This window comes from Virgibacillus sp. W0430 (assembly GCF_051846935.1).
Lineage (GTDB): Bacteria > Bacillota > Bacilli > Bacillales > Amphibacillaceae > JBPYCR01.
This window is the reverse complement of record NZ_JBPYCS010000001.1, coordinates 173,014-230,684: the sequence shown is the minus strand read 5'-3', so window position 1 is coordinate 230,684 and position 57,671 is coordinate 173,014. Positions and strand designations below refer to the sequence as shown.

General features: G+C 38.2%; 57 protein-coding genes, 1 tRNA gene, 1 riboswitch and 2 other annotated features (1 of these 61 running past the window's edge). Of the genes, 26 read left to right on the top strand and 32 right to left on the bottom strand.

Annotation, left to right across the window (positions count from 1 at the left end; translation table 11 throughout):
• Window positions 1-382: 382 nt before the first annotated feature.
• The gene (locus tag ACLIBH_RS01110) at window positions 383-961 is read right to left on the bottom strand and encodes a DNA-3-methyladenine glycosylase I (RefSeq protein WP_439314825.1); all 579 of its coding nucleotides are present in this window, start codon (window positions 959-961) and stop codon (window positions 383-385) included.
• A gap of 3 nt (window positions 962-964) precedes the next feature.
• Window positions 965-1,807 (bottom strand): sulfurtransferase, encoded by an 843-nt coding sequence (locus ACLIBH_RS01105; RefSeq protein WP_439314824.1) that lies wholly within the window; start codon window positions 1,805-1,807, stop codon window positions 965-967.
• Between the two features lie 397 nt (window positions 1,808-2,204).
• Here ACLIBH_RS01105 and ACLIBH_RS01100 point away from each other — a divergent pair, with 397 nt between their 5' ends.
• On the top strand, window positions 2,205-3,239 hold the full coding sequence (locus ACLIBH_RS01100; RefSeq protein ID WP_439314823.1) for a D-alanyl-D-alanine carboxypeptidase family protein: 1,035 nt from the start codon (window positions 2,205-2,207) through the stop codon (window positions 3,237-3,239).
• 120 nt (window positions 3,240-3,359) lie between these two features.
• Here the strand turns inward: ACLIBH_RS01100 and ACLIBH_RS01095 are convergent, their stop codons facing one another.
• From ACLIBH_RS01095 to ACLIBH_RS01085, 3 genes are all read right to left on the bottom strand, one after another.
• Window positions 3,360-3,812 (bottom strand): DUF2269 family protein, encoded by a 453-nt coding sequence (locus ACLIBH_RS01095; protein ID WP_439314822.1) that lies wholly within the window; start codon window positions 3,810-3,812, stop codon window positions 3,360-3,362.
• A 257-nt stretch (window positions 3,813-4,069) separates the two neighbouring features.
• Entirely contained in the window at window positions 4,070-4,528 is a 459-nt protein-coding gene (locus ACLIBH_RS01090; RefSeq protein ID WP_439314821.1) for a nucleoside deaminase, read from the bottom strand.
• A gap of 130 nt (window positions 4,529-4,658) precedes the next feature.
• Window positions 4,659-5,675 (bottom strand): PTS transporter subunit IIC, encoded by a 1,017-nt coding sequence (locus tag ACLIBH_RS01085; RefSeq protein WP_439314820.1) that lies wholly within the window; start codon window positions 5,673-5,675, stop codon window positions 4,659-4,661.
• Between the two features lie 692 nt (window positions 5,676-6,367).
• Here ACLIBH_RS01085 and ACLIBH_RS01080 point away from each other — a divergent pair.
• Window positions 6,368-6,943 carry a nitroreductase family protein gene (locus ACLIBH_RS01080; RefSeq protein ID WP_439314819.1) on the top strand — a complete coding sequence of 192 codons (576 nt, stop codon included), beginning with the start codon at window positions 6,368-6,370 and terminating at the stop codon, window positions 6,941-6,943.
• 205 nt (window positions 6,944-7,148) lie between these two features.
• Here ACLIBH_RS01080 and ACLIBH_RS01075 read toward each other — a convergent pair whose 3' ends face one another.
• The 3 genes from ACLIBH_RS01075 to ACLIBH_RS01065 all read right to left on the bottom strand — a co-directional run bounded on the left by ACLIBH_RS01075 (window position 7,149) and on the right by ACLIBH_RS01065 (window position 10,208).
• A complete protein-coding gene (locus ACLIBH_RS01075) occupies window positions 7,149-8,066 on the bottom strand; it encodes a hydroxymethylglutaryl-CoA lyase (RefSeq protein ID WP_439314818.1) in 918 nt (305 codons plus the stop codon).
• A 96-nt stretch (window positions 8,067-8,162) separates the two neighbouring features.
• Window positions 8,163-9,377, bottom strand: coding sequence for a CaiB/BaiF CoA transferase family protein (locus tag ACLIBH_RS01070; protein ID WP_439314817.1), 1,215 nt, complete (start codon window positions 9,375-9,377; stop codon window positions 8,163-8,165).
• Window positions 9,378-9,524: 147 nt separating this feature from the next.
• Window positions 9,525-10,208, bottom strand: coding sequence for a GntR family transcriptional regulator (locus ACLIBH_RS01065; protein WP_439314816.1), 684 nt, complete (start codon window positions 10,206-10,208; stop codon window positions 9,525-9,527).
• 247 nt (window positions 10,209-10,455) lie between these two features.
• Window positions 10,456-10,701: a binding site (T-box leader), on the top strand.
• 67 nt (window positions 10,702-10,768) lie between these two features.
• Window positions 10,769-11,014 (top strand) — a binding site (T-box leader).
• 77 nt (window positions 11,015-11,091) lie between these two features.
• Here ACLIBH_RS01065 and trpE point away from each other — a divergent pair.
• The 6 genes from trpE to trpA all read left to right on the top strand — a co-directional run bounded on the left by trpE (window position 11,092) and on the right by trpA (window position 17,012).
• Window positions 11,092-12,489, top strand: a complete 1,398-nt coding sequence (gene trpE, locus ACLIBH_RS01060) for an anthranilate synthase component I (RefSeq protein ID WP_439314815.1) — start codon at window positions 11,092-11,094, stop codon at window positions 12,487-12,489.
• 41 nt (window positions 12,490-12,530) lie between these two features.
• The gene (gene trpD / locus ACLIBH_RS01055) at window positions 12,531-13,556 is read left to right on the top strand and encodes an anthranilate phosphoribosyltransferase (protein WP_439314814.1); all 1,026 of its coding nucleotides are present in this window, start codon (window positions 12,531-12,533) and stop codon (window positions 13,554-13,556) included.
• Window positions 13,556-14,326 (top strand): indole-3-glycerol phosphate synthase TrpC, encoded by a 771-nt coding sequence (gene trpC, locus ACLIBH_RS01050; RefSeq protein WP_439314813.1) that lies wholly within the window; start codon window positions 13,556-13,558, stop codon window positions 14,324-14,326. Before trpD ends, trpC begins: the two co-directional genes overlap by 1 nt.
• Window positions 14,327-14,339: 13 nt before the next feature.
• A complete protein-coding gene (locus ACLIBH_RS01045; RefSeq protein WP_439314812.1) occupies window positions 14,340-14,939 on the top strand; it encodes a phosphoribosylanthranilate isomerase in 600 nt (199 codons plus the stop codon).
• 101 nt (window positions 14,940-15,040) lie between these two features.
• Complete coding sequence (trpB, locus tag ACLIBH_RS01040; RefSeq protein WP_439314811.1) at window positions 15,041-16,246, top strand: tryptophan synthase subunit beta; 1,206 nt, start codon at window positions 15,041-15,043, stop codon at window positions 16,244-16,246.
• Window positions 16,239-17,012, top strand: coding sequence for a tryptophan synthase subunit alpha (gene trpA, locus ACLIBH_RS01035; RefSeq protein WP_439314810.1), 774 nt, complete (start codon window positions 16,239-16,241; stop codon window positions 17,010-17,012). The genes trpB and trpA overlap by 8 nt, the downstream gene beginning before the upstream one ends.
• Before the next feature lie 193 nt (window positions 17,013-17,205).
• Here trpA and ACLIBH_RS01030 read toward each other — a convergent pair whose 3' ends face one another.
• Entirely contained in the window at window positions 17,206-17,529 is a 324-nt protein-coding gene (locus ACLIBH_RS01030) for a hypothetical protein (protein WP_439314809.1), read from the bottom strand.
• A gap of 400 nt (window positions 17,530-17,929) precedes the next feature.
• On the opposite strand from ACLIBH_RS01030, the gene ACLIBH_RS01025 reads away from it, so the two are divergent.
• From ACLIBH_RS01025 to ACLIBH_RS01010, 4 genes are all read left to right on the top strand, one after another.
• Window positions 17,930-18,319 (top strand): ArsR/SmtB family transcription factor, encoded by a 390-nt coding sequence (locus ACLIBH_RS01025; protein WP_439314808.1) that lies wholly within the window; start codon window positions 17,930-17,932, stop codon window positions 18,317-18,319.
• Window positions 18,303-20,435 (top strand): heavy metal translocating P-type ATPase, encoded by a 2,133-nt coding sequence (locus ACLIBH_RS01020; RefSeq protein WP_439314807.1) that lies wholly within the window; start codon window positions 18,303-18,305, stop codon window positions 20,433-20,435. The genes ACLIBH_RS01025 and ACLIBH_RS01020 overlap by 17 nt, the downstream gene beginning before the upstream one ends.
• 162 nt (window positions 20,436-20,597) lie before the next feature.
• Window positions 20,598-20,753: a UPF0236 family transposase-like protein gene (locus tag ACLIBH_RS01015; protein WP_439314844.1), complete on the top strand. Its 156-nt coding sequence runs from the start codon at window positions 20,598-20,600 to the stop codon at window positions 20,751-20,753.
• 369 nt (window positions 20,754-21,122) lie between these two features.
• A riboswitch (TPP riboswitch) is annotated at window positions 21,123-21,228 on the top strand.
• A 102-nt stretch (window positions 21,229-21,330) separates the two neighbouring features.
• The gene (locus ACLIBH_RS01010) at window positions 21,331-21,921 is read left to right on the top strand and encodes a YkoF family thiamine/hydroxymethylpyrimidine-binding protein (RefSeq protein WP_439314806.1); all 591 of its coding nucleotides are present in this window, start codon (window positions 21,331-21,333) and stop codon (window positions 21,919-21,921) included.
• Window positions 21,922-22,013: 92 nt separating this feature from the next.
• On the opposite strand, the gene ACLIBH_RS01005 is transcribed toward ACLIBH_RS01010, so the two are convergent.
• From ACLIBH_RS01005 to ACLIBH_RS00995, 3 genes are all read right to left on the bottom strand, one after another.
• Window positions 22,014-22,142 carry a hypothetical protein gene (locus ACLIBH_RS01005; RefSeq protein ID WP_439314805.1) on the bottom strand — a complete coding sequence of 43 codons (129 nt, stop codon included), beginning with the start codon at window positions 22,140-22,142 and terminating at the stop codon, window positions 22,014-22,016.
• A gap of 63 nt (window positions 22,143-22,205) precedes the next feature.
• A complete protein-coding gene (locus ACLIBH_RS01000) occupies window positions 22,206-22,640 on the bottom strand; it encodes a hypothetical protein (RefSeq protein ID WP_439314804.1) in 435 nt (144 codons plus the stop codon).
• Window positions 22,641-23,266: 626 nt separating this feature from the next.
• Entirely contained in the window at window positions 23,267-23,488 is a 222-nt protein-coding gene (locus ACLIBH_RS00995; RefSeq protein ID WP_439314803.1) for a hypothetical protein, read from the bottom strand.
• Window positions 23,489-23,608: 120 nt separating this feature from the next.
• Between ACLIBH_RS00995 and ACLIBH_RS00990 the strand changes: the two genes are divergently transcribed.
• On the top strand, window positions 23,609-23,944 hold the full coding sequence (locus ACLIBH_RS00990) for a thioredoxin family protein (RefSeq protein WP_439314802.1): 336 nt from the start codon (window positions 23,609-23,611) through the stop codon (window positions 23,942-23,944).
• Between the two features lie 347 nt (window positions 23,945-24,291).
• Here the strand turns inward: ACLIBH_RS00990 and ACLIBH_RS00985 are convergent, their stop codons facing one another.
• From ACLIBH_RS00985 to ACLIBH_RS00965, 5 genes are all read right to left on the bottom strand, one after another.
• A complete protein-coding gene (locus tag ACLIBH_RS00985; RefSeq protein WP_439314801.1) occupies window positions 24,292-25,503 on the bottom strand; it encodes a hypothetical protein in 1,212 nt (403 codons plus the stop codon).
• Between the two features lie 15 nt (window positions 25,504-25,518).
• On the bottom strand, window positions 25,519-26,352 hold the full coding sequence (locus tag ACLIBH_RS00980) for a hypothetical protein (protein ID WP_439314800.1): 834 nt from the start codon (window positions 26,350-26,352) through the stop codon (window positions 25,519-25,521).
• Entirely contained in the window at window positions 26,349-27,038 is a 690-nt protein-coding gene (locus tag ACLIBH_RS00975; RefSeq protein WP_439314799.1) for an ABC transporter ATP-binding protein, read from the bottom strand. Before ACLIBH_RS00975 ends, ACLIBH_RS00980 begins: the two co-directional genes overlap by 4 nt.
• A gap of 11 nt (window positions 27,039-27,049) precedes the next feature.
• Window positions 27,050-27,424: a GntR family transcriptional regulator gene (locus ACLIBH_RS00970; protein ID WP_439314798.1), complete on the bottom strand. Its 375-nt coding sequence runs from the start codon at window positions 27,422-27,424 to the stop codon at window positions 27,050-27,052.
• Window positions 27,425-27,740: 316 nt separating this feature from the next.
• Window positions 27,741-29,054: a uracil/xanthine transporter gene (locus ACLIBH_RS00965; protein ID WP_439314797.1), complete on the bottom strand. Its 1,314-nt coding sequence runs from the start codon at window positions 29,052-29,054 to the stop codon at window positions 27,741-27,743.
• A 233-nt stretch (window positions 29,055-29,287) separates the two neighbouring features.
• Between ACLIBH_RS00965 and ACLIBH_RS00960 the strand changes: the two genes are divergently transcribed.
• Entirely contained in the window at window positions 29,288-29,680 is a 393-nt protein-coding gene (locus ACLIBH_RS00960) for a hypothetical protein (protein WP_439314796.1), read from the top strand.
• 410 nt (window positions 29,681-30,090) lie between these two features.
• On the opposite strand, the gene ACLIBH_RS00955 is transcribed toward ACLIBH_RS00960, so the two are convergent.
• Entirely contained in the window at window positions 30,091-30,996 is a 906-nt protein-coding gene (locus ACLIBH_RS00955) for a DUF4349 domain-containing protein (RefSeq protein WP_439314795.1), read from the bottom strand.
• Between the two features lie 683 nt (window positions 30,997-31,679).
• Between ACLIBH_RS00955 and ACLIBH_RS00950 the strand changes: the two genes are divergently transcribed.
• The 3 genes from ACLIBH_RS00950 to ACLIBH_RS00940 all read left to right on the top strand — a co-directional run bounded on the left by ACLIBH_RS00950 (window position 31,680) and on the right by ACLIBH_RS00940 (window position 35,882).
• A complete protein-coding gene (locus ACLIBH_RS00950; RefSeq protein ID WP_439314794.1) occupies window positions 31,680-32,294 on the top strand; it encodes a spore coat protein in 615 nt (204 codons plus the stop codon).
• Between the two features lie 385 nt (window positions 32,295-32,679).
• Window positions 32,680-34,728, top strand: coding sequence for an LTA synthase family protein (locus ACLIBH_RS00945; RefSeq protein WP_439314793.1), 2,049 nt, complete (start codon window positions 32,680-32,682; stop codon window positions 34,726-34,728).
• Window positions 34,729-35,666: 938 nt separating this feature from the next.
• Complete coding sequence (locus ACLIBH_RS00940; RefSeq protein WP_439314792.1) at window positions 35,667-35,882, top strand: YfhD family protein; 216 nt, start codon at window positions 35,667-35,669, stop codon at window positions 35,880-35,882.
• 91 nt (window positions 35,883-35,973) lie between these two features.
• On the opposite strand, the gene ilvA is transcribed toward ACLIBH_RS00940, so the two are convergent.
• From ilvA to modA, 12 genes are all read right to left on the bottom strand, one after another.
• Window positions 35,974-37,008: a threonine ammonia-lyase gene (gene ilvA / locus ACLIBH_RS00935; protein WP_439314791.1), complete on the bottom strand. Its 1,035-nt coding sequence runs from the start codon at window positions 37,006-37,008 to the stop codon at window positions 35,974-35,976.
• Window positions 36,986-37,573: a 3-isopropylmalate dehydratase small subunit gene (gene leuD / locus ACLIBH_RS00930; protein ID WP_439314790.1), complete on the bottom strand. Its 588-nt coding sequence runs from the start codon at window positions 37,571-37,573 to the stop codon at window positions 36,986-36,988. The genes ilvA and leuD overlap by 23 nt, the downstream gene beginning before the upstream one ends.
• 13 nt (window positions 37,574-37,586) lie before the next feature.
• Window positions 37,587-38,993: a 3-isopropylmalate dehydratase large subunit gene (gene leuC / locus ACLIBH_RS00925; protein WP_439314789.1), complete on the bottom strand. Its 1,407-nt coding sequence runs from the start codon at window positions 38,991-38,993 to the stop codon at window positions 37,587-37,589.
• A 26-nt stretch (window positions 38,994-39,019) separates the two neighbouring features.
• Entirely contained in the window at window positions 39,020-40,090 is a 1,071-nt protein-coding gene (gene leuB, locus ACLIBH_RS00920) for a 3-isopropylmalate dehydrogenase (RefSeq protein ID WP_439314788.1), read from the bottom strand.
• Between the two features lie 135 nt (window positions 40,091-40,225).
• A complete protein-coding gene (locus tag ACLIBH_RS00915) occupies window positions 40,226-41,767 on the bottom strand; it encodes a 2-isopropylmalate synthase (protein WP_439314787.1) in 1,542 nt (513 codons plus the stop codon).
• Between the two features lie 21 nt (window positions 41,768-41,788).
• A complete protein-coding gene (gene ilvC, locus ACLIBH_RS00910) occupies window positions 41,789-42,787 on the bottom strand; it encodes a ketol-acid reductoisomerase (protein ID WP_439314786.1) in 999 nt (332 codons plus the stop codon).
• Between the two features lie 105 nt (window positions 42,788-42,892).
• Window positions 42,893-43,408 carry an acetolactate synthase small subunit gene (ilvN, locus tag ACLIBH_RS00905; RefSeq protein WP_439314785.1) on the bottom strand — a complete coding sequence of 172 codons (516 nt, stop codon included), beginning with the start codon at window positions 43,406-43,408 and terminating at the stop codon, window positions 42,893-42,895.
• Complete coding sequence (gene ilvB, locus ACLIBH_RS00900; protein WP_439314843.1) at window positions 43,405-45,132, bottom strand: biosynthetic-type acetolactate synthase large subunit; 1,728 nt, start codon at window positions 45,130-45,132, stop codon at window positions 43,405-43,407. Before ilvB ends, ilvN begins: the two co-directional genes overlap by 4 nt.
• 585 nt (window positions 45,133-45,717) lie before the next feature.
• Window positions 45,718-46,626 carry a branched-chain-amino-acid transaminase gene (ilvE, locus tag ACLIBH_RS00895; RefSeq protein ID WP_439314842.1) on the bottom strand — a complete coding sequence of 303 codons (909 nt, stop codon included), beginning with the start codon at window positions 46,624-46,626 and terminating at the stop codon, window positions 45,718-45,720.
• A 418-nt stretch (window positions 46,627-47,044) separates the two neighbouring features.
• Window positions 47,045-47,707, bottom strand: coding sequence for an ATP-binding cassette domain-containing protein (locus tag ACLIBH_RS00890; protein ID WP_439314784.1), 663 nt, complete (start codon window positions 47,705-47,707; stop codon window positions 47,045-47,047).
• 758 nt (window positions 47,708-48,465) lie between these two features.
• Window positions 48,466-49,149 carry a molybdate ABC transporter permease subunit gene (gene modB, locus ACLIBH_RS00885; protein WP_439314783.1) on the bottom strand — a complete coding sequence of 228 codons (684 nt, stop codon included), beginning with the start codon at window positions 49,147-49,149 and terminating at the stop codon, window positions 48,466-48,468.
• A 17-nt stretch (window positions 49,150-49,166) separates the two neighbouring features.
• Window positions 49,167-49,958 (bottom strand): molybdate ABC transporter substrate-binding protein, encoded by a 792-nt coding sequence (gene modA, locus ACLIBH_RS00880; RefSeq protein ID WP_439314782.1) that lies wholly within the window; start codon window positions 49,956-49,958, stop codon window positions 49,167-49,169.
• Window positions 49,959-50,089: 131 nt separating this feature from the next.
• Between modA and ACLIBH_RS00875 the strand changes: the two genes are divergently transcribed.
• Window positions 50,090-51,004, top strand: a complete 915-nt coding sequence (locus tag ACLIBH_RS00875; protein ID WP_439314781.1) for a substrate-binding domain-containing protein — start codon at window positions 50,090-50,092, stop codon at window positions 51,002-51,004.
• 390 nt (window positions 51,005-51,394) lie between these two features.
• Here ACLIBH_RS00875 and ACLIBH_RS00870 read toward each other — a convergent pair whose 3' ends face one another.
• Window positions 51,395-52,375 (bottom strand): diaminopimelate dehydrogenase, encoded by a 981-nt coding sequence (locus tag ACLIBH_RS00870; protein WP_439314780.1) that lies wholly within the window; start codon window positions 52,373-52,375, stop codon window positions 51,395-51,397.
• Between the two features lie 138 nt (window positions 52,376-52,513).
• Between ACLIBH_RS00870 and ACLIBH_RS00865 the strand changes: the two genes are divergently transcribed.
• The 6 genes from ACLIBH_RS00865 to ACLIBH_RS00840 all read left to right on the top strand — a co-directional run bounded on the left by ACLIBH_RS00865 (window position 52,514) and on the right by ACLIBH_RS00840 (window position 55,709).
• Window positions 52,514-52,759 carry a DNA alkylation repair protein gene (locus ACLIBH_RS00865; RefSeq protein ID WP_439314779.1) on the top strand — a complete coding sequence of 82 codons (246 nt, stop codon included), beginning with the start codon at window positions 52,514-52,516 and terminating at the stop codon, window positions 52,757-52,759.
• Window positions 52,760-52,784: 25 nt separating this feature from the next.
• Window positions 52,785-52,937 (top strand): small acid-soluble spore protein P, encoded by a 153-nt coding sequence (locus ACLIBH_RS00860; RefSeq protein ID WP_439314778.1) that lies wholly within the window; start codon window positions 52,785-52,787, stop codon window positions 52,935-52,937.
• A 176-nt stretch (window positions 52,938-53,113) separates the two neighbouring features.
• Complete coding sequence (locus ACLIBH_RS00855; RefSeq protein ID WP_439314777.1) at window positions 53,114-54,010, top strand: ABC transporter ATP-binding protein; 897 nt, start codon at window positions 53,114-53,116, stop codon at window positions 54,008-54,010.
• A 58-nt stretch (window positions 54,011-54,068) separates the two neighbouring features.
• Window positions 54,069-54,815, top strand: coding sequence for an ABC transporter permease (locus tag ACLIBH_RS00850; RefSeq protein WP_439314776.1), 747 nt, complete (start codon window positions 54,069-54,071; stop codon window positions 54,813-54,815).
• 25 nt (window positions 54,816-54,840) lie between these two features.
• A complete protein-coding gene (locus ACLIBH_RS00845) occupies window positions 54,841-55,293 on the top strand; it encodes a LytTR family DNA-binding domain-containing protein (protein WP_439314775.1) in 453 nt (150 codons plus the stop codon).
• The gene (locus ACLIBH_RS00840; protein ID WP_439314774.1) at window positions 55,293-55,709 is read left to right on the top strand and encodes a DUF3021 domain-containing protein; all 417 of its coding nucleotides are present in this window, start codon (window positions 55,293-55,295) and stop codon (window positions 55,707-55,709) included. The genes ACLIBH_RS00845 and ACLIBH_RS00840 overlap by 1 nt, the downstream gene beginning before the upstream one ends.
• 91 nt (window positions 55,710-55,800) lie before the next feature.
• Here ACLIBH_RS00840 and ACLIBH_RS00835 read toward each other — a convergent pair whose 3' ends face one another.
• Window positions 55,801-56,457 (bottom strand): phosphatase PAP2 family protein, encoded by a 657-nt coding sequence (locus tag ACLIBH_RS00835; RefSeq protein ID WP_439314773.1) that lies wholly within the window; start codon window positions 56,455-56,457, stop codon window positions 55,801-55,803.
• Between the two features lie 244 nt (window positions 56,458-56,701).
• Between ACLIBH_RS00835 and ACLIBH_RS00830 the strand changes: the two genes are divergently transcribed.
• Together ACLIBH_RS00830 and ACLIBH_RS00825 are read left to right on the top strand one after the other, a co-directional pair.
• Window positions 56,702-56,774, top strand: a tRNA-Ala gene (locus ACLIBH_RS00830).
• A 481-nt stretch (window positions 56,775-57,255) separates the two neighbouring features.
• Window positions 57,256-57,671 carry the beginning of a glucose-6-phosphate isomerase gene (locus ACLIBH_RS00825; protein WP_439314841.1) on the top strand. The gene runs 928 nt beyond the window's last position, so only the first 416 of its 1,344 coding nucleotides appear in the window; its start codon is at window positions 57,256-57,258; its stop codon lies off the right edge, out of view.

The window sequence follows — 57,671 nt, the reverse complement described above, 5'->3', positions numbered from 1 at the left end:
CTTCTACGTTCAAGCCACATTTTCATTAGATGAGTCAATTCATAATTTTTAAAAAATCGCAAAAGAACGGAATTTTAAAATCCACTTAAAAATTTAAAGCGAGATTGGTGTCTGCAGTGTTCCATCCGGATCCACTCCGCTTTCCACAGGCAACGCCTCAACTAACTTTAAAAGTTTTTACCAAGACTTTTAAAATGGATTTTCGGCTGTTGCTTTTCCAGCAGGAGTCTGCGTGGATCCGGATTCCACACAGACGTGTTGGTGTTTCGACGGCTAAATGGCCTTTATATCCATACCAGAATTCATTTTTGCCATCGCTGTTTTTCTTATACACCATTTGGGGCCTGTGGAACTTTAGTGCGTAGTTCATCTAAAGGAACTTCTATACGTTAGAGCCTTTATAAAGAAAACAATCCATTGTATGATCATTAACCATTCCAATTGCTTGCATAAATGAATAGCATATGATCGGTCCGACAAAGGAAAAGCCTCTTTTTTTCAAATCCTTACTTACCCTTTCTGATAAGTCTGTAGAAGCTGGAACCTCACTCGCACTTTTCCAATGATTAACAACCGGCTTCCCCTCTACAAACGTCCATATATAATTTGAAAAACTACCAAACTCCTCTTGTGTACGTAAAAACACCTGTGCATTACTAACAACGGATTCGATCTTTTTCCTATTACGAATAATTCCAGCATTATTCATTAGCTTTTCGATTTTTTCGGACGTGTATGTCCGAATGATCCTCGGATCAAACCGATCAAATGCTTCTCGGTACGCTTCTCTGCGTTTTAAAATTGTAATCCAGCTTAACCCTGCCTGTGCTCCTTCCAACGAGAGCATTTCAAATAAATAGCGATCATCATACGACGCTGGACGAACTGTGCCCCACTCTTCATCATGATATGTAATGTAAAGCGGGTCGTTTGTGACCCACATACATCTTTGGACAGACATAATTTATTCTTCTTTCGTTTCTACACTGTTTTCTTCATAGGAAATCCAATCGCTAAAACTTCCTGGATACAATTTTACATTTTTAAAGCCAGCCATTTTCAATCCAATAATATTTGGACAAGCAGAAATACCGGAGCCACATGAAACGATGATTTCTTCATCCTTTGGCAGTTGAGCAAAGTGCTTTTCGAGCTGGTCGCTGCTTTTCCACGTTCCGTCTGAATGTAAAACCTCTTTCCAAAAAAAGTTTTTTGCTCCAGGAATATGTCCAGCTTTTGAATACATCGGTTCTGTTTTACCAAGGTACCGATCTTTGGATCGGGAGTCCAGTAACAAGGCCGCTTTATTCTTCATCTTTTCTCGTACGGTTTCCATATGTACAACGGCATCTTTGCGAATCTGTATTTGAAAGGTTTTTGCCTGGCGTTCAGGGATTACATCTGTACCTTCATTTCCTGCTGCTAGCCAACCTTTCCAGCCTTCTTCTAAGATTGAAACATCGTCATGCCCCATGTAATGAAGAAGCCACCACGCACGAGCAGCAAACATATCGCCACCATTATCATATATAACAACTGGCGTTTGTTCATCGATACCAATTGCTCCGAGTTTTTGTGCCAACGTTTCTAAATCTGGCAACGGGTGATTCCCTCCATGCGCTTCTACCTTTCCTGATAAATCATGATCAATATGAAGATAAAATGCACCTGGAATATGACTCTCTTTATAAGCGAACGCCCCTTCATCAGGATTCGCCATATTAAACCGTACATCCAAGACAACGATATCGCTTTCCTTTTCTTTCATGCGTTTCTTTAACCAATTTGCTGTTACAACATAAGACATACAAATCCACCTCTTTACATATAATTGATTACTTTTATTTTATATCAGATTTAAATAATAAACCAATCTCCATGTCCCTTAGCACAATCTGCCTTAGTCCTATTATTTAAATGCGTTTAAAAGTAAGTATCTGTAAAGCTTTGTGAGTGAACTAAGCTATTTATTTTAAGTCCCTTTATTTTGAAATAATACAACTTACTTATCTTGCCCATATGCTACATTCGCTTTTTGTGGACAACCTTCAAGTTTCATAAGTGGTATTGCTTTTTATCGTTAAACTATGAGAAAATACATAGGAATTATACGATCTGACATAGTACACACACTCTAATGCAAATAGTTTTACACTTGCCAAGACCCCCTTTTTAATAAAGGGAAACAGACGGAGGATTTTAACATGCTTAATAAACAAAATATAATTTTTTTCATATTTTCACTGCTCCTCATATTACCTGCTTGCACTACTATAAATAACGATTCTACAGATTCAACAGAAAAAAACGCCACAAATGAAACAGAGCATACGAGTTCAGATACAAGCTCCTCAATTCAAACCGAAGCGACTGCTTCATTTCCCGATATTTATTTGCAAAAGGGGGATGCAGGTGAGTCTGTAGAGGCATTGCAAAAGGCACTAAAAAAAGTAGGATATAACGTTGAAGTGACTGCACGATTTGACAAACAGACAACTTGGGCAATAACGGACTTTCAGCTCCAACAGGAATCACTATTCGTAACTGGAATTTACGATGATAAGACAAAGAACGGGTTAAAAGAGGTTTTAGAAAATAACGATATTGTAGAAGCTGGTTTAGGACTTGCCCCACCAGAGCATCCAAATGAATTAACAGCCGTTATAGAAAACCCATATGAAATATTAGCTGTAATTAATAAAAAGTACGCGCTCCCACACGATTATATTCCGTCCGACTTAGTTATCCCTAATGTTCGTTTCCCTTTTACAGAGGACGTACCTAAAAAACAATTAAGGCGAGTAGCTGCCGATGCTTTGGAACAACTTTTTGCAGCTGCAGATAAGGCCGGTTTGAATTTGTTTGCACAATCGGGTTATCGTTCTTATGAAAGACAAGAAACAATATTTACATCGAATGTACAAAAGCATGGCGAGAAGTCGGCCAATACTTTTAGTGCAAAGCCTGGACAGAGTGAGCATCAAAGCGGGTTATCGATGGATGTTACGTCTCCTGAAGTTAAGTTTCAGCTGACTATAGCTTTTGGAGACACAAAGGAAGGCCAATGGCTCGTAAAACATGCAAGTGAATTTGGCTATATTATTCGTTACCCAGAAGGAAAAGAAACAATTACACAATATCAATATGAACCATGGCACTTGCGCTATGTCGGTAAAAAGGCTGCGACAGAAATAATGGAAAAAAGTATAACATTAGAAGAATATTTAGACATAAATTAATAAATTTTAACTCTATACAAAAGCCCTACTATTTTTTACAGAAGCTGCGTGAAAATAGTGGGGCTTTTCGTACGAACTATATTTAATTTTTTCTAAAGAATTATTTCGCGTTGTTTGTTGCTAAAAAGGCTTAACAACCATTAGTACAATAATAGCGAATAGAAAAACATTCGTTATTCGTTCGTAAAAAAATAAATTACGTGACAATTTATCGTACGTCGCCGGGATTTCTTCTGAATCTTGCTCTATTAATATCTTCTTTATCGGTTTCGAACGTGGAGCTAATAGGCAAGGACCTGCAGCCAAAACAGCTAAAAACAAAAGAATACTAATAATATACCATGCCTGTGTAAAAAGGTATACGTGGAGGAAGCCCATCCATATTCCCGTTATAAACACTAGAATTCCGCCTGTCATGACAAGTAAATGAACGCGACTTCGAATAATATACGCATGCTTTAATTCAGACATCGTTTGTGGTTTTTTTACTATTAATGTAAGAATAAAGCCTGGTCCTACGCCTACAATCGCAGCAATTACATGGACAAGCACTAGAAAATCGTAAAATGACATTTACCTTCCCCCAAGCTGTCGCTATGTTACATACATATCCTTAGCGTATCACATCATTTTCCATTGAAGTCCTTATTTATTAACAATATCTTGACAATGATCTGGTATATTCCTCACTTACAAATTAGAGTTTCAAAAAAGAGGTAAAAATTTCCAATTGCTATTCAAGTATACACTAAAAATAATAAAACAATTGCTTTAGCTAGTGAAGGTATTTGTCAAAATGAACACAACAATTTAACTTATAACTACGCTAATTAAGCCTGCTTTTTCTCTACGTATAATGCCATCGGGTCTTCTTGCCCTTTTTCTAAAGGCATATGTTCCATTTTTAAAGAACGTTCCTCTCTCGGTTTTGCCAAGTCCGCATAAATTATTTTTGAGGCACCTAGTCCAGCTGCAGCAGTATCTTCAATTGAAGCACAGTAGTACGCATGCTTCATTCCAGACATATACATCGTTGTGAGACACATTGGACATGGCTCCCCGCTCGCATACATCGTAAATTCTGATAAATCATGGGTTTGTAGCTTTTCTTGTGCTTTTCGAATAGCTACCATTTCGGCATGACCGCTTACATCAAACTTTTTATGTAGTTCATTTACACCTTCTGCAACTATTTCTCCGTCTTTTACTAAAACAGCTCCAAAAGGCTCCCCGCCCTCTCGAACATTATTTGCTGAAATTTCAACTGCACGACGCATAAATTTATCCATAAACAGTGCCCCCTAAATGAAATAGTATCTTACTGCTAATAATAGTACAGATGTGCTATTTTTTCCATTTTAGTCATACCGTACAAATAAATCGATCTGTTCGTACAAGAGTGGATATCTTCAATTAGATTTATTCATACGTAATTTTCATATCGCCCCGGTTAATCCATCCTTTTTTTCTAAACCACTCGGAAAAAGCTAAACTAATTACAGCTGGTGCAACGATGTGCAATAGGAGTACCGCCCAAAACACATGCATTGTAAATCCCATCGATTCAAACGTCATAATCTGTCCGACAAAGCCACTCGTCCCCATACCTGCACCTGCCGTATTATTTGTCATCCCAAGCCAAGCTGTTCCAATCGGTGCAAGGCAAACACCAGCAATCGTTGGTGGAACGATTATAATTGGTTTTTTTATAATATTAGCAACTTGAAGCATAGACGTTCCAATTCCTTGTGCTAAGAATCCACCAATTCCATTATCGCGATAGCTTGAAACAGCAAATCCAATCATCTGTGCTGAACAGCCTATTGCAGCAGCGCCAGCAGCTAAACCGTCCAAAGAAAGCATTATTGCAATCGCTACGCTTGATATTGGTGCTGTCAACGCCCACCCCATAAACAATGCAACTAACATCCCCATAATAATCGGCTGCTGCTCCGTCGACCAATTAATCATCTCCCCAAACCAAATCATAAAAGTATGAATGGGTGGACCGACAAACGTTCCGGCTAAAAACCCTCCCAATATTGTTATAAATGGTGTAACAATAATATCTAAACGCGTAACTTGATATACAAGCTTCCCAAACTCTACAGCTACTACTGCAGAAACATAGCTTCCTGCAGGGCCGCCTAACTCCGCTCCAAAAGCTCCAGCGAATAAAGCGGAAAACAATACAAGAGGCGGTGCTTTTAGCCCGTAAGCAATTGCTACACCAATTGCTCCACCCATAATTTTTTTATCCATTGCAAACGAACCTATTTCTATTAAAAACTCAATATTTAACTGCTCGCCTGCTGTCTTAATAATAAGTCCTATAATTAATGAAGAAAACAACCCTAAAGCCATATAACTTAACGCAGTGACAATATATGCGTTCCATGAAACGTTAATCCCTTTTTTCCGTAAAAACTTCTTCATCCCTATTCCCCCTCGTATATAAAAGTGTGGCCGTTATTTTTCATCAAGTACTTCTGCTACTTTTTCATTTGCACACGTATCTATTTCTTAAAAACTTAAATTACTAAGCATCCCTTGTATTACAGTTGGACACTTTTCGCAGTATGGATTCAGTGGCCTCGCTCGAAAATAGCACTCATGTCTATGTTCACCTCACATGGATTACTGTGTAAAAGTCACCTTATTTGTTTTAAGCAATTGGTTGCTTATTGTGAATGTTTTCACATGTATGAAAATAAAAGATGTGTCCCTATTATTACGCAGTTCTATTTAGAAATGCAAGTATATGACGGGTGTATTTTAAGAATAAAGTACAGTTAAGAGTATGAGTAAAATGTTTGTGGGGGAACAGATGCACGAATCTAACTAGATAATATGTGATCAATTTTACTTCGAACGATATACACATGAATAACACCGTTGATTTTCACTGCTGGTGGATGCTTTCCGCGGGCACGGAAAGCGTAGTGTATATCTACTGCGGTCGGTAGGAATCAATACTAAAATTAACGAATACAAAGAGAGGTTTTTTAGCTTCTTAAAATAACACCCACAAATACGTGACGCAATCCAGTTAAGAAGCTTGTTTGATTAAACGGTATAAATCGGCTATAATTTGTTTGATGAGAACCGTTATTAATTAACTAGAATAAATGATTCTGAGGGGGATTAAGGTGAAACAAGAATATTCAACTTTAAAACAAATAATTCGCGACCGCCGGGCAGTAAAAAAGGGGTATTTAAATAAAGAAGTAACAGAAGAAGTTGTAAAAGAATTGCTGGAAGATGCAATATGGGCTCCTACACATGGAAACAGGCAGCCGTGGCGATTCATTTTTGTTGGGCAAGACCAATTGCCAGCTTTCGCCAAAAAAGTCGCTCAAACGTATTCAGCAGACCTCCAACAAAATCGAGAAAATTACTTAAATGAACCGAATGCAATTCTTGTCGTAACAATGGAAGCGCCAGAAATGGAAAAGCAATGGGATGAAAACTTTGGCGCAACCGCTTGTATGCTACAAAACTTTTGGTTGCTTGCATGGGAGAAAAAACTTGGAGTCGTTTGGAAGACGAATCCACATATTTATGACCCTAAAGTAAAAGAAATCTTACATATTCCAGACAACGAAAAAATTATCGGCTTTATTCATTTAGGATACTTTGAGGAACAGCCAGCTAAAAAAGACCGAATCTCCGTTGTGGAAAAGTTTACAACTTTTAAAGCATAAGCATCCGTTTCTAGGCAATTATGCTACCAGAAGGTAGACTTCTACCGTAAACAGCATATAAAAAGTACGAACGAATACGATCGTACTTTTCATTTCAAGAAAATATATCACTGTAAAAAATAAATTACGTCGATTCAAAAAAATTTCCGATCCCCTACAGGGGTACTCGGAAATTTTTTTGCTTTCTCACTTTTTTTGTCTACAATTATTCATCCATTGGATGCAGATCCGTTATTTTCCCTGCTTTTACTACTTGTCCAGGCACGTCTTTGCCTATTAACTTCGGCAACTGTTTAGAGAGAGCAATGAGCTTGTCTACATCTACTGCCGTTTCATAACCGATTGCATCTAGCATATGGACTAGGTCCTCCGTACAAATGTTACCCGTTGCTCCAGGCGCAAATGGACACCCTCCCAATCCACCTAGTGCAGCATCGAAGCGCGTAATTCCTGCATTAATTGCAGCTATTACATTCGCTAGCCCCATCCCCCGTGTATTATGAAAATGTACTGTTATCGGTAAGGTTGGGTACATTTCTACTGCTTTTTTCATTCGGTTTTCCACTTGTCTTGGATGTGCCATTCCTGTCGTATCAGCAAACGTCACACTGTCCAATTCTAATTCCTCGACGTATGTTTGTAGAAAATGAAATAATCTTTGCTCCGGGATTTCACCTTCAAATGGACAGCCAAAACTCGTTGCTAACGATCCATTTACTACTATATTCGTCCCTTTTGTCATCTTTAAAATTTCTTTAAATTCATGAAGAGATTGCTCCGTCGTTTTTTGCACATTTTTGATATTATGTGATTCACTAACCGACATAACGAGATTGATTTCATCTGCCCCCGCTTCTATCGCTCGAATTGCGCCTTTTACATTCGGAACAAGTGCAGTATATGTTACGTGTTCGTTTCTTTCTATATTTTCAAAAACAGTTGCTGCATCCTTTAGCTGTGGCACTGCTTTAGGAGATACAAATGAAGTTACTTCAATTTTACGCACACCGGTTTGACTTAATGCATTTATTAACTTTACTTTTTCAGCCGTTGGTATAAAAATTGGCTCGATTTGAAAACCATCCCGTGTAACTACTTCTTGGATATGTAGCTTTCTGTTCATTCGTAAATCTCCTCATATATTTTGTTTCGGCATAATTTTCCGCCGATTATTATTGTTTCTTTTACATTACCTCATATATTCCAATACATAATACGTTTAAATAATTTGATCATCCTTTAATTGCTGTAATGCTTTCTCAGATAAGCCGAGGATTTCTTTATACACTTCTTCATTATGCTCTCCAAGCTTTGGGCCGGCCCATTTTATTTCTCCAGGACTTTTGGAGAACTTTGGAACAATACCAGGCATTTTTAATTTTCCAAGTCGATCGACATCCACCTCTTGAATCATGTCTCGAGCAGCGTAATGTGGGTCATTTACAATATCTTCAATGTTGTATATTGGGCCCGCTGGTACATCGTATGCATCCAAAATTTTTACAGCTTCTTGCAATGTTTTCGTTTGCGTCCATGCTTCAATAATTTGATCTAGAAATTCACTCTGCTTTGCTCGTAAATCATTTGAAGCAAATTCAGCACTTGTCCCTATTTCCTCTTTCCCTATTGCTTTCATAAGCCTCTTAAAAATACTATCGCCATTACCGCCGATAACGATATATTTCCCATCTTTACATACATATGTGTTTGATGGCGCAATTCCTGGAAGCATGCTCCCCGTTCTTTCTCTTATATGATTGTCATAATCATATTCCGGAAGCAAGCTTTCCATTAAACTGAATACCGATTCATACAGCGCTACATCTACGTATTGCCCTTGATTCGTACCGACTACATCCCGATGATATATTGCCATTAATGCACTCATTACACCGTATAAAGAAGATACAGAATCACCTATACTTACGCCGACACGGGTTGGCGGGCGATCTGGATACCCTGTTAAATAACGCAATCCACCGATTGCTTCTCCAATACTGCCGAATCCTGGCTTCTTGCTGTAAGGACCGTCTTGTCCATATCCTGAAATACGTACCATAATAAGTCGCGGGTTAATTTGCTTTAAATCCTCATAACCAATTCCCCATTCTTCCAATTTTCCTGGTCGGAAATTTTCAATAATAACATCGGTCGTTTTCACGAGTTCTTTTACAAGTTCTTGTCCTCTATTACTTTTTAAATCTAACGTAATGCTTTTTTTATTCCGAGCTTGTACGTACCACCAAAGTGACGTATCGTCATGCATATGACGCCATTTTCTTATTGGATCGCCTGCTTTCGGCGTTTCTACTTTAATGACCTCTGCGCCAAAATCGGCAAAAATTCTACCTGCAAATGGACCAGCAATTAATGTTCCTAACTCTAACACACGCAGTCCTGACAATAGCTCCTTCGTCATTTCTTTATTAAACATAAGATCACCCTACTTTTATAATATGAAAATATAATCGGTTTATAGCTTTTAGCGCTTTATTGTTAACTGTTAACAGTAAACATTAAAATAAAATGCCTTTTACTTTTCTGATTTTACCGTAATGAATCTATCCTTTCAAGCAATCGGTTATGCATCCGCTTTAAAGAGCCTTTTAAAGTGCGTTGTTAAATGGTGTCGATCATGCTTTATATGTTCTTCCATTAAGTGCTTTGCTTTGTTTCCGTCTTTAGTACATAACGCTTGATAGATTGCCTCATGCTCCATATGAGCAAACTGCCTTCTCTCTTGGTTTTGGATATTATATGCCCGATATAAATGAGTTAAACTTTTTAATTCATCCAATTGTGCTTTTAATCTTGGATTTCCACTCTGATTGATAATTGCTCTGTGAAAGTCGCTGCTTAAACGCATAAACTCAGCCGTCGTTCGTTCAGTTGGGACTTGCTCATTCGAGATTAGGTTAGACGCTTCAATAATAGAACCTAATTCTTTTAGTTTTTCGTCTGTTAAATGTTCCACAGCAAGCTCTACTGCAAGAGATTCCAATGCTTGCCGGCACTGATAGATATAAATGAGATCATCCACACTCGGTTTATAGACAAACAATTGATTTTTACGATCTCGTACGAGTAAACCTTCCTGTTCCAGTTTACGAATGGACTCTCTCACTGGTCCCCGACTAATATTTAATTGATTGGCGATATGCACTTCGTTAATTTTTTCGCCAAATTTAAACGTTCCAGTTAAAATGCTCTGTTTTAGTTTTTCATAAACCTGTTCATATAATGGCTGATGTCGAACGAGCTCCATCTCTATCCCTCCATTTCGCACGCTTTCCTTTTCCCATTTTATTTTATACGTTAATTTTAGTAAATACAATTTTTATCTAAAGTGCTTCGTATTGTATGAGCTCTATATTAAAAAATAGAATAATCGATACAAAAAAGTGTTTTATCACGATTATGCTTATCGCGCATACATACGTGACGCAAGCGCATATAAAAATCTACTTGACATCGAATAAAACATCCTTTAACATTATTTATACATTCAAATACGTACAGCGATGATGAAGAGTAGTAATCTGTATAACCTCTACAAGAGAGCCAGTGGATGGTGCAAACTGGCGTGGCATATAGATGAATGGACTTCTGAGCTTCCAAACCGAACCTTTTGTAGTAGGCTTTGGCGATTACAGTCTTATTCGTTATAAAAAGACGAACAAAAAGCAACCGTTTTTTGTTTACCAAAGTGAGCTATTATGAGCTAATAAAGGTGGTACCGCGAGATCCTCGTCCTTTTCGGATGGAAGGATTTTTTTAATTTAGAAAAATAATAGGAATGAATATAAAAACGATATACTATATATAAATAAATTGTTGCGTAAGAGGAGTAAGCTTTCTTGAAGCAATTCAGAGAGTCGGTAAAAGGTGAGATGCCGGCATGTGAATGAAAGCCGAATGGCCTTACAAGAGATTTTCTGAACAATAGTAGGAAAATACGGGTGTTCCGCCGTTATATGGATAGGATATTGGATGGATTCCTGTATCTGAAATGAGATGAAGAGATAATATCTTTTCAATTGAGGTGGCACCGCGAAGTGAATCGCCCTCTGTAAGTATAAATGTATGCTTGCAGAGGGCGATTTTTTTATTTTATTTCATGCACGTAAATTAATAAGGGAGGAATTTAAATGACAACGACTTACCCCATTCCGTATAAACTCGAAAAGAAGCATGCCGATATTTTAACACCTGTAGGGATTTTTAAACGACTGACCGGAGAAAGAAAGTTTTTACTTGAAAGTTCGGTACAGCACGAAAAAAAGGGGAAATATTCATATATTGGCTGCAATCCATATGAGGAAATTATTGGTATTGAAAATAAAACATTCGTTATTAACCATGAGGATGGTTCGAAAAAAGAAGTGAATCAGCACGTGATGGATTATGTGAAAGACAACCTTCCAAAGCTCGATATTGAGCTCCCTCTTCCATTTACCGGAGGAGCTATAGGATATATTGGCTATGATGTCATTCGTTATGCTCAACAGATTGGGGACAGATTGGAAGACGATTTAAATATGCCAGATGTTCACCTTATGATTTATAAAAACATTATTGTATATGAGCATGCGAATGAAACAGCACATATAATTGCGATGAATGTGGATCACCAACCTGAAGCGGTATTAGACGAAAGAATACTATCATTAAAAAATATGCTCGAGCAAAATATAAACATTCCCGAGCCAGATTCACGACCTATCGAGTTCCAACCGAACATATCTAAAGCAGCATTTATGGATAAGGTCGAAGCAGCACAGCAATATATTAAAAATGGTGAAGCCGAACAAATTGTACTATCCCAACGTATGCAAGCTCGTTTAGATGACGACCCATTTTCTTTTTATCGTAAACTGCGTACAGCAAACCCGTCACCATATATGTTCTATATCGATTTTTCCGATTATTTAATTATCGGTGCTTCTCCAGAAACACTCATCCAGACGAATGGAAGACATGTTGTTACGAATCCAATCGCTGGTACGAGAAGACGTGGAAAAACAAAAGCCGAGGATCAACAGTTAATGGATGACTTGCTTACTGATAATAAGGAGCTTTCCGAGCATGAAATGCTTGTCGATTTAAGCAAAGAAGAGCTTCGTCAAACATGTGAGCCAACGACCATCCACGTGCCAATATATATGAATATTGAAAAATATGAGCATGTCATGCACATCGTATCCGAAGTACATGGAACGTTACAATCCGACTATTCAAGTATAGATGCACTAATTTCCTGCTTGCCTGCAGGTACAGTATCTGGTTCACCGAAAACTCGAGCAATGCAAATTATTAATGAGCTAGAAGATAAAATGCGCGGCTTTTACGGTGGAGGCATTGGTTATATGACATTCAATCATGACTTAAATATTGCGTTAGCGATTCGATCTCTCGTTATTAAAGAGCAGACGGCCTATTTACAGGCAGGTGCTGGAATTGTTTTAGATTCCATCCCGGAAAATGAGTATATGGAAACGATGAATAAAGCAAGGTCCCTTATGGAAAATGGCCGTACCATTTCGTAGGCATACGAAATGATTACTGATAGCTTAAAGGAGGAGCTGTTATGCAAAGATATTTAGAAAAGCTAGTCAATCGAGAAAGTTTAACAATAGATGAAATGAAGGATGCTACTAACCTATGTTTTACGGACACAATTACAGATTCTGAGATTGCCGCTTTATTAACAGCATTGCGAGCAAAAGGAGAAACGGCGGATGAGATTACAGGAATTGTAGAAGTCATTCGATCTCATTCCCCCCTTCACTCAAATGCTTTACACAATGTAATGGATAATTGCGGAACAGGAGGCGATCGTTCCAATAGCTTTAATATAAGTACAACTACGGCATTCGTTCTTGCTGGAGCCGGATTAAAAGTAGCAAAACACGGAAACAGAAGTATTTCTAGTAAGACAGGAAGTGCAGACGTGTTGGAGCATTTAGGTGTATCTCTTTCCTTCTCTAAAGAGCAGGCAGAGGAAATACTTTATGAAAATAACATTACTTTTTTGTTTGCTCCGTTTGTTCATGCAAAGCTTAAACATTTCATGAAAATTCGTAAAGAGCTTGGCTTTCCTACAATTTTCAATGTAATTGGCCCGCTTACAAATCCCGTTGAATTACAAACGCAACTCCTCGGGGTCTATCGTCGGGACTTAGTTTATATGATGGCAGATGCGCTTAATAAATTAGGAAGAAAACGAGCAATTGTTGTCAATGGTGCAGGATCCATGGACGAAGCATCACTTGCTGGAGAAAATCATCTTGCATTACTTGCCAATGGAGAAATAACGCCATTCACTTTATATGCTGAAGAACTTAATTTACCTACGTATACAAATGATGAAATTCGTGGTGGCGATGCAAAGGAAAACGCACAAATACTCCGAGACGTACTCGATGGGAAGCCGGGGCCATACATGGATACTGTCCTTTTAAACGCTGGTCTTGGGTTATTTGCGAACGGAAAAGCTTCAACTATTAAAAAAGGTGTACAATTAGCAAGAGAGAGTATCACTTCAGGTGCTGCTCGAGAGCGTTTAGAAAAATTAATAAATTATAGTAAACAAATGAAAAGCGAGGCGATCTAATGTCAATATTAGATAAAATCTTAAAAGAAAAGAAAAAAGAAATAGAGATATTGCAGAATCAAACTTTTTCATCTTCTGCTCATAAAAACGTACCAACGCTGCATGAACAAATAAAGGGAGCTACACAAATCAGTATTATTGCAGAAATAAAACGTGCCTCCCCTTCTAAAGGGAATATTCATATGAACGTCGATCCAGTACAGCAAGCGAAGCAGTATGAAGCTTGTGGTGCAAGTGCTATTTCTGTTTTAACAGACAAACCGTTTTTCCATGGAACGATGGACGATTTAATAGCAGTACGACATGCAGTTGACATTCCTATCTTGTGCAAAGATTTTATCATCGATAAGATACAAATTGATCAAGCAAAAGCTGCTGGTGCGAACATTATTTTATTAATCGTTGCCGCTCTCGATCAAGAAGATTTAACTACGCTTTATCAATATGCATTAAATTCCGGTCTTGAAATACTTGTAGAAGTTCATAATGAGTCTGAAATGGAGCGGGCACTCCAGCTTGAGGCATCCATTATTGGTATAAATAATAGAGATTTAAAAACGTTTAACGTTGATTTAGAAACGACTGATGCACTTGCTTCTATGGTTACCGATCCAAACACGGTCATAATTAGCGAAAGCGGTATTCAAACGCGGGGAGATGTTTTACGCGTTGAAAATGCGGGTGCAAAGGCAATATTAGTTGGTGAAACACTTATGCGTGCAGAAGACGTAAAAGAGACATTTACACAATTACAAATTCCATTACGCTGAAAAGAGGGATACGATGCTCGTTAAAATTTGCGGAATTCAAACAGTAGAAGCAGCATGTACAGCGATCGAAGCAGGTGCTGATTTTATCGGATTCGTATTTGCACCAAGCAAACGAAGAATCTCTGCATTCAAAGCTGCAGAGATTGCGCACGCTCTCCCTTCTCCTATTAAGAAAGTCGGAGTTTTTGTAAATGAACGTGCAGAAACAATACGAGCAATAGCCGAAACCGTCGAGCTCGACTTTATTCAGCTGCACGGAGATGAAACAGCCGACTTCGCAGCTGCTCTGCCCTATCGAATAATTAAAGCTTATACGATCGACCAAGCAATGTGTGAAAACATATCCGATTTTCCATGTGACTATTACTTAATTGACAGTCCCGCACAGAAATATCGCGGAGGAAGTGGCGAAGCATTCGCATGGGAGAAAATAACGAAGCTTTCCGTCGATCCTAATAAACTGTTGCTAGCAGGTGGATTAACTACAGAAAACGTACGACAAGCTATTACAGTCGCTCAACCAGTTGGGGTAGATGTATCCAGCGGCGTAGAAACAAATGGTATAAAGGATAATTTGAAAATAAAAACTTTTATCCAAAAAGCAAAAACGTAGGTTACATGTTTTAAATACGATTCCCTCACCTGTTTGCAACGGAAGGAATGAGCATTACTTTAATAGATGAATATACGAAAGTATCGAAAGGATGGAATAAAATGACAGCCTATGAAATGCCTAATGAAAATGGTCGCTACGGTAATTACGGAGGGAGATTTGTTCCTGAATTACTAATGCCAGCACTATTCGAATTGGAGCAAGCTTATGAAGCGGCTATTTCTGATCAAGAATTCCGCAACGAGCTGAATCACTATTTGAAGCAATACATTGGCAGAGAAACACCTCTTTATTATGCAGAAAATTTATCTAAAGCTCTTGATGGTCCTCAAATTTATTTAAAGCGTGAAGATTTAAATCATACTGGCGCTCATAAAATAAATAACACGATTGGCCAAGCATTGCTTGCTCTTCGGATGGGTAAGAAAAAAATTGTTGCAGAAACCGGCGCAGGTCAGCATGGCGTTGCAACGGCAACCGTTTGTGCATTGCTCGGTTTGGAATGTGTTGTATTTATGGGGGCAGTCGATGCCAAAAGACAGGAACTAAACGTTTTTCGTATGGAATTGCTCGGAGCTCGAGTAGAACGCGTTCCACAAGGAAGTGCAACGTTAAAGGATGCTGTGAATGAAGCGTTGCGTTATTGGGTTAGTCATGTAGAGGATACCCATTATATTTTAGGCTCTGTCGTAGGCCCACACCCATTTCCAAAAATTGTCCGAGACTTTCAATCGATCATTGGGCAAGAAACGAGAAAGCAAATAATAGAACAAACCGGAAAGCTTCCTGATGCGGTAGTTGCTTGTGTAGGTGGCGGAAGCAATGCTATGGGAATGTTTTATCCGTTTATTGATGATACGACTGTAAACTTGTATGGGGTCGAAGCAGGCGGCTACGGGGTGGAAACGAATAACCATGCCGCGACATTGACAACAGGGGTTACTGGAATACTTCATGGTACGATGACGAAGCTCTTACAAGATGAGCATGGTCAAATCCAAGAGGCTACATCTATCTCAGCAGGACTAGATTATCCTGGAGTAGGTCCTGAGCATAGTTATTTAGCTGAGACAAATCGAGTCACTTATCCTTCCATAACCGATCAAGAAGCACTTGAAGCGTTCCAGCTGTTATCCAAAACGGAAGGGATTATTCCAGCTTTGGAAAGCTCCCATGCAGTAGCTTATGCTACTAAGCTAGCGAAAAGCATGCATAATGATGAGACACTTATCGTCTGCTTATCTGGTCGAGGCGACAAAGACGTCGCTCAAGTGAAAGCAATATTGGAGGGGAACAACCGTGGGTAAAGAGAAAATCGAACAAAAATTCCAAGTAAAAAGAGATGCGAATGAAAATTTATTCGTCCCTTATATTATGGCTGGCGACGGTGGATTGGATCAACTGGAAGATCGTATGTTGTTTTTACAAGCAAGTGGTGTTGCCGCAATTGAAGTTGGCATTCCATTCTCAGACCCCGTTGCGGATGGCCCAAGTATACAAGACGCTGGCCAACGTGCATTAAAAGCTGGTACAACCTTAGCTTCTGTTTTGGAAACACTCGAACAGTTTAAAGAAAAACGAGAAGTACCTACCATTATAATGACATATGTAAATCTGATTTACCGCTATGGGGTTGAACAGTTTGCGCTTGATTGTATAAATGCAGGCATTGATGGAGTCATCGTTCCAGATGTGCCACTAGAGGAAGAAGACTTTTTGACCTCTACGTTTCAAAAACATTCAATCGCGTTTATTCGACTAGCCGCACGAACAAGCCCACCAGAACGCTTAAAGCAAATCGCTGAGCGCGCGGAAGGCTTTTTATACGCTGTCTCTGTAAATGGGACTACTGGTGCACGCGCAACGCATCAAGAAAGTGTACACGCCTATTTAGAAACCTTGAAAAGGTATTCCAACGTACCTGTGCTTGCTGGCTTTGGTGTTTCAACACCCGAGCAAGCTCAGCAACTAAGCGCGAATTGTGACGGCGTTATTGTCGGAAGTAAAATTGTTGATTTGTTTCATCAATCGGATAAATTGGCGATTGAGTCACTAATAAAACTAAGTCTTTAAACGATCAATACGTTTTAATGCAATTACGAGAAATCCTTATTAATAAATAAAAACGATGCGTCCTGTATTTGCACAATACAAGAAGCATCGTTTTATTTTTCATATATTACCTTCAACTATGGTAAAGTTCGTAACTGACAATTAGACCTGGACATATAAAACCTACTAAATACTTTAATCGTATTGCGTATAATTACCACATATCCCATTTCTTATTAATGAGTCCGACATCCTTCAGTAAGCTTACAAATAAACTATCCTTTTCTCCAGCAAGCGCTTCCTTTGAGCATGTGTCATTTGCTTTATAATTCAAATCTATCGCTTCACCTAACGTCCCATCCGCAATATGATTTGTAGCATTCGATTGTTCGAAACATGGTGGCGCAATATACGTCGAATACGTATGTTCTAAAATCACCCGCGTATCTGCATCGGGGTTCGTTTCCTTTTTTACAAAGAAAAAAGCAACAACGATAACAAGTATTAAAAGAAAGCCAATTAACAATTTTTGTTTCATACAAACGCTCCTTTACATATAGTATACAGTGTAATAACTTAATAGGGGTCTTGGATTAGCTTGTGGAAAACCAGATTTCTCTCCACTCGCCCGCAGAAAGTGCATATATTTCATGAACGGCAATGATAAAAAAGTTACCCTTCTCCATTGTGTTCCAAATGCCCTTTTATAGTAGTGCTCAGCAATTAAATAAATACGAATTCATTCCATTAGCTTCATAAAATCATTGCTTCCTTACATTATAAATACCGAACAACAAACACACAATATATATAAACTAAGAAAGGCATTTTTCTTCATTCAAATATATGTTTGACTATTTGATTGACTCTTGTCGTTTTCTCGCGTTACAATAGAATCAACAAAACATTCAAATGACTATTATAATGAGGTGGGCAATTTGACTGAAAGTAAAGAAACTGTAGCTATAAAAGACACGTGTGACACTTTTTGCTACGATGAAGAAAAAGTTAAACGAATTCAGTTACAAATAAATGATGTGTCCGGTGTAGAATCAATATTTAAAGCCTTATCCGATCCAACTCGTTTAAAAATCGCCTATTCTTTAACACTTGCTAAAGAATTATGTGTATGTGATGTGGCGAACATAATCGGTTCAACTACTGCAACTGCTTCCCATCATTTACGATTACTCCGTACAATGAAACTAGCGAAATATCGTAAAGAAGGAAAACTTGTTTTTTATTCACTAGACGATGATCACGTACGTCAACTTGTATATATTGCAATGGTGCATGCAAAGGAGGAGCAACATGGCAACGAACGATAATGTATATCGACTTCAAGGACTATCTTGCATGAATTGTGCAGCAAAGTTCGAAAAAAATATTCGTGCAATTTCTACCGTAGAAGATGCTCAAGTGAATTTCGGAGCTTTAAAGCTTACGGTAAAGGGAGATGCAACGATTGCCCAATTAGAAAAGGCTGGTGCCTTTGACGGGATTAAAGTTTTGTCAGAAAATGAGCCTCCGCCTGAAAATACAACCCCATTTTGGAGAAAACGCGAAAGTATCACTACGATTATCTCCTTGTTTTTCATTATTGCCGGTTACGTTTTATACTTTCAACTTGAACCAAAAAGTCCCTTTACAATCGGAACGTTTGCATTAGCTATTATAATCGGCGGCTATGATCTATTTAAAGTCGGGCTAAAAAACCTTGTAAAATTAGATTTTGATATGAAAACCTTAATGACGATTGCCATTATCGGTGCAGCCATCATCGGTGAATGGGGCGAAGGAGCAATTGTTGTATTTCTGTTCGCATTAAGTGAAGCATTGGAAAGCTTCTCCATTAATAAAGCGCGGAAATCCATTCGGACGTTAATAAATATTGCACCGAGAAAAGCGATGATTAAGCGTGGAAATTCTGTCGAAGAACTGAACGTTGAAGATATCCGCATAAATGACATTATGATCTTAAAGCCTGGTGAAAAAGCAGCAATGGACGGCGAGATTATTAAAGGGGAATCTTCTCTCAATCAAGCTACAATTACCGGCGAGTCCATACCGGTTCATAAGACGTTCGGAGATGAAGTATTTGCAGGAACGATTAACCAAGAAGGATATTTAGAAGTTCGAGTTACAAAACGAGTGGAAGACACTACGCTATCTAAAATCATTCATTTAGTCGAAGAAGCACAGGCAGAGCGGGCACCTTCTCAACAATTTGTTGATAAATTCGCCAAATATTATACACCTGCCATTATGGCAATAGCTCTTCTCGTTGCCATCTTACCACCGATTGTTGTTGGGGCAAGTTGGACCGAATGGATCTATCTCGGCTTAGCTGTTCTTGTAGTCGGCTGTCCATGTGCACTTGTTATTTCCACACCGGTGGCGATCGTTACTGCTATAGGAAACGCAGCTCGCAATGGGATTTTAATCAAAGGTGGTATTCATTTGGAGGAAACCGGACGTTTAAATGCGATCGCCTTTGATAAAACGGGTACTTTAACGGAAGGGACACCTGAGGTAACAGATATTGTTCCAACTGAACCGTATTCAGAGGCGGATATTTTAAGCTTGGCCCATGCAATTGAAGCATACTCTCAACATCCACTTGCTTCGGCCATAATTAAAAAAGCAAAACTGGTAGAAGGTAAAAAGGTTAATGCAGAAAACTTCCAATCAATTACCGGTAAAGGTGCAAAGGCAGTAATTAATGGAAAAGAAGTTTATATTGGAAATTCAGTCTTATTTGAAGAGATCGGTTCATTACCTAGAGAAAGCAAGCAACGAATTTCTAGTCTGCAAGCGGAAGGTAAAACAGTAATGATTCTTGGAACGAGCAACGAAGTTTATGGAATTATAGCTGTCGCCGATCAAATAAGAAAAAGCAGTTTTTCAATTATAGACCAACTCTTTAAACTTGGAATTCAAAAAACGATTATGCTAACAGGTGACAACAAAACAACTGCGGTCGCTATTGGAAATCAATTAGGATTAAGTGAAACGAGAGCAGATCTTCTTCCAGAGGATAAACTTACTACAATTAAGTCGTTACAGCAAAAATATGGGAAAGTAGCAATGGTCGGCGACGGGGTCAATGACGCACCCGCACTTGCTTCAGCAAATGTCGGTATTGCAATGGGCGGCGCAGGAACAGATACAGCATTGGAAACCGCAAATATTGCATTAATGGCAGACGATTTAGAAAAGCTCCCTTACACAATCTCACTTAGTAGAAAAGCATTGCACGTTATTAAGCAAAATATCGCTTTTTCACTTGGGTTAAAAATTATTGCTCTTTTACTCGTCATTCCAGGTTGGCTTACCCTTTGGTTAGCCATTATAGCGGATGTAGGTGCAACACTGCTCGTCGTATTAAATTCAATGCGTTTAATGAGAGCAGGCGAAAGAAGCTCAATAGAAAATAACGTTTAATATTTACCTTGTTTGTCCTAACGGATGCGAAAGTGTTGTGGCAAAAATTGTGAACGAATAGTAACGTTACGAATCGAATAATACAATCCAGTAGTTCATCGCCGCGGACCCTTTCCATGGGTGCGCGGCGAGCTTTCATTGGCTAAAAACCCATTCATATAGATCGCTGATAATAGGGATAAGCAACGCTTTGAATTGAGGGATAAAAGGAAACTATCATTTGATTCGATGTTTGGTCATGTTGAACTGCGAAGGAATTATTATTACGATCGTGAGGCTAAAAAGTATGTGAGTTTTCTGGCGCCATTTAGACTTTGATAGTGGACAAATGATGAGCCCTTCTAATATAGCCTATTTACAGCAGTCTATAAACAAGCCCGTAGTGGCTGCTTTAAAAGGATTAAAAGGTTTTTAAGGCGCAATAAAACGAGCAGTAGATATACACGAAGACTCCAGTGGGAACAGCACGCGTCCGAAGACCCCGCAGAGTGGTTTTCTCGAGGAGGCTGAGGCCGTGCCCACGGAAAGCGTAGTGTATATCTACTGCGGTCGGTAGGAATCAATACTAAAATTAACGAATACAAAGAGAGGTTTTTTAACTTCTTAAAATAACACCCACAAATACGTGACTCAAGCGCATCCTTTACAAAGCAAGTACGATTCGATAGGATAGTATATAATATAATAATTTAGCACTGGGGGAGCTATCTTTGATGGCTGAGAGGAACAATGCTTCTGACCCTTACTACTCGAACTAGATAATACTAGCGTGAGGAAGTGCAGTCAAATTAAACAACAGTTACTATTCGGCTGCACGTTCTAAAGGGTGCAGCTTTTTCTTTAGCCTTCAATTCGCATTCCCTACCCATTAATTTGTTAATTAGGAGGCATTTCTTTGGTTAATACGAATTGCGAAAAGACAGACATTGCGGGAGCAAGCTTTACAATTTCACCTATGACGGATGACTTTGTTGCAGTAATTCTAAATGCTTTAGAAAGGGTAAACACTGACAAAGTATGGATAAAAACAGATGATGTATCTACAGTCGTCCGAGGGAAAATGACCCATGTTTTTGATGTGACAAATGCGATATTTTTACAAGCAGCCCATACGGGGGTGCACGTTTCATTTCAAGCAACTTATTCACTTGGTTGCCCCGGAGATTCAGCAGGAGACGTATATTTAGCGGAAGATGACGTACCTGCAAATGAAGCGCGAATAAAAAACCAGAAACAATACGCTGCCGCTAAGTTTTCTCTGTATCCACTTGGCGGTGAAAACTATATGGATACAATTTATAAACAAATTGAAGCAATGAAGGCATTTGTAGACGTTACCCATAGTCATTATTCCACCCGACTAGATGGAGATACAAACGCCATATTCAAAGGATTAGAAGCTGCATTTCGTGCTACGGTGGAAAGTGGATCTAAGCATACAGTAATGACCGTTTCCTTGTCAGCTAACAGCCCGTCTCATAAATAACATGACTAAAAACGAGAAAGAGCAAGCGCCTTTTACGCTTGCTCTTTTTCCCCGCTAATGCTCATTTGAAGCTTTAGCAATAAATTGTCCCTTTATATTTTTCGTGGATAATCGTAAACTTTAGACGGCATTATGGTTGCTAAGCGTCCTACCGCAACGATTGTAGAACTTGTCAATATTTCCCGGGAAATGATGAAATCAATCGTCTTTTCAATGTCCATTAAACAAGTGCTCCTAATTTAAGGACAGAAGCTCTATCATGCAACAATTTGTGCGCGAAAAGATTAATACTTATTAATAACCGCAGCAGTAAACGTAACCGGTCCGCTTAAGAAGATGTTATCTCCAGAAGGCTCAAGTGTAACCGTATATGTTACATTCGTGTCCTCTAAAGTACTTACATCTACATGTGCGAGCGGCTCTACGACATTATCATCATCAAATCGGTCATCAATCTCAATTTTAGCACGGTAAATCTCATTACCAGGTGTTAAAACGGGTGGGGTTCCTTTAAAAATCCTCATCAATACTGTACGTTCATTATTATCGTCACTATCCAGTCCTATTACACCGCTTAACCAGACAAGATCACCTTTTTTTAATTTATCAATCGTAACAGTCGCAACCTCCGTTTGCATGTTAGGTTCTAGTTTCTGACGATTACTTTCTTCTACATTTGGATCTAACGTGTAAAATTCAAAATCTCTCAAATCCGTCATATTTTTTTTCTTTCCTTTTTTATCGTCACACATATCTTTGTCCTTACGATGATCTATACAGCAATGGCATTTAAATCGACATTTGATACAACAGTCGCACGTTTTATCCCAATGCTTTTTATTACAATCGCACACAAGCTTGCGGCAATCATGAACTTTACTTCCATTACAATAACAAAATCTATCCAATTTATGCAGCTCCCTTCTATGGCAACAATGATCTATCTTCTTCTTTCGTCTTCTCCTTGCACACACATCGCATAAATGTCTATTAATCTCTCTCACCTCCTACACTATATTTAATGATTAGAAAGTTTCTTTTGACTGGTTTCCTGTATCGTTTTTGTAAAATGTATTCTTGTCTAATAGAACAATGAACTAGAGGTGTCATAGTTTAGAAGCAATAAAAAAAAGAAAGTCAGTGATCAGTTGACTTTCTTTAATGGGTTATGGGTGGTGGAAGGAATCTTATCAAGGCTTGAATTCGATTCCTTATATTTATATGTGGCTCGTATACTTCTGTAACGTCATATCCACTAAGAGAGTTGCGTATTTTTACTATAAAAAGCGACAATTTATAGTAGGAGACGTATGCTGTAATATGGCTACACTACGATGATCTGGACCTACAAATCCGTTTCTGCATTATACTTTTTTTCACTTTGAGACGTGTCCTGCGATTTTTTCTTTTTATCCTCTTGTTGCTTTTCAATTTTCAAATCCTCGAGTGGTATATCATCGACTAACTGCTGTTCTTTAAATCCATCGAGTGTGTTTCTATCTTCTTCATGCTGCTCCTCTTGATTGTTCGTTTTTTCAAATGCTTTCTTATCGCGCTTTTGCGTCATGATTCGTCACCTCATTTTTAGCATTAATTTTCTTTTTCCTTAAATGACCAATCCTAAACATGTTATATGGATCAATCGTATATCCCGTGGTATTATAAGTGTAATTAGGAGGTACAGCACATGAACATGTTTAAACAGCTTTCTTCACTGGAAAAGGTAGAAAAGTTTATTTCCGATCATACACTCGCCTTTCTATATATATCAAAACCAAATTGCAGTGTTTGTCATGGTTTATTACCACAAGTACAAAATTTACTGAAAAAATATCCAGACATTCAAACTGCCCAAGTCAACACTGCTGAATTAGAAGCGATTGCTGGTCGCTTTTCAATTTTCACCGTTCCGGTTCTTCTGTTATTTGTAGAAGGAAAAGAATATATTCGAGAAGCACGAATTGTTCACATGCAACAGCTCGAGGAACGAATTGATAAAATATATGAAAACATCGACCTTTAATTAGCATGTGAATCCTGTGTAGGCATCGGCTATCGTTTCTCCAATTGCCGTACATAAATTACGGAATGACAACACGCTGTTTTCATCTTCCGATCCCATGCATATCGTTGACTTTTACGGGGTACTTGTCGTTTAGTAGATATACAAATTGTCCAGGCTTCTTTTATAACCGATAGCACATCAGGCTGTTTTGTTTGGAGAAATTCTCAATACACACTTCATTAAAACGTGTTGAATGCTTTTAAAACTTTTCATAAACCTTCACAAAAATAAAGCCGCATGAAATTGAAATATCCAAATTCCAATTCCATACGGCTCTATCTATCTCAATTCATCTCGTTCCGATGTTATTTCCAGCCAAAATCCTGAATATATAGCACAGCAGCTTTATCTAATGCGTCGACTTTCTCCGGTGTAATTTCACCATAATAGCCTAATTCGCCTGTTTCAATATCACTTGCTACTATATATGCGTTCGCCGTTTTATCTGTATAAGGAGTTATACCATATAAATTGCCTTCATGCACTTTCACTGTAATTTCTTCCAGTGAAAACGGCTCATTAAAAACGGCAGGAAAAGTAATAAAGTCATCTTCATGCACTTCATTTTCTACATTATATTTCGCAATGCTAAAGCTACCATTTACACTGTATTGCTTAAAAAATAAATTTCCATTATTATAAGCAACTACTGAACCGATTCGCTCATCTGCTTTAATTCCTTTTATCAATTGACTTGACTTGCTCAGAGGGTCATAGATCACGATTTCATGTTCAACGACCTCATGAGCCCCATAATCATTCGGTCTATTCAAATGCTTGTATGTTTGAAATGTTATAGCAACGGAGTAATTTCCTTCTTCTTCACTCGGTATTACTTCGATACTTTCATAGCCATATTCCATTTCTTTATACGCAAACGACTGGATAACGTCATCACTTATCAATACTTGTTCGTTCATATCAAACGTATATAAGTGTAGTTCAATCATTTCTCCTTCCTTACCGTTTTCAGTTATGACAAGCAATTTATCATCCGTATACTGGACATTCAAAACGTTAAAATAGTAGTAATCGCCCAAATTCGGAATCGGATGTTCAAACGCAACGGTTTCTTTCGTATCTTTGTTTAATACGGCTAAGTCAAACTTTTGTAGAGCAGATCCATAATACGTATAAGGAATATTAGCATATGCAACATATGTATCCCCATTTTCTATATAGCCTTCCCACTTCTCTCTACCGCGCATAAAGCTTTTATACTCATCCTGTAACACTTCTGTTTCTATCGGCTGATAGTAACTTTTTAGCTGTGTGAGGTAAGACTCATCCCGCCAATAGTGTGACCCTGTTTTATCAATACGCAGTGGCTCTCCTACATAATGCCACTTGTAATCGGCTGAGATAACTAACGAGTCAATTACATCTTCATTTCCTTCGATACTTTTAATACTAAATTGCGGATACCCTTTCGTAGCTAGTGCAGCTTGTGTATAATATGCAGCTATTGAAAATACAATAACTGTCGTAATCGTAATAAGCTTCCAATATTTAGCCAATAATTTTCGCCTCCTTTACACCGTTACCTTATTTTTAATCAAATAGCAGCTAATCCATGTTGAAAGGATTAATATAATAGTACCGATTGCAACTTGCGTAAGTAATATTTCCTCTGGATATAAAATTTCTTTCTCAAAAATAAAAAATAAAATTAATAATGGTGCAAAAAACAGAACAAGCATTACCAATCCGTACAAAACACCTATAATAGCACCTTTCAACCGATAACTACGTTCAAATAAAATAACGGTAAAACAAACCATTAAGAACGTTAGACCTAACCCATAATTGAGCAAAAACTGAATAAATGTTTGCGGTAAAATAATGGATAAGTAATGTTGATTACTTACAATTTCAGTAACCGTAAGATCGAGTCGTAATCCTTTTGGAACGAGCCATTTTAAAATCGTACTTTGGCTTATTATTAATACGTACTGAAACGCGACGAGCCCAAGAACAGCAAGCATAATTGCAGTTGCCTTTGCTAACACTACATTTATTCTTGATGTGGGTAACATTAGTAATCGATAAATAAATGTATTTTTCCCAAACCAATCTCGATACCAAATTAAAAAAATATAAAACATTAATGAACCCGCACAGATCGCAATCGGAAAATAGTAAAGAAGCGATTGCATAACTTGGTACATATCTAATTGCCCATACTGTTCCACAAAGGTTGTTTGCGTCATACCCCCACGTTGAATTAACCCTTTTGCTTCTTTTAAATAGTTATTCGTACGCCAAAATAGTCCAACGAATTGAGAAATAGCCGTTAAGAGAAGAAGGCCAGCATACACCTTTGTAAAACGATTGAGTTCAAAGTTTAATAGTTTTAAATAATTCATCCGTGGTAAACCTCCCGCATTACATCAATCACTGATTTTCCTTCTGACTCCCGAACTTCCTCCGCATTAAATTCCTTTAAAATAACTCCATTGTCTAATAAAACTGCCTTATCAATAAGATGCTCAATGTCCGCTATCTCATGTGTAGTTATAATAACGCCTCGATCTTCAATTAAATGACTCGTGAATACATTGGCAATCTGTTCTCTGCTGAAAATATCGATCCCAGAAAACGGTTCGTCCATTAATACATAATCAACATCAAGCGCCAGTCCAAGAATTAAATTTACTTTTGCTGTATTCCCTTTGGACAGCTCAGAAATTCGATCGTTTTGCTGTAATCGGAAAAATGTAAGCAGCTCCGTCGCTCTCTTTTCATTCCATGTCGTATAAAAATCTTTCATAAATTCAAAGGCATCCATTATTCGCATTTGTGGCAACATCGTAATTGCATCCGGAATAAAAGTTAGCTTTTCATACGATTGCTTCGTGCGCTTTTTCCCGTCAATTAAAATTTCACCACTTTGAATTGGCGTTAAGCCCATAATTGCGTTTAGTATCGTTGTTTTCCCTACCCCATTCACACCAATTAAACAAGTTATTTCTCCTTTATTTGCAGTAAAGGTAGCGCCATTAAGTACTTTTTTCCGGCCATACTTCTTCGTAATCCCGTTTACTTCAATCATTCCTATCCCCCCTAGTCCCCAATTTCCTTACTGTATTTATCGGTAACCAAATGAATGAGCTCCTCCATAGATACATTGATAGGACGAACCGATTGGACAAATGTATCGACAGCATCCATTAATAGTTCATTTCGAACAGCGTTCATTTTGTTTTCATCCTTCGTTACTTTACTCGGCAAATTCCCTTCTGTATATATCAAGCCTTCCTCCTCCATTTCCTTGTAAGCCCGTTGAGCCGTGTTTGGATTTATCTTCAGTTTATTTGCCAGTTCCCTTCTTGATGGAATTTCTTGCCCTGCTGTAAGCGTCCCGCTGGCCATTTGCTCTTTGAAATAACGAATAACCTGTACGTACACTGGATCACGATTATTAAATTTTAACTGCACTTGTTCCTCAACTCCCACTCGCCCAAAGTAAAAACGATAACTGTATTAACTACTTAGTACACGATACACAAAAATGGACATAAGTTTTTAAAGTATTATATATGTATTATATGACTCATACAGTAAAGGTGTCAACTCATTTTGAAAATAAATTACAGTATTTAGTAAATATTACTGCTGTTTCGCTTTATTCGGGCTTAAATTCCCATTAGACGCGGGCACTCTATAACGCTCAAAATTATTAAAATACAGGTAGTTTTCATCGTGAAAATGAACTACCTGTATTTAGCCACATCGCCAGTCCGCTTAAAAACGATTAACTTTTATTTATTTGCTGTCCGATTCGATCCCAGTTTAATAGATTTTCTAGAATAAGTGACAGTAGAATTCCTACGAGCAATCCACTACTAATAAATGGCCGCACAACAATTGGCAATGATTCAAAATACGCAGACGGAAAAGTCATGATCATAATGCCAACAAAAAGCGGGATAGCGGCGCGATAAACATTTAACGTATTGATATTAATTTGGCGAAAAAAGTCCCAAGATGAATTGAACAACTGTAAATATGCCACGAACAAAACCGCGCTCCCGATGCTTAACGGCAGTGTCGAAAAGAAAGCTCCAATTGGCGGGATGAGTCCCATTAGTAAAAAGAGTACACTGCCTAAAATAAATGGCATACGTTCCAATATATCTGTCTGTCTTAAAAAACCAATCGATGAAACATACGGAGCATAAGGAACAAGGCCTAAAAGACCGGCAAGTCCTGTGAAGATCCCCGTTATTATAAAAGACGAGGCATACGCTTTATTTGTCGCTCGTTGATTAAAAAGTACATCCGTTCCTTTTAACGATCCAAACGTATTAGCTGTATTTAAGACTCCTGCTAGAACGACGGTAATTATTACACCTGCATCCCACACCGGGGCACCTAGAGGGAATAAAGTAAACTGTAATGGTGCTGTATTAACGGTCTTTTCCGCTCCAAAAATGAGTGTGTAAACAATCCAACCGATTAGAATTCCTATTAGCAAACCATAGCTTCTCATCTTTGCTGGTGATTTTATTGAAATAACGATAACTAGCAAGACAACGAAAAACGATACGACCGCAACTGGAAGATTAATTACTGTTGCACCAGATGTATGACCAAATGGGATTCCGATCATTCCCCTTAGGAAAATTTGGATCAATGTACAACCAAACAAAAACATAAACACACCCATTACACTCGGATTAAATAGCTTGGCAATAAATGGACCTAGACCTGTTACTCCAATGAGCACCGTTAATCCAGCTGATATTAAAATACCGATTGCAAGACTTCCTCCAAGTACTTCTAGTGGCATTCCTTGAGCAGATGTTGTTATAACAAGTGTTAAAATCACTCCCCACCAAAGACCCGATTGACCTTCTACAATCGGCCGCTTATGTCCTACAAATGCTTGAAAAAGACAGGCTAAGCCCGTCACCATAAAGGATAACTGTAAGAGCGAAACAATCGTTTCCTGCTTTAATTGATATGCCTCACCAACAGTGATTGGAATGATAACAATATTGGCAAAAATAAAAAAAAGCCACTGCACTCCTGCTATCCAGTGTCCGGACTGCCGCAATTCATTCATGAGAGATGACCGCCTTTCACGATATGCTTTTATAAGAAGTTTTCCTATATGTCCTAACAAATAATTCGTGTACGCTACGTTTCTCTAAGAAAAAGGTGAAACATTTTATAAAATCCTCTATACTTTCAATAGAGGTAATTGTAATCATTTATTCATCATTTGTTCATATTCATCGACTATAATATGGAAACGATGAATTTTCAAACAAAGAAAGATTGTTAGGAGAGATGAAATTGAATCAATATAGTAAAACATTATTGCGTTTCTCGGCATTATTTGCATTATTAGGAGCGTTTTTAGGCTCCCATATGGCTGGTGCAGGAAGTCTGCAATTTAAAACGCTCCATGCGCACATCTTAGTTGTAGGCTGGCTTACACTTTTTGCCTGGGCAGTCTTTTATAAAATATTCACACCGGCTAAAACAGTTGTTGCTACACTCCATGTGTGGTCCGCAATTATTGGATCAATCGGTTTAACAGTCGGTATGTGGTTCTATTATTTAAGACCTTTTGGTATGGAAGGGGCATTGCCAACGGTATTTTTTATCGTCGGAGGAACAGTCTTATTACTTAGCTTCGTCTTCTTTTTGCTCTTAACTTTTATGAAAACAGAAAAGGATAAGTAGGAACATTAAATAGTATAAGAAAAGCCCGTTACATACCGATAGGGAGTTTGTAACGGGCTTTTCTATTGATATGCAGCCATGTAACTAAATTTAAGACGTTCATGAAAAAAATGAATAAAGAGAAATTTCCTGGCATTTTCGTTCATGTACGACTCTCGCTTTCCGCGGGCGAATGGTGAGCCGTCTCGTACTGCATACTGACGGTACTTACCAATCTCTTTCCTACCACTGGAATCTCGCAGCTTCCATTCGCAAGTGTCGGAGAGCTTTTCTTGATTTTACACAAGCTAGTCCAAAAAAATCATTTCAATAAGTCTTAAGGCTAAAGATTTGATCAACGCATGTTAGTAATTAATGTGTAAACGATTTATACTAAAGTTGGTAAGTACGAAGAGCCTACGATGTCGCCTTTACTTTTTCTTTCGTTTTTTTCTTACTACGAAATAAATTGTTGTTCCAACGAGAAAGAGTACTGCAAAAACAGGTAAATTCCCTACTATAAATACGACAATGCCTGAAGCTGTTGCTAGGATCCAGTTTGTACTCGTTGCCAACTGTTTTTTCGTTTTTTCCCACGTATCTAATGAGTCTCCTTTTACTTCAGGTACGTTAACACTTATTTCGTGCATCGCTATTTCAATAGTGGAGTATGCAGATTGATTTTCTAAGTAATTCATTTGCCCAACGAGCACTTCAATTTCTTCTTGAACATTTGCTAAGTCAGAGGATATCTTTAACAAGTCTTCGGTTTTTGTAGCGTCTTGAAGAAAATCTAGCAACCTTTCTTCAACGGCCCGCTTAGATTTTAGCCTTGATTCCAAATCAACGTATTGTTCTGTCACATCTTGTCCGGTTACATTACGCTCTAGTACGTCCGCAGCTTCCTTTTCTGTATCGGTTAAAAATTGTTGAAAATGTTTTTCAGGAACACGTACTGTCATATGTCCATTCACATATTCTTCTGTCTCTTTGTAAACATTTGCCTGCACGATATAACCACCATATTGTTCAACCTTTTTTTCGACACGCAGCTGGGCTTCCTCAATACTTTTCACATTTACACTTAATTGGGCTTGATGAATAATCATTCGATCTACGAATCCTTCTTTAGAAGGCTTGTCGGATGGCCCTTCTATTTTACTTTCCGCTTTTTCCTCTTCCACTGATTGATTCCCCATATCTTCCTCTACACCAATTTCACTCGAATACGAAGCTACGTCCTGACGAGATTGTTCATTGAGCTCCGAATCACCAGAACTACAAGCGTTTCCGAAAAGCAATACGAAGCATAGTATAATCCAAAATCGCTTTTTCATTCATTTCCCTCCCTCGTTTATTATGTTTAGTCGTTATTATTTCTCCTATTGTTCCTTCCTTTCCATTTGAATTAGTGTGTATCTCGTAAAAATCACACTGTATTAAACCCATTGCTTTACAATACAGACGGACACTTCCGCAGGCCTTGCTTGAGTCTTCTCGTTCTCAAAAAACGCTTGCTGTGGGGTCTCAAGACGCATGCTTTTCTCGCAGGAGCTGCCGTCTTTCATTTCGAGCAGCTCGTTCCTTCGTAGCTAAATAATTATCTTTTTCTATTTCACACAGAAGTTTCTTATTCTTACTATTCTAACATATTCATCGCGAGTAAATGGCTAACAATTTTTCCTTAAGTTACTTCAAACCAGTCACTACCTTCGTAATCAAAGAAGTTTGCACTATTCAATGGAAGTCGGATACACGATGACTCCTGTGGAAAAAGAAACGGTGAAACTCCTACAGAATACGGCGCTTTGCTTCCGAGAAAGCTGAGGTGTCGCAACGGAAACAAAGGGAAACCAGATGGAATGTCGATCACTTACGCCGTCAGTTGCTTCCGCCAAATAAGTATATTTTATATAAACGCATGCACTGTTAGTAATATGAGCGATTGAAATTCATTCTTATGTATATTTTTGATAAACCAGTTCAAAATAACTTCGATGATAAAAAGGAGGGGTTTTTTGTGCAACACCAAAATCAACAGCAAGGAATGCAAAACTCAAGTCAAATGCAAGCACAAATGAATTTCGGCGGACACGAACTGCTTGACATTCATGAAGCAATGGGCTCAATTATTGGTACGATGGAGCACTCTTTATTATATGAACAGCATATTCAGGATCAAGAGCTAATGGCGATGTTACAACGCCATCGCACATTTATAACTCAGCTCTATAATACAGCCGTTGATACACTTAAAACTGGTCAAGACCCAGCAACTAAAACACAAACATATCACATGGATCAAAGCAACAATGTTACGTTTGGAACACAGCCTGCACAACCTAAGAAACCAAGTCAATCAATTAGCGAGCTAAACGACGAATGTATATCTAGCTTTATGCTTGGACAATTAAAAGCTATGGCTTCAGGATTTACAATGACTGCATTAGAAGCTACTAATCCTGTGATACGTCGTGTTTTTCAGGACAGTATTCCAAATATTATCGAAATGGCATATGAGATATTCCTTTACCAAAACAAGAAACAGTATTATCAAGTCCCGCAATTAAAACAACAAGACATGCAAATGTATACGAATGCTTTTGCTCCAATTCAAGGAACTATGCCACATTAAGAAATACCGCTGTGTAGGTAAACATATAAAAAAAGGGTGAACGAAGACAGGTAATTCATTATTATAATGAAATTACCTGTCTTTTTAATATAACCAATATGCTTATACGCTAACCTTTAAAGATATACGATCCTTCATTCATTCTATTCTTACTGTTCACTATAATGTATTTACAAAACGGAATTATAAGGCAAATTTGCAACAGTTTAATGGAATTTTTCATAAAACAAATGAATGTTTAATATATTTGTTTATGGGTAAAAGACTATTATCGAGCAGCAGCAAGCATCTTGCTTTTTTACAATTTGTTTGCTATTATTAGTAGTCGGTCAAATGAATTTACAATAAATTTACAAATGGCTCTGAATAAATTGAGGTGAAAAAAATGAAGAAATTTATTTCTTCAAAAATCGGATTTTTTACAATAGCAACTTTGCTTCTTTGGTTTAAATCCTACTTTACGTACGTAGCAGAATTTAATTTAGATATTCAAAATACAATGCAGCAATTTCTTTTATTTATAAACCCACTTAGTTCGGCATTAATTTTCCTTGGGATTGCGTTATTTGCCCGCGGAAAAAGAGTTGGCATCTATATTATTGCCATTCAGTTTTTAATGAGTTTGTTCTTGTATGCAAACGTAGTTTTTTATCGATTTAACAGTGACTTTATTACATTGCCTGTTCTTACTCAAACAAGTAATTTTGGCAGTTTAGGCGGAAGCATCGCTAGCCTAGCAACATGGACGGACATCGTATACGCTTTTGATATTATTATTCTTATTGCTCTATACATGTGGAGCAGAAGCAATTGGTCCTTGGAGCGTATGAACGTGAAAAAGCCAGCTCTAATTATTATAACCGGAGTAGTTGTTTTTTCTATTAATCTAGGTTTAGCGGAGGCAGATCGACCACAACTATTAAAAAGAACTTTCGATCGAAATTATATTGTGAAATATTTAGGAGCATACAATTTTGCAATATATGATGCAATTCAAAACCTAAAGTCATCCACACAACGTGTTTTAGCTGATAGTAGTGATGTTACTGAAGTCGAAAACTATACAAAAAACAAATTTGCAGAGCCAAATGAACAATTATTCGGTATTGCAGAAGGTAAAAATATTATAAAGATTCATTTAGAGTCATTTCAATCGTTTTTAATCGATTATGAACTGCACGGTGAAGAAGTTACACCATTTTTAAATTCATTAGTACACGATCAAGCTGAAAACTTTACGTATTACGAGAACTTCTTCCATCAAACCGAACAAGGAAAGACAGCCGATGCTGAGTTTATTCTTGATAATTCCTTGTATGGCCTACCACAGGGTGCAGCTTTTGTGACAAAGTCCGGGAATACGTACCAATCTTTACCAGCAATATTGAAACAGCGTCAAAACTATACAAACGCTATTTTCCATGGAGACAGTAAGTCTTTTTGGAATCGAGACGAAATTTATAAAAAGTTTGCTATCGATCATTTCTTTGATGACACGTATTATGATATGAGTGAAGGGCAAGTAATTAATTACGGTTTAAAGGATAAGCCATTCTTTGAGGAATCCATGCCATTACTTGAAACACTTGATCAACCTTTTTATGCGCATTTGTTAACTTTAACGCATCATCACCCTTATTTAATTGATGAAGAAGATGCAACGATTGCACCCGCTGAAACAGGTGACGGTTCAGTCGATCGTTACTTTCAGACGGCACGATACTTGGATGAATCTTTAGAGCAATTCTTCCTTGATCTAAAAGAAGCTGGTCTTTATGAGGATTCTGTAATATTAATCTATGGAGACCATTATGGAATTTCAGATAACCATAATCGAGCAATGTCTGAAATTATCGGGGAAGAGATTACACCGTTTAAATATGCACAATTGCAGCGTGTACCACTGATGATAAAGGTTCCAGGTGTTAAAGGTAAAGGACTTGTAGACGATTATACAGGTCAGATCGATATTATGCCTACTTTGCTACATTTACTAGGTATTCGTGCACAAGACTATATTCAGTTTGGAACGGATATTTTCTCAGAAGGCCATAAAGATTTTGTCGCCTTTCGAAATGGTGATTTCATTACACCAGAATATAGCTTCATTAAAGATGTTTTCTATGATACAGACAGTGGCGAGGAATTAGAGCCTACAGATGACATGCTGAAAATGAAAGAAAATATCCAGCATGAATTAGAGCTTTCCGATAAAGTCCTGCAAGGTGATTTATTACGATTTTACTCTCCGAATGATGAATGGGAAGACGTTGATAGTTCAGACTACTTTTATGGAGATGGTAGCAGCTATTTAAAGGAACACGGAATAATAAAGAAACCTGACATATCCGACGAGGACTTTTCCTCAGAGGTTGAACAACAAACGGATGAAAATAGTGAGTTAGATAGTAATGTAGAGCAACCAACCGAATAAAAGTAAATTAAATATCCCGTTAAATAATTAAGTGGCTCCTACCAACCTACGTTGGCTAAGGAGCCACTTTTTTGGACGCTTTGTTCCATAATGCTTAGTATGAGTAAAGTGGGTTCTTTGTCAAATGACATTGAGGTTGTAGTTTAAGTCGAGGAATACCTAATCATGAAGTAGAACAAAAACATGAAAGCTTGCGCTCTGATTTCGCTGAATTGCACTACAGCCGAAAATCCATTTAAGAAGTTGGGAAAACTTCTTAAATTAGTTGAGGCGTTGCCCACGGAAAGCAAAGCATATGCCAACGGCGACGGATAACAACAACGTATTAAATAATACGCAACTGCATTAAATGGAAGGTGCAAATTTTAATAATAGATCATTTACTTTACGTACAGGTGATTATATAAAAGCTTTATCCATCGTTCATATAGATCAATAGCCGTTGGCATATGCGAAGACTCCTGTGGGAAAAGCAACACCGAAAATCCATTTAAGAAGTTGGGAAAACTTCTTAAATTAGTTGAGGTGTTGCCCACGGAAAGCAAAGCATATGCCAACGGCGACGGATAACAACAACGTATTAAATAATACGCAACTGCATTAAATGGAAGGTGCAAATTTTAATAATAGATCATTTACTTTACGTACAGGTGATTATATAAAAGCTTTATCCATCGTTCATATAGATCAATAGCCGTTGGCATATGCGAAGACTCCTGTGGGAAAAGCAACAGCCGAAAATCCATTTAAGAAGTTGGGAAAACTTCTTAAATTAGTTGAGGTGTTGCCCACGGAAAGCAAAGCATATGCCAACGGCGACGGATAACAACAGCCGTACAATACTACTATTTGTGCCGATCATACATTTATTTGAACAACCTCGTACAAACTAAACATGCAAAAAAGAATGTACAGTGAACAAATCATAAGTACTGATAATGTACATTTTTATTTTGACAATTAAAAATAACGAGGTGATTAAAATCGGAAGAGATGAGCACAAAAAAGCACGCGGAAAGCGAGCGCTCGCACAAACTCCAAAAAATGAACTAACCGATGGTATGGACATCGAGTTTTCAGAAGAACTCGCAGACTTAGATGACAAAGTAGCTCAAAAGCGAAGTCGTAAAGCCGAAGAAAGATCTAAAAGGTAATTTATCCTTCTTAACTAATCGTACAAGAAAAGAGGTCTCACAAGCTAATTTGCTATAGAGACCCTTTTCTTGTACATATTTTGTTAACAGTCTACAGCGGACTATTGCTTGCAAGTCGTTGTATTTTTGGAATAGAGCTAATATCAATATTACCGCCACTAACAACAATACCACAATGCCTAGACTTAATCTGTTGCGATTTAGAGAATAATGCGGCTAACGCTGCCGCTCCTGCACCTTCCATTAGCGTCTTATTCCGTTCCAACATATACAAAATCGCTGTTGCAATCTCTTCATCTGTTACTGTAACAATGTCATCTACATATTTTTTTATTATTGGTGAAGTGAGTGAGCCTGGTTTCTTTACAGCAATCCCTTCTGCAATCGTGTCAACATTATCCGACTCATTGCCCGGAATATCGTGGTAACTATTGTACATCGCTGGTGCACCGCTAGCCTGTACGCCAATTACCCGTATATTGCGGTTAACATGCTTAGCTGCGACAGCAATGCCACTAATTAAACCGCCACCACCGATCGGTACGATGAACGTATCAATACGGTCTTCCTGTCTTAACATTTCCATCGCCACAGTCCCTTGACCGGCCATTACGTCGTAGTCATCAAATGGATGTACATAGGTTGCACCTGTTTGTTTCTGCCTTTCCATTGAAGCTTCAAATGCTTCCTGAAAGGAGGAACCAACAAGCACAACTTCAGCTCCGTAATTTTTCGTCGCTTCGACCTTGGAATAAGGTGTTTTTTCAGGCATAAATATTGTAGCTTTTGCGTCTAGCTTAGCAGATGCATACGCCACCCCTTGCGCATGATTGCCGGCTGAAGCAGTTAAAACTCCACGTTGTAACTGCTCAGAGGACAATTGCATTAACTTAAAGGTTGCCCCTCTAAATTTGAAGGCACCTGTTTTTTGCTGGTTTTCCATTTTAAAGTAAACTTTTTTATCGACAATCCGATTCGTTGTTTCGGATGTTATTAATGGTGTACGGTGAACAATCGGCGTTAATCGTTCTAGCGCCCGATAGATCTTTTCACCTGTTAAGAAATCCCCAATTGTCCCACACTCCTCAAGTTTCACTCTTTCCTTACTTTTGTGTAGCTGTTTCATAAGCGGTTATCTGTTCTTGATACTGCAATGTCAAAGCAATATCATCCCAACCATTAATCAGTTTATTTTTATGATATTCTGGAATATCAAAGTTATACTCTACCTTATCGCCATCCGTTATCGTTTGTGCTTCTAAATCAACAGTCAAATAAAGCTCGCCTGTGTCCGCCTGCCTCATCCACTGTTGTATTTGCTCTTCATCCATTTTGATTAAAACAATGCCATTTTTCAACGAATTGTTATAAAAAATGTCCGCAAATGTTGGTGCGATAATAACGCGAAATCCATAATCTAATAAAGCCCAAGGTGCATGCTCTCGAGAAGAGCCACAACCAAAGTTTTCACCTGCTAATAAAACAGATGCATTTTCATACTTTTTATCGTTCAATGAAAAGTCAGCACGTTTATTCCCATTATCATCAAACCGCCAATGATAAAACACAAACTGGCCAAAACCGGTACGTTCAATCCGCTTTAAAAATTGCTTAGGGATAATTTGATCTGTATCAACGTTTGACCGATTCATCGGATAAACAAGTCCTGTATGTTTCTTAATAGCTTCCATGACAGATCTCCTCCTAATTTAAAGCTCCAGCATATTGACGAACATCTACGAAATGTCCTTCTATTGCAGCTGCAGCCGCCATTTCTGGGCTAACAAGATGTGTCCGTGCTCCATTTCCTTGCCTGCCTTCGAAATTTCGGTTAGATGTCGAAGCACAACGGCCACCAGGCGGAACAATGTCATCATTCATACCTAAACACATACTACAACCAGCATCGCGCCATTCGAAGCCTGCTTCCTTAAATACTTTATCAAGCCCTTCTTCTTCCGCTTGCATTTTCACAAGGAATGAGCCTGGTACAACGATTGCCCGTACCGAATCTTTCACTTTTTTTCCTTTAATAATATGAGCAGCTTTTCGTAAGTCACTTAAGCGCGCATTTGTACATGAGCCAATAAAAACGTGATCAATTTCAATAGAATGAATTGGTTGATTTTCTTTTAGCCCCATATATTCAAGTGCACGTGCAACATCTTCTTTATTTTCAACGTCGGCTAAGCTTGGAGTTGATCCACTTACTGGTGCGCCCATTCCAGGGTTTGTTCCCCAAGTAACCTGTGGCTCAATCGTTGAGGCGTCAATCGTTAGTACTTTATCATACGTAGCACCCTCATCCGTTGCCAATGCCAACCATTCAGCTGCTAACGTATCAAATGCTTCCCCTTTTGGAACATGTCTGCGATGCCTTAAATAGTCAACAGTCGTCTCATCCGGACTAATTAAACCAGCTCGTGCACCTGCTTCAATGGACATGTTACAGATTGTCATACGTTCTTCCATTGACATTTCACGTATTGCTTTACCGGTATACTCTATGATATATCCAGTTCCCATACGTACACCGTATTTAGCAATAATAGCTAGAATTAGATCCTTTGCAGTCGCTCCTCGTGCAAGATCTCCTTCTACTTTAATATTCAATGTCTTTGGTTTTTCTTGCCATAGTGTTTGTGTAGCAAATACATGTTCAACTTCACTTGTTCCAATCCCAAATGCAATTGCACCAAATGCCCCATGTGTGGACGTATGACTATCTCCACATACGATTGTTTTACCTGGCTGCGTGAGCCCTAGCTGCGGGCCAATTATATGAACAATTCCTTGATCTGGATGATACATATCCGCTAAAGGAATATTATGTTCTGCACAGTTTTTCTTTAATGTTTCCATTTGAATCTTGGAAACTTCATCTTTTATAACTTCCCTATCTTTGGTAGGCACGTTATGGTCCATTGTAGCATACGTTAAATCTGGTCTGCGTACTTTACGATCATTTAAACGTAACCCTTCAAACGCCTGTGGAGAAGTCACTTCATGTATCAAATGCAAATCAATATAAATAAGATCAGGCTTACCTTCCTCTTGGTGAACAACATGTTTTTTCCAAATTTTTTCAATTACTGTTTCTGGCTTTCCCATTACATGACACCTCCATCATATAACCATTACTTTCTTTTGATCTGATTTACAACGAGATCCGTCATTTCTGACGTCCCTACTTTTTTACCATTCTTTATATCAAGATCGGCTGTATGATAGCCTGATTCTAACGTCTTATTCACAGCTGCTTCTATTTCAGACGCTTCTTTATCTAACTCAAACGAATAACGCAACATTAGTGCAGCAGATAAGATCATTCCGAGTGGATTTGCAATACCTTTACCAGCAATATCCGGTGCTGATCCATGTACAGGTTCATATAAACCAATATTTTTTGATAGACTAGCTGACGGCAGCATACCGATTGAACCAGTTAAGACAGATGCTTCATCACTCAAAATATCGCCAAATAAATTCTCTGTTACCATGACATCGAAATGGGTAGGATCTGTAATTAATTTCATTGCAGCTGCATCAACGAGCATGTGCTCGACGGTTACTTCCGGATATGCCTTGCTTTTTTCTTCAACGATTTCTCGCCATAAACGACTGGACTCCAATACGTTTGCTTTATCTACCGAAGTAAGATGTTTATTTCTAAGCATTGCACTTTCAAAGGCTTGCTCTACAATACGTTCTATTTCAGTACGATGATAAAGCAATGTGTCTACAGCAACGTTCCCATCTTCTCTTCGCTCTCTTGGCTCTCCAAAATATAAGCCACCAGTCAGTTCGCGAATAATTAAAATATCACTGCCGAGAATAACTTCTTCTTTAAGTGGGGAAGCGTGTAATAGTGGAGCAAAGCCTTTAATTGGACGAATGTTTGCAAATAGCCCAAGTGCTTTTCTAATTTTTAACAGCCCTTGTTCAGGACGAAGCTGAGGGGGGAGCGTATCCCACTTTTTCCCTCCGACTGCGCCAAGCAAGATTGCATCAGCTTGCAAGCACGCTTCAATCGTTTCATCAGCTAACGGTGTTCCATGTTCCTCATAGGCAGCACCACCGATTGTATGGTGTTCAAAATTAAATGTATGACCATATTTTTCTGCAACTGCATCTAATACTGTCTTTGCAGAACCAATGATTTCTCTTCCAATACCATCGCCCGGAAGCAGAATAATTCGCTTACTCATATGCTTCCCTCCTGTTATCAACTATTTTAATAAATATAAATGTGAAAAACTTTGGCCCAGCCACATATCCGTAAGCAAAGGCCAAAGCATCCTATCTAATATTTCATTTCAAGTAGCATTACGTCTACTTATCTTTTATTTAGCTTTTTGTCTTTCTGTTGCTTGCTTTTGAATAATATAACGATTCACAGCATTTATAAACGCATTCGCTGAAGCTTCAATAACATCCTGTGCAGATCCTCTGCCATTCATTTGCTCACCATTTACAACCAACTGAATGTGCGCTTCTGCAAGTGCATCCTTGCCGCGTCCAACAGAACTGATTTGGTAATCTACCAATTCAAGCTCCTCTGTTATAATTGCATCTAGTGTTTCGTATAAGGCCTCAACACTACCACTTCCAGTACACGCCTTCTGAACTATTTTATTTTCCGGCGTCTTTAAAGCGACAGTAGCAGTAGGTATATTCGAATTACCATATTGAACTTGGAACGTTTCAAGCTGATACTTTTCTACCGCAGAATGATCTGTTTGTATTTCTGTCAAAATCGTAAAAAGATCATCATCCGTAACTTCCTTTTTACGATCTGTCAGCTGCTTAAACATAACAAATGCTTCCTTCAGCTTTTCCTCAGATAACGTGTAGCCCATTTCTTTTACTTTGTCTCCGAATGCATGGCGTCCAGAATGCTTCCCTAAAAAGAGTGTGTTCGACTTCAGACCGATCATCTCTGGAGTAATGATTTCATACGTTGCGGCATGCTTTAGCACACCATCCTGATGAATTCCTGACTCATGAGCAAATGCATTTCTTCCAACAATCGCTTTGTTAGCTTGAATATGCATTCCAGTTAATTTGGAGACTAGATCACTCGTACGCTTAATTTCATCAAGCTTAAGACCCGTTGTATACCCATACTGGTCCGAACGAATATTAAACGCTACAGCAATCTCCTCTAAAGCAACATTTCCTGCTCTTTCGCCAATACCATTTATCGTACCTTCTACTTGCGTAGCTCCATTTGCGACCGCAGCAATTGAGTTTGCTGTTGCGAGCCCTAGATCGTTATGACAATGACAAGAAAGAATAGCCCGATCAATATTAGGTACATTTTCCTTCATGTACTTAAACATGCGCCCATACTCTTCAGGTGTTGCATATCCGACAGTATCTGGCAAGTTAATGACCGTCGCTCCAGCATCAATTACTTTTTCAATAATTTGTGCTAAAAAAGGTAAATCAGAACGTGAAGCATCTTCTGCTGACCATTGTACTTGCGGGAACTTCTTACGCGCATAAGTTACCATGTCTACCGCAAGTTTGATTACTTCTTCCGGAGACTTCTTTAGCTTATACGTCATATGAATCGGAGATGTTGCAATAAATACGTGAAGACGTGGTTCATCTGCTCCTTTTAATGCATCCCATGCCGCATCCACATCCGACTTAACCGATCGTGCCAATCCTGTTACAGACGTATTTTTAATTGTATCAGCAATCATTTTTACCGCTTCGAAATCGCCCTTAGAGGAAGCTGGAAAGCCCGCCTCCATTCGATCTACTCCAAAGCGTTCCAGTTGCTTTGCTATCTCAAGCTTTTCTAAACGATTCAAGTTTACACCGGGGGATTGCTCTCCATCTCTCAACGTCGTATCAAAGATTTTTATTCTCGTCATTTTTTATCACTCCCTTTTGTATTATTTCAATGGATTTTTAACAAAAGGCATTAAATCACGAAGCTCTCTACCTACTTTTTCAATAGAATGCTCATTTTCTCTAGCATTTATCGCGTTAAAACGTGGTCTGTTTGCCTGGTTTTCCAAAATCCAGTCTTTCGCAAAGTCTCCAGATTGTACATCCTTCAATACTTCTCTCATACGCTCTCTAGTTTCTTCGTTAATAACGCGTGGTCCAGATACAAAGTCACCCCACTTTGCAGTGTCAGAGATAGAATAACGCATATTTTCTAATCCGCCTTCGTACATCAAGTCAACGATTAATTTAATTTCATGTAAACACTCAAAGTAAGCAACTTCAGGCTGATATCCTGCTTCTGTTAACGTTTCAAAGCCCATCTTCACTAGACTAGTTAAGCCTCCACAAAGTACAGCTTGTTCACCGAATAAATCTGTTTCTGTTTCTTCTTGGAACGTCGTTGCTAGAACGCCAGCACGAGCACCACCGACACCTGCAGCATATGCTAATGCTAAATCCTTCGCATTACCTGTATGATCCTGGAACACACCGTATAGAGCAGGTACGCCAGCGCCTTCTTCATATGTTCTGCGCACTAAATGTCCTGGGCCTTTTGGTGCTACTAAGAATACATCTACGTTTGCCGGTGGTACAATTTGTGAAAAGTGAATGTTGAATCCATGGGCAAATGCTAGTGCACTACCATCTTGTAAATTATCTTTAATGCTATCATTATACACTTGAGCCTGTAATTCATCTGGCAATAATACCATTACAACATCTGCCTGGCTTGTAGCCTCTGCTACAGAAACAACTTCAAAACCGTCTTCCTCTGCTTTTTTCTGTGAGTTTCCAGGTCGAAGTCCAATTACAACGTCTAATCCGCTATCACGAAGGTTCAGTGCATGTGCATGCCCTTGTGAACCATAACCGATAACCGCTATTTTCTTTCCTTGTAGAACCTCTTTGTTAATATCTTTCTCGTATAATACCTTTGACATTTGTATACTCCCTTTCTTATTCCAATAATTATTTTATATATAGGCTGTTATCATAGGCTATTATATAATATGCGTTTGAAAACAGCCGTATCTAATCTAGTTTTTTTAAACAGAGTAAGAATTAATTTCAGTAATTTGTGGCTGATGCCCTCTTAAAAATGCAGTTACACCCGTTTTAGCAATCTCTTTAATCCCATACGGACGAAGCAACGTTACTAACGCATCAATTTTTTCTGGCTTGCCAGTTACCTGTATTGCTAGGCTATCTTTGCTAATATCGATGACCGAAGCGCGAAATGGTGTAATGATACCTTGTATTTCAGCACTTAACTGCGGACTGCTTGCCACTTTAATTAAAGCTAATTCACGGGCAACCATTGCTTTATCCGTAATGTCAGATACTTTGATAACATCAATTTGTTTGTTCAATTGCTTTGTTAGCTGCTCTGTTTTCTGATGATCACTTACTTCAACGACTAAAGTCATTTTGGAAATTCCCGGAGTTTCGGTTTTTCCAACAGAAATACTTTCTATGTTAAATTGTCTACGCTGAAGCATACCAGTTATTCGATTCAGAACACCGCTACGATCTTGTACGGTAGCTGTTATGATTCGTTTCATTTTGTCACTCCTATCATTTCATGAATTCCTTTTCCAGGAGCAATCATTGGGTACACTTTTTCCTTCCTTACAATCCGACAGTCTACGAGAACTGGGCCATCGTATGTGAAAATGTCGCGTAAGACGGAAGGTACATCTTCCTCTTTTTCCACTTTCACCCCACGAATCCCATAGCTTTCTGCTAGTTTGACAAAGTCGGGATTCATATCAAGCAATGACTCGGAATATCTTTCGTCATAAAAGCTTTCCTGCCACTGTCGAACCATTCCAAGTGCTTGGTTATTCAAAATAATGATTTTAATCGGCAAGTTCCATTCTTTAACGATCATTAGCTCCTGCAAGTTCATCTGGAATCCACCATCTCCAGAGATGGAGATTACGAGATCATCCGGTGATCCAAATTGAGCGCCTATTGCAGAAGGAAAGCCGAATCCCATCGACCCTAACCCACCAGAAGTTACCCAACGGTTCGGTTTGTCAAACGTATAGTATTGCGCCGTCCACATTTGATGCTGCCCTACATCCGTAGTTACTATTGCATCCCCATTGGTGATTTTATGAATTTCTTGCAGCATCCATTGTGGAGAAATCAATTCTTCTGGACGTTCATGCCAAAGTGGATATTGCTCCTTATTATTTTGCAAATGCGTCTTCCATGCTTCGTGATCTGGCATTTCAACGGTAGTATCCAACAGTGCGTTTAATGCTTCTTTAGCATCCGCAACTACAGGAATAGCTGTTGCTACGTTTTTACCTATCTCTGCAGGATCAATATCAATATGAGCGACTTTCGCATTTGGAGCAAAATGCTGTAAATTTCCAGTTAGACGATCATCAAATCTTGCCCCGATATTTATTAATAGATCACATTCATAAAGCGCCATGTTCGCTGCATACGTGCCGTGCATCCCAGCCATCCCTAACGCGAGTGGGCTAGATCCCGGAAAACTTCCTAGGCCAAGTAATGTATTCGTAATAGGCAATTCGTACTTTTCTACAAATTGTTTTAACTGTTCGGAAGCCTTTGAAAACAACACCCCTGCTCCCGCAAGTACTACTGGTTTTTTCGACTTACTTAAAGCTTCGGCAAGCTTAATAATTTGAAGCGGATTTGGCTTCATCGTCGGCTGATACCCCGGCAAATAAAAATCCTTTTTAAACTTTTTAGCGGATACTTCTTCGGAAATATTTTTCGGAATATCAATAACTACTGGACCAGGTCTGCCTGTAGTAGCAATATGGAATGCCTCATTTACAATCCTTGGCAAATCAGCAAGGTCTTTCACTTGGTAATTATATTTCGTAATAGGTGTCGTAATCCCTAAAACATCCGATTCTTGAAAAGCGTCTGTTCCGATTACTTTATTCGCAACTTGACCAGTAAAAATAACGAGTGGCAACGAATCCATCATTGCATCCGTAATTCCTGTAATTAAATTCGTTGCACCAGGGCCAGATGTAGCTAAAACAACACCGGGCTTTCCTGTAACTCTTGCATATCCCTCTGCAGCATAGATAGATCCTTGTTCATGTCTGGACAATATATGCTTAAAAGAAGTCTCATTACGGTAGAGCGCATCGTAAATTGGTAAGACTGCTCCACCCGGATAACCAAATATCGTATCAACATCAGCTTCCGCAAGTAGCTGCACTAATAGATCTGCACCTGTCATTGGTTGTTTCGTACTATTTGGCATCGGCTCACCCTCAACTTCTACTTTCATTCTCATTTGTTGATTCACTCCTCCTTATAGGACTAAGTTATAAAATTTATATTCTAAAAGTGACGTATCGACTTCTTCACATGACTACTGGTACCGGTACGTTCAAAAGAATACAAAAAACCCTTCTCTCCCTAAATTCCACATACTTGCAGAATTTTTGGGGAGAAAAGAGTTTCTTTTCACGGTACCACCCAGGTTGTTCATAGTATCCTTGCGAATACTACCTTATGAGGCTTTACATACAGCCCACTTTGGTAACAGGTGCTCATATTAACACCTGGCTAAGCCTAATTAAAAGCAACCTTTCGTTCAACTTAGCACTCAAGGATGATGTCGGAATAAAATGTAATTCTAGGCTTCCAGCAACCCTAGATCTCTGTAATTACATTGTTCTTTATCCCTTTTTTCCCGTCATCGAGTTCAATCGTATTTAAATTATCAACTTTAAAAATGAATCGTATAATTACGTTATTTTTATTTTCCAACAATTTTGTAATGAAAAGGTCATCTATACTTTATACTATACAGTACAGATTATTTTATTACATTCAAGTTAAATAATCAACAGCTATTAGAAAATGTTTTTCAGCTTACTTCAATTGATTCCTTTTTAGTAGGGTAACATTGAACACCATCTGTTAAAACGAGCTTACGGAAAGCTTCCAACAACTGCTTTGTAATGCTTCCAGGTTTTCCATTCCCTATTTGCCTATTATCTGCAACAACTACTGGTATAACTTCTGCAGCGGTCCCGGTGAGAAATACTTCGTCTGCTACATACACATCATGAAGCGTAAACGGCTTTTCTTCCATTTCGTAACCCAAATCCTTTGCAAGGTCAATGATTACATTACGCGTAATCCCTTCCAAAGCGCCTAAGTATACCGGTGGTGTAATAATTTTCCCGTTCTTCACGAGGAAAATATTATCCGCAGAGCCTTCGGTTACATATCCTTGATCGTTTAAAATCAATGCTTCGTCTGCATCTGCTTGAACAGACGCAAGCTTCACTAATATATTATTTAAATAGTTCAATGATTTAATTTGCGGGTTTAACACATCTGGGCGACTTCTGCGATTTGCTATAGACGCCACCTTGAGTCCATTTTCATATAGCTCACTGGAGTATATCGCGAGTGCTTCCGCAATAACGATAACAGTCGGCATTGGACAATTTCTCGGATCCAATCCTAAATCGCCTGCACCTCTTGATACGACTACCCGAATATAGGCACTGGATAGTTCGTTTTTGCAAACAGTTGTCACAATAATCTGCCTTAGCTCCTCCTTGGTGTATGGGATGTTTAGCATAATGGAATGAGCTGATTCGTATAATCGATCTATATGCTCATCGAGCTTAAAAACGTTTCCGCTATAAACGCGAATTCCTTCAAATACGCCATCTCCATACAAAAAGCCATGGTCAAAAACAGATATGACAGCTTCGTTTTTATTTACGTATTGACCGTTTAGAAAAATTAACTGATTGCTCAGCGTCAGCACTCCTTTCTTTTTTTATTTTAAAAATTTTCTTATGTTGACGACAATCATACAACGTTTTAACTTAAGAGTCAATACGTCTACAACACATCTTTCACACATTTCTATTATTTTAAAAAGCGATTCAAAAATTGGTTGCGCTTACAACATTATTGGATGAATAATTGCAACAATTTCACAAATGGAAAATAATTTTTATACTTTTTTTGTAAAAGTTACACTTTCACCCACCTAAACAGAAATTCTGCTTTTAATGTTAAGAGACGCTTTCAAAAAGGGCCTGAAAAAGTAGCCAAAGAAGCTTATTCCCGTTTCAGCAAACGCCATAGCGTTTGAAGCAACGTTTTTCGTTCTGCACCATAGACTTCCGTTTTAGTCGGACGCTTTTCACAAGCGGCGGCTGAGCCTCTTTTTAATCAAGACTCTGTCTAACTACATTCTTATTCAGGCGATCAACTGCGATAACGTTTTTCCCAGACTGAATATAAACAATTCGACTAGCAAGCTTTCTAGCCTCCGTTAAGTCGTGTGTCACAAGGAGGATGGGGATTTGCCATTGTGTATGTAAACGTATTAGTTCTTCATGCGCCTTCATGCGTGCTTTTCCATCAAGAGCAGAAAATGGTTCATCGAGCAATAGCAATTCTGGTTCCGTCGCCAAGGCTCTAGCAAGGGCGACTCGTTGCTTTTCTCCGCCAGATATTTCATGCGGATATCGATCTTGCAAATGTTCAATACTCAATTGCTTCATCACTCTTTTGCCTAGCTGTTCATTTTTCATCCCGTATGTAATATTTCCCCACACGGTTTTGTGAGGAAAAAGTGCATAATCTTGAAAAAAATAACCGATATTTCTCTTATGGATAGGTATTATCGATTTCCCGTGCGCAACAAGTGGCACATCATTTAGTCGAATTTCTCCGTCATCAATCTTAATTAACCCTGCAATACTATTTAAAATCGTTGTTTTCCCCGATCCTGATGGACCAAATAAAGCGACGATTTCCTCTCCCATCTGAAATTGTACATCTAATGTAAAGTGAGCCATCTTCTTTTTAATTTGAACAGTGAGCATATACCATCTTCCTCTACATTAAAAATAAGAGTACCATTTACATTTTTATTATACCGCTGAATGAATTCCATACTAAACTGTATTAAAAATGGCACACCGGCCCTGTTTAGAAACACAGCGACCGAATCGAAGCCACTGACATATAGCAAATTAAACGGTTTATCATGGATCGATGAGGACCTATTAAAAGGTAGTGCGGGTAAGTGGTCCTGTAAGAACTAGAAACTATAAAAGATTTTGCTTCTAGTATTTGAGTATTTATTTATGCGAGTCAATTTCATAATGGCCATTTTTATGAAATCACAGAAGAACAGAATTTTAAAATCGACTTAAAAATTTAAAGCTAGATTGGTGTCTGCTGTGTTCCATCCGGATACACACAGACGAGTTGGTGTTGCTATGCAACCTGTTTTTTTGGTTGAATGCTGTATTCATTCGATCAACTGCTGTACGCCGATTATAGATAATTCCCCAAGCTTTTGATCCGCGAGCTGGAGCTGTATACATGTTTATAAATCGGTTCATAATCAAATTCGGCATGCCTGTCAATTGTTGAAATGATTGCATCGTATTTTTGGATAGGTTCCATATCGTATAGTTCTTGAATGCTAAATAAGCTAGGTTGACGTGTAATGATCAAAGGGAGTGTCCCTTCAGTCTAAGGTTTGTAGTCAACTACTATTAGACAAGAATTGGGGAGGCACTTCTTTTTTTAAGTTTTCATACCCTTGCCCTGTAAGGACTTGGAATTGTGAAATTCATTTATGCGTATGTCTCATCATATTTCTTGCACTCCACCAGTTCAACCAAAATATTGCCCCAAATCCAAGTACGACTATTATTGTTACCCAAAACTTTGCGGTCGTCATATCCCCTGATTCCACTGCAAAATATATAGCTAATGGAATTGTATCGGTCACATTTGGAATATAGCCAGCAATCATTAGCGTTGCGCCAAATTCACCGAGCGCTCGTGCAAAGGCGAGTACTAATCCAGCCAATAATCCGGGCCAAGCAAGCGGAAATGAAATGGTCCAAAACACCTTCCATTTTGGGGATCCCATCGTCCGCGCAGCGTTTTCTATATTCCGATCGTATTGCCGGAATGCAGCAGATGCGCTTTGATACATTAATGGAAAGGACACGACGATTGCTGCAATAATCGCGCCATACCATGTAAATACAATTTGAAAATCAAACCATTGAAGCAACAGCTTTCCGATTAACCCTTGCTTTCCGAACATATACAATAACCCAAACCCTACAACAGTAGGCGGTAATACGAGCGGAAGCAAAATCACCGACTCAACTGCACTTTTACCAGGGAAGGAGTTTCTTGCGACTAACCGTGCGAGTAATATACCAGTGACAAATGTAAATAAAGTAGCAATTCCAGCCGTTTTTAAAGATAATAAAAGTGGATAAAAACTAATCTCACTCATTCCAATCACCTAAATCTTCATTTCTGAAAGCCATACGTATTTAAAATATCTTGTCCACTCGATGATCGTATAAAATCAAGAAATGCTGTTGCTTCTTCTTTATTGTCACTATCGGAAACAATGGCCCCTGGATAAATAATCGGTTTATGATGCTTTTCATCCACCTCTTCTATAATAGTTACAGCATCAGAGATACGTGCATCACTTTTATATACAAATCCAACATTTACATTCCCTGTTTCGGTATAGGTTAACACTTGACGTACGTCCTTCGCTAAAACAAACTTTTCTTGGAGTTCGTCCCACATACCGAGACTTATTAACAGCTCTTTCGTATACTGTCCTGCTGGAACACTTTCTGGATTACCAATAGCAATTTGATCAATCGTTTGATTAGCGATTTCATCGATCGATTCTATTTGGTCTGCTGTATTTATTTTTCCAATCAGGACAAGCTTGTTCCTAGTAATATTATCTCGCGTAGCTTGTTCGATCAGTTCCTTTTCTTCTAATAAATCCATCCATTTCTCACTTGCAGATATAAATACATCGGCAGGAGCACCTTGTTCAATTTGGTGTGCTAACTTGCCTGAACCAGCAAAATTGTAAATAATTCGAACATTGTGATCCGCTTCATATGCCTCTTTCATCTCTTCCATCACATCCGCTAAACTAGCTGCAGCAGATACCGTCAGTTTTACCTTTTCGTTGTTCATTGAATCTTCAACTATAGCATTCGAGGTGTCGGTGTTTTTGCAGCCTACAAGCACACTAATTAAGACATATAAATAAAAAAGTTTTCTATACACATGCTCGCCCCCTGCACTCTCATATAATTAGTTATATCTAGTTATAATTATTTATGCCTAATTATAACTAGGTGTTTTCTTTTTGTAAATGTTAATATAGATTAAAACAATTACGTATGGAGGCATTAATCGTGTCACAAAATGAGTCTTTAACGACAGAAGAAGTGGCAGCAATCTTAAAAGTATCAAAATTAACTGTGTATGATTTAATAAAAAAAGGAACACTTCCTTCTTATCGAGTAGGTCGACAAATCCGAGTCGATGCAAATGAATTAGAAAATTATAAGGCGAAAGGAAAAGGAACTGCCCCGCTAAACAAAGGGGAACGCACACATACAACTGGCGACGATCGCATGATTATTATAAGCGGGCAGGACAATTGTCTTGATATTTTAGCAAGAGAATTGGAGGAGGAATTAGACGAATATCGTTTTTTGCGCTCTCACTCTGGCAGCTTAGACAGCCTTATTGAATTATATAAAGGCAGTGCCCACATTGTAAGCACCCATTTACTTGACGGAGATACAGGTGAATACAACGTTTCTTATGCAAGAAAATTGTTAGTAAGCAAACCTTTCACGATCGTGCATTTAATAGCGAGACAGGCGGGCTTATACGTTGCAAAGGGAAATCCGAAGCAAATCCATTCATGGGAAGATTTGAAACGCTCTTCCATTACGATTGTTAATCGTGAGGCCGGAGCAGGAGCCCGGGTATTATTGGATGAACAGTTACGCATACATCGTATTAATCGATCGCAAGTAAAAGGGTATGCAAATGAAAAAACGAGTCATATGGCAATTGCCGGGATGATTGCAAGTGGTGAGGTCGATGCGGGAGTAGGAATTGAGCAAGTTGCAAAAACCGCTCCAATTGATTTTGTCCCGCTAATTACCGAAAGCTACGATTTAGTCATGCTCAATAAGAAACACAATACGCTTGTTGACGCTGTTATAACTATTTTGCAGTCTTCTGCTTTTAAACGAAAGCTTGCCGCTCTAGGGTATGATACGAGAAAAACTGGAAAGATCATATATGAGCAATAGCGTAAATTAAAACGCACCAAAGACATAATAATCGTTGAGTTCGCTTTTTTAAAAGACCGTTAAACATATTCAGTTAAACTTGTTGAATTCCGTTCTATTCGGATATTTACGTAGGTAGGAGGCGAGCACCTACAGAAAAGAACTCCCCTCACAAATAAAGTACATGCGTCGTTTTTGTTCGGCACGCTGAGCACTTTAACATTCATTTGAAACAGTTTCCAATAGAAAAAGGCATTCAGCATCCCGCTATTAACTTGCGGAATACTAAATGCCTTTAGTCGTCTAATCGACATATGCTCAGTTTGCTTTTTGTTCATACGTTTTTTAGCTTTCATAGGAACCTTTGAATGTTAAATCGCACTTCAAAGCTTTAACGAAACTACTACTTCATTACAAATACTGTCGTCTCAAATCTGCTGCTGATTTTGGATGTAAATAACCTGGACCAATATCGTAGCACGTTTTTGCGCCAATTTGACCTTCCTTGTTTAACCGATAGGCGGCTCGTGCGTATGCAACTAACACACTTGAAGTAAATTCCGGATTGCTACTTAAATTTAAACTAAATTCATAAATTTGATTGTTCGCTTCACCTGTTTTTCCGCTATGAATTACGAAGCCCCCATGTGGCATAGCAGAATGATCCCTTTTCAGTTCCTCTTCAGTTATAAAGTGAACCGTCGTATGATAGTCAGCAAAGTAATTTGGCATTGTTTTAATCGTTTCTTCGATTTTCGCCTTATCTGCGCCATCTTCAGCAACAATATAACATTCCCGTTCATGTTTATCGCTCGTTGACAATGTAGGATTATCGCCATTACGAACTTGTTCAATCGCTTCCTCTGAAGGGATCGTATATTGAACGCCTGCTTTAACACCTTCAATGCGGCGTACTGCATCTGAATGACCTTGACTCAATCCCTTGCCCCAAAATGTATACGTTTCGCCTTCTGGCAATACTGCTTCCGCTAGCACCCGATTAATAGAAAACAGGCCAGGATCCCAGCCAACAGAAATAACACTCGTTTTACCGCTCTGTTTTGCAACAGGATCAACGGAAGAAAAATACTCTGGTATTTTAGCATGTGTATCAAAGCTATCTACCGTATTAAACATAGCAGCAAAGGATGGTGTCTGCTCCGGTAAATCCGTTGCAGAACCTCCACAAAGGAGCATGACATCAATTTTATCTTTGTAATTCTTTGCTTCATCAATATGTAAAGTTGCCACATTCGGGTCAAGCGTATCGACAGAACCTCTTCTTGAAAAAACAGCAACAAGTTCCATATCTGGCTGTTGACGAATAGATGCTTCTGCACCTCTTCCTAAATTCCCGTACCCAACGATACCAACTCTAATCTTATTTGTCATTCCTTATCCCTCCAAATTAAGAATGTCGCTTTCACTTCCACTTATTTTATACTATCGCTTTTTATTTCTATGTGCAATATAGACATCTTTATCATAAACAATAAAAATGATGGAATACTAACTACAGGAGGTGTTGCTATGTCCAAATCCTATCGTTGCCCTAACTGTAAGACAAATCGAACGAGATTTAACATAATTGAGCAAGTAGACCGTTCGGTTAAGCTTGATCCACACTCTGGTGATATTATTACCGAGTTTACTTCAAATAATATGGATCCTTTCCATATGGCTTATAATGGGCCAAAATATCGAATCCAATGCGGCGCTTGCGGATTGATAGAAAACGAACATACTTTTATAAAATACGCTTCATACGATACGTAGTTTTTAGCGAAAGGAGACAATAAAGGTGAGTGGAAAACCAAAAGGACCCAAACAAACGGAAAATCCAGATTTACCCCAAAGCCCAAAGCAACCATATGGTGAGCCGCTTAGCGGATCGCACAAAGTAAAAAACAAAAATCATTCCCGTCAAAAAAAAGACACTTCGCATGATATGTAACAAGAGCAGCAAGGCATTATGCTTTGCTGCTCTTTATGTATCGTCGCTCCGTTTTCTTTCTATATACGTAATTTATTGAATCTTATCCCACTAACCAATCATGTTATACACATTTCAAATACAAATTTTTATGCAACCGGCATAATAAAAGTACTTGAAGAAGGAAGGTGTATAACATGATGCAAATATGCAACGTAACGAAAGTGTATAACAAAAAGAACGTATTAAATAACGTTTCTCTAACGATTCCTGTCGGGAGTTGCTATGGTCTAGCAGGCCCAAATGGTGCTGGAAAGTCTACTTTAATAAAAATTATTGCATCCATTATTAAACAAGACAAAGGAACGGTTACAATCAATGAACAAAAGCCTCAAAGAATGAAGCAAAACATCGGTTATGTTCCCCAAGAAGTTTGTTTGGAGCAACACGTAACAACATTCCAAAACCTCTGTTTTTTCGGACGTTTATACGGACTTAAGGGAAAGCGTTTAATACAACGTGCAAATACAATTCTAACTTACATCGGTTTGAATGAAAGGAAAAATGATAAAGTTTCAACCTTTTCAGGCGGCATGAAACGTCGTTTGAATATTGGATGTGCATTAATGAATGAGCCTACCTTAATTATTATGGATGAGCCAACTGTAGGAATTGACCCTCAATCGAGATTATACATTTTTGATATGATTGCCCGCCTTAAACAGACAGGCGTTACCATTATATATGCCACTCACTATATGGAAGAAATTGAAAGAGTGTGCGATGAGGTTGCTTTTATCGATCAGGGTGAAGTCGTAGAAAATGGAAGCGTCAATGAATTGATACAAAAATACGCGACTCCATCTGTATTCGTCCAAGGGCCAGAAATTAACGAAATGACATTTGAATATTTGGGCGATTTCCAAAGGAAACAAAATGGTTATCTCATAATGACGCGAAATCCAATGCAAACGATGGAAAAACTACTCGGTGAGTGCCGAAAAAAAGCATTGCCATTAGATAGAATTGAACTTGTCCAACCTCGAATAGAAGATGTGTTTTTCAAGCTAACTGGAAACTCACTTCGCACATAGCAAGTTCGTACTATGAATAGTTCGTTAAACACTATTTAATTTAAAGGAGTGCATACAAATGGTTGCCATTTTTAAAATAGAGATGTTAAAAATAACGCAGGATCGTGGCATTTATTTTTGGACGTTTCTTTTACCAATTATTTTTACCGTATTATTTATTTCAATCCTTACATCGGGAGCCGACGAAACAATTCAGGAACAAATGATCCTATCCATTATACCCGGTTATACGGTAATGTTTGTATTTTTTATAATGATTACAATGGTTTCCACATTTATAAAAGATCGCGATCACGGATTCACTGCGAGGCTCGCTAGCACCCCCCTTTCACCGATGCATTACTTATTTGGTAAGTGGATTCCATATATGTGTATCGTTCTAATTCAAATTGCCGTACTATTACTGTTCGGGAAGCTTGTTTATGACATTCCGCTTCATGAGCCACTCTTATTACTGTTGCTCGCTATTTTATTAACGTTTACAGTAACAGGATTCGGATTAGCGCTTGCACTTATTGTGAAAACCGATAATATGGGAATTGCTATTACACAAATAGTTGCACTTGGCGGTGCCATTATCGGCGGGCTATGGATGCCCATTGACATGATGCCAGAAATCATACAAACAATTAGTAAATTCCTGCCCCAATATTGGGCGCATCAAGCATTTTCTACTGCAATGACCGGTTCAATTGAGATAAATGATTTCATGACAGCTGCTTTCATTCTATTTGGCTTTGGTATGGTAGGATTTATTATCGCCATTATTTGTTATCCACAATTTTTGAGACGTGCAAAAAACTAGCGTTAGCTCCGTGGGGGGGATTTGTTTGAAAATTAACATTGATATTGACGACAAGCACGCAGAGACAACGATTACGATTCAGGCAAATGAATGGAGTCAAGAATTGGACGATATTGTTTCTCTTATTAAAAAAAGAAAACCACAACGTCTCTTTGGTATGCTTGAAGACCAAACGGTATTGCTTAACCCTGAGGAAATCGATTTTATCTACGCCGAAAACAGGAAGGTCTTTGCTGTTGTCAATGAAAAACGATTGGAAATTAAAATGAAGCTATATGAAGCAGAAGAAGCACTCATTATTCACGACTTTATGCGTTTTTCAAAATCAGTTATCGGAAATATAAATCAAATTCAACGATTTGAGTTAGCCTTTAATGGGAACCTATGCGTTTTTTTTCACAGTGGCAACAAAGAATACATTACAAGAAAATATGTTGCCGATATTAAAGAAAAACTTGAAATGGGAGGTAGAGGCTAATGTTTACAGCCGTTGAAGTTTTAAAAAGAAGCATGCTCGGTATTGCGTATGGAGCAATATTTACTTTTATCTTTTTAACAGTAGCAATGCTCAATAACTTACAGACGTCTGTTCGTGTTGTTTGGGAATCCATGCTTGCTAGCTTTATACTAGGTATCTTCTTTGGCCTCGCTTCATTTATTTTTGAGCACGAGGATTGGAGTCCGTTAAAGAAAACAGTTATCCATTTCAGCTTGTCCATCACCTGTTATTTTACTATAGCCCTTTTCATCGGGTGGATTCCGTTACATGTTTTAGCTATTGTTAGCACGATTTTTATTTTCATCGTAATTTATACAATCTTTTGGCTCGGTTACACAGTCTACTTCAAAAAGTTAGAAGCACGGTTAAATGATGAACTAAAGAAAGGAAAATAACTTTAGATCTACTTAATATATATGAATAAAAACGTCCTTCAAAGCTTTAACAGATAATGAAGGATGTTTTTATTTAACGGATGATAAATCGCTATCTTTTTTGTTCAAGTACATTAAAAAAGTAAAAACATAAGAAAAACCACGCTATCGAAATAATAATTGCACCGATCACATCTGTAGCAAAATGAGCATCTAGATACACCCTGCTTACAGCAACAACGAGCAACAATGTAATTAGTAAAACACACGCTCCTATTTTAAATGTGCTATTTTTAATAGATACAATCGATAGGTATATTAAAAATAAAAATAGTATTGAAGCTCGCATCGTGTGTCCACTTGGAAAGCTATACGATTGAATTTCGAATGGCATATTAAACACTTCTATGTAACGAGCAGCTTCCCCTGGGCGTTCCCGGCTAATAACCATTTTTAATAAAAAGTTTAAAACAACCCCACCTACCGACAACGTCAAGAAGAAACTAAAATGACGCCAGTTTCGTCTCCATAAAAAAATCATTCCTACGACTATGGTAAAAACTAAGATCACCTCACTTGAGCCGATCAACGAAATGTAATGCATCATCTTCGTAACAAAAGGCGTCGATTTGTAAGTCATCCAGTAAGAAATAGTTTCATCAATTAAAAATCCATTCATGCCAGATGTTAATAATACAACGATAAAAAACAAAAACATAAAGACACTCGATATAAGTAAAAAACGCTTATTTCCCTTCTGCAACCCCAATCTTATCACCTATACTTTCTTGTTGAATAAAACTCACTTTTCAATTCAACACCATTGCTTGATCCTATCCTACTTCTATATAATTTTTCCAAATTATTGCTACATACATTGCAGGAAGCAAGTATAGCAGTAGACTCTATACTAAAAACGAGTCGAATTTATAGAATCTATCCAGACAAACTCTCTCTGTTATAGTTGATAAAATATTAATTTCGACTATAATAATAAGTGTCTTTATTTTTATGGGGCATTAGCTCAGTTGGGAGAGTGCTTGCGTGGCACGCAAGAGGTCACCGGTTCAAGCCCGGTATGCTCCATTATTTAAATATCGGTTCGTATAACTACGGGCGAAATAACCTAAAAGGCTCCGGTCATCATGAAGTGATGACCGGAGCCTTTTTACTAATACTTTCCTATGCATTTACATTAGTGGTTTTACTTTGTTGCATAAAGCGAAAGCAAACTTCATTAAAAAGATAAAACCACATACCGTATAGAATCTATTAATGTCCGAGCGATATTTAATAAAACTTACTGATTCTCATTATTTTTCCATTTGTATGAATATTAATTGCCAATATGATAGAATCATCATTAATATGAACATTTCCACTACAAATAATTTTTCGTCTCAAATCATAAACGATCGACTTATTACATAGTATTGAGTTGCATCGCATTTTACATACATTTTCCTCTTAATTCAAAGAAAGCGGTATCAAAAAGCCCCATCTATTTATATACCGACAATTTCTAAAAAATTCATAGCAATGTCTTTTTAAAAAGGAGGCGTTTTAAATCACGCATATAACACTTCATTACGAGCATGCAATCGATTTTTTAGACAAAAATACACTTACACAATTACATACACCTATTCAGTTAGTACATGAGCAAATACATAACAAAACAGGACGTGGCAGCTCGTTGCTAGGTTGGGTTGATTTACCTGCGACATATAATCGAAATGAATTTGCACAAATCAGGAAGTGCGCTGCAAAAATCCAAGCAAACTCAGACATTTTATTAGTAATTGGTGTAGGCGGTTCTTACTTAGGCGCACGTGCAGCTATCGATATGCTCTCACATACTTTCACACATCTTCTGCCTAAAGAAGAACGACAGGGACCCGAGATTATCTTTGTCGGGCATCATTTAAGCTCTACCTACATGAGTCATTTAATCGACGTTTTAAAAGACAAAGACTTTTCTAT

Bases quoted from the DNA above. Each gene is read 5' to 3' on its own strand.
- ACLIBH_RS01045 (WP_439314812.1), top strand. From the start codon at position 14,340: ATGCTCGTTAAAATTTGCGGAATTCAAACAGTAGAAGCAGCATGTACA.
- ACLIBH_RS00840 (WP_439314774.1), top strand. From the start codon at position 55,293: ATGTTTACAGCCGTTGAAGTTTTAAAAAGAAGCATGCTCGGTATTGCG.
- trpD (WP_439314814.1), top strand. From the start codon at position 12,531: ATGCAAAGATATTTAGAAAAGCTAGTCAATCGAGAAAGTTTAACAATA.
- ACLIBH_RS01065 (WP_439314816.1), bottom strand. From the start codon at position 10,208: ATGGAGCTCGTTCGACATCAGCCATTATATGAACAGGTTTATGAAAAA.
- ACLIBH_RS01020 (WP_439314807.1), top strand. From the start codon at position 18,303: ATGGCAACGAACGATAATGTATATCGACTTCAAGGACTATCTTGCATG.
- ACLIBH_RS00990 (WP_439314802.1), top strand. From the start codon at position 23,609: ATGAACATGTTTAAACAGCTTTCTTCACTGGAAAAGGTAGAAAAGTTT.
- leuD (WP_439314790.1), bottom strand. From the start codon at position 37,573: ATGGAAGCTATTAAGAAACATACAGGACTTGTTTATCCGATGAATCGG.
- ACLIBH_RS01100 (WP_439314823.1), top strand. From the start codon at position 2,205: ATGCTTAATAAACAAAATATAATTTTTTTCATATTTTCACTGCTCCTC.
- ACLIBH_RS01030 (WP_439314809.1), bottom strand. From the start codon at position 17,529: ATGAAACAAAAATTGTTAATTGGCTTTCTTTTAATACTTGTTATCGTT.
- ACLIBH_RS01075 (WP_439314818.1), bottom strand. From the start codon at position 8,066: ATGAACAGAAAGCTACATATCCAAGAAGTAGTTACACGGGATGGTTTT.
- leuB (WP_439314788.1), bottom strand. From the start codon at position 40,090: ATGAGTAAGCGAATTATTCTGCTTCCGGGCGATGGTATTGGAAGAGAA.
- trpE (WP_439314815.1), top strand. From the start codon at position 11,092: ATGACAACGACTTACCCCATTCCGTATAAACTCGAAAAGAAGCATGCC.
- ACLIBH_RS00955 (WP_439314795.1), bottom strand. From the start codon at position 30,996: ATGAAAAAGCGATTTTGGATTATACTATGCTTCGTATTGCTTTTCGGA.
- ilvC (WP_439314786.1), bottom strand. From the start codon at position 42,787: ATGTCAAAGGTATTATACGAGAAAGATATTAACAAAGAGGTTCTACAA.
- ACLIBH_RS01110 (WP_439314825.1), bottom strand. From the start codon at position 961: ATGTCTGTCCAAAGATGTATGTGGGTCACAAACGACCCGCTTTACATT.
- ACLIBH_RS00870 (WP_439314780.1), bottom strand. From the start codon at position 52,375: ATGACAAATAAGATTAGAGTTGGTATCGTTGGGTACGGGAATTTAGGA.
- ACLIBH_RS01000 (WP_439314804.1), bottom strand. From the start codon at position 22,640: ATGACGGATTTGAGAGATTTTGAATTTTACACGTTAGATCCAAATGTA.
- ACLIBH_RS00965 (WP_439314797.1), bottom strand. From the start codon at position 29,054: ATGAATGAATTGCGGCAGTCCGGACACTGGATAGCAGGAGTGCAGTGG.
- ilvB (WP_439314843.1), bottom strand. From the start codon at position 45,132: ATGAAAGTAGAAGTTGAGGGTGAGCCGATGCCAAATAGTACGAAACAA.
- ACLIBH_RS00890 (WP_439314784.1), bottom strand. From the start codon at position 47,707: ATGCTCACTGTTCAAATTAAAAAGAAGATGGCTCACTTTACATTAGAT.
- ACLIBH_RS00980 (WP_439314800.1), bottom strand. From the start codon at position 26,352: ATGAATTATTTAAAACTATTAAACTTTGAACTCAATCGTTTTACAAAG.
- ACLIBH_RS00975 (WP_439314799.1), bottom strand. From the start codon at position 27,038: ATGATTGAAGTAAACGGGATTACGAAGAAGTATGGCCGGAAAAAAGTA.
- ilvA (WP_439314791.1), bottom strand. From the start codon at position 37,008: ATGAAACAGCTACACAAAAGTAAGGAAAGAGTGAAACTTGAGGAGTGT.
- ACLIBH_RS00865 (WP_439314779.1), top strand. From the start codon at position 52,514: ATGTCCAAATCCTATCGTTGCCCTAACTGTAAGACAAATCGAACGAGA.
- ACLIBH_RS01080 (WP_439314819.1), top strand. From the start codon at position 6,368: ATGATTCTGAGGGGGATTAAGGTGAAACAAGAATATTCAACTTTAAAA.
- ACLIBH_RS00850 (WP_439314776.1), top strand. From the start codon at position 54,069: ATGGTTGCCATTTTTAAAATAGAGATGTTAAAAATAACGCAGGATCGT.
- modB (WP_439314783.1), bottom strand. From the start codon at position 49,149: ATGAGTGAGATTAGTTTTTATCCACTTTTATTATCTTTAAAAACGGCT.
- ACLIBH_RS00945 (WP_439314793.1), top strand. From the start codon at position 32,680: ATGAAGAAATTTATTTCTTCAAAAATCGGATTTTTTACAATAGCAACT.
- ACLIBH_RS01090 (WP_439314821.1), bottom strand. From the start codon at position 4,528: ATGGATAAATTTATGCGTCGTGCAGTTGAAATTTCAGCAAATAATGTT.
- ACLIBH_RS00940 (WP_439314792.1), top strand. From the start codon at position 35,667: ATGTACATTTTTATTTTGACAATTAAAAATAACGAGGTGATTAAAATC.
- trpB (WP_439314811.1), top strand. From the start codon at position 15,041: ATGACAGCCTATGAAATGCCTAATGAAAATGGTCGCTACGGTAATTAC.
- ACLIBH_RS00915 (WP_439314787.1), bottom strand. From the start codon at position 41,767: ATGACGAGAATAAAAATCTTTGATACGACGTTGAGAGATGGAGAGCAA.
- trpC (WP_439314813.1), top strand. From the start codon at position 13,556: ATGTCAATATTAGATAAAATCTTAAAAGAAAAGAAAAAAGAAATAGAG.
- ACLIBH_RS01005 (WP_439314805.1), bottom strand. From the start codon at position 22,142: ATGGACATTGAAAAGACGATTGATTTCATCATTTCCCGGGAAATATTG.
- ACLIBH_RS01095 (WP_439314822.1), bottom strand. From the start codon at position 3,812: ATGTCATTTTACGATTTTCTAGTGCTTGTCCATGTAATTGCTGCGATT.
- ilvN (WP_439314785.1), bottom strand. From the start codon at position 43,408: ATGAAACGAATCATAACAGCTACCGTACAAGATCGTAGCGGTGTTCTG.
- ACLIBH_RS00995 (WP_439314803.1), bottom strand. From the start codon at position 23,488: ATGACGCAAAAGCGCGATAAGAAAGCATTTGAAAAAACGAACAATCAA.
- ACLIBH_RS01085 (WP_439314820.1), bottom strand. From the start codon at position 5,675: ATGAAGAAGTTTTTACGGAAAAAAGGGATTAACGTTTCATGGAACGCA.
- ACLIBH_RS01070 (WP_439314817.1), bottom strand. From the start codon at position 9,377: ATGTTTAATAAAGAAATGACGAAGGAGCTATTGTCAGGACTGCGTGTG.
- ACLIBH_RS00855 (WP_439314777.1), top strand. From the start codon at position 53,114: ATGATGCAAATATGCAACGTAACGAAAGTGTATAACAAAAAGAACGTA.
- ACLIBH_RS01105 (WP_439314824.1), bottom strand. From the start codon at position 1,807: ATGTCTTATGTTGTAACAGCAAATTGGTTAAAGAAACGCATGAAAGAA.
- leuC (WP_439314789.1), bottom strand. From the start codon at position 38,993: ATGGGAAAGCCAGAAACAGTAATTGAAAAAATTTGGAAAAAACATGTT.